Raw genomic sequence first — 57,671 nt, forward strand, 5'->3', positions numbered from 1 at the left:
TTGAGTAGGGCTGTAAAAGCTGATGAAATTAGCGTAATAGAGCCCACTCAACCACTGCGTCTTGCTCGACAATCCAAAGACAATTGAGAGGCTAGGACTTTTGTCCCAGCCTCCTTTATGTTATTTGACAGATGCTCCGTTAGTCGCGATGACTTCCTTGTACCAGTCAAAGGATTTCTTCTTGGAGCGCTTGAGTGTTCCTTTACCTTCATTGTCCCGGTCCACGTAGATAAAGCCATAGCGCTTCTTCATCTCGCCAGTGCCGGCTGATACTAGATCAATACAGCCCCAGGTCGTGTAGCCCCACAGCACCACACCGTCCTCATTGATGGCTTCCCGCATAGCCTTTACATGGGCTGCCAGATAGTCAATCCGGTAATCATCAGCCACATAGCCATTTTCATCCGGAGTATCCACTGCGCCCAGACCATTTTCCACGATAAACATGGGCTTTTGATAACGATCCCAGATAGTGTTAAGCGTTATTCTCAAGCCCAGTGGATCGATCTGCCAGCCCCACTCAGAAGCGTCCAAATAAGGGTTCTTGAGAGAAGCAAAGATATTGCCTGCGGTCAACTCATTGACCTTAGGGTCGCCCGAAGCTACCCGGCTAGAGTAGTATGAGAAGGAAATGAAGTCCACCGTATGCTCCTTGAGCAGCTGCAGGTCTTCTTCTGTCATTTCGACAGTGATGCCCTCGCGCTCCCAAGCTTTCTTGGCGTAGTTAGGATATTCACCACGCGCCTGCACATCAATGAAGAAATAGTTTTTCCTGTCTTCCTCCATGCCAGCCCATACATCGCGTGGATGGCAGGTGTTAGGATAATTTTGCCCCGCCGCCAGCATACAGCCGACCTTGTTTTCCGGATCAATCTCATGAGCCAGCTTGGTGGCAATGGCTGACGCGACCAGCTCATGATGGGCCGCTTGGTACTTGACCTGTTCTTCATTTTCGCCTTCTTCAAAGCAGAGACCTGCTCCCATGAAAGGCGCATGCAGAATCATATTAATCTCATTGAAGGTCAGCCAGTACTTGACCAAGCCCTTGTAGCGGGTAAAGAGAGTGCGGCAGAGACGCTCGTAAAATTCCAGCATAAGACGATTTCGCCAACCACCATATTGCTCAATCAAGTGCATGGGACAGTCAAAATGAGTAATGGTCACCAAGGGCTCTATGCCGTACTTATGGCATTCCTTAAAGAGGTCTTCGTAAAATTTCAGGCCAGCTTCATTGGGCTCCAGCTCATCCCCCTTAGGAAAAATCCGACTCCAAGCAATGGACAGACGATAGGTCTTAAAGCCCATCTCGCCAAAGAGGGCAATGTCCTCCTTGAAGCGATGGTACATGTCAATGGCTTCCTTAGCTGGATAGAAATAGCCTTCCTCGAAGTCAAACATCTTTTTCTTACCCGTGATGATGGCCAGACGGTCCTCACCAATCGGCACCACATCTACATTGGCCAGCCCGCGACCATCCGCATCATAAGCGCCTTCGCACTGGTTGGCAGCTGTCGCTCCGCCCCACAAGAAACCATCAGGAAAAGTCAGTTTTTCAGTCATAATTCTACTCGCTTTCTTATTTGCTTGTTTATTTACTTATATTATAGCTCCTTCTGTAAACCTTTTCTTATAAAAAACTGCGAAATACTGATACTATTCTACTATTTTGTTTTATTCGACAAATTTTCAGAGTCTGGTTCTTTAAAAAAATCATCTTTTAAGAAAAAGGCAATTAGCCTCTCCTGAAACAAAAAAGAAGACTGAAAATCAGTCTTCTCTTATTCCTCTTAAATCAAAGCCGTGATGGCCGTCACCAGCCCAAAAATAATTCCTGGTGCATTAGCTGCTGCAAGCGGAATATCTCTTTCTTTTTTGAACAAGCCATAGTAGACCCAAAGGCTACAGTTGATTGCTGCGACGAGCGGTTGGATAAAATTCCCTTTTTGACCCGCTAGGTTGTTCATGATTTGTGGAAAATAAGACACATACATCATTACGGACATAAAGGTTGCACCCCAACCTAAAATTTTCATTTGTTTTTCAGACATTTTTAATACCTCTTTCATTTTCGGTTATATTTTATAACGATAGTCCAAAACAATCAAGCCCTTTTTCCCCTTTGTTATGAAGATGTAAACTATCACAATCCTATGATAAGTAAAAAGATAAAGAAAAAGACCGGATTGCTCCGATCTTTTCAAGTTCTGCTCTAAGAAAATCAAAGAATAAAATTTACAAAGTTTACATTTGATTTTCGATGAGAGGAATTATTTAATTGCGCGTGATTGCAATCCTTCTTCTTCTAGGAAGAAACGGAATGGTACGAGTTCTTCTGCTTCATATTTTTCCTTGAAGGCTTTGATGGCTTCTTCTGAGTGAAGTTTTGGATCGAGCTCAAGCACTTCTACAGGAAGTGGACGGTGTTGCGTGATGCGAGCATCGATGACAACAGTTTTACCTTCTTTGTTGAGTTTAACAGCTTCTGCAACGACTGCGTCGATGTCTTCGATACGGTCAACGGTAAATCCAACAGCTCCTTGTGCTTCAGCAATTTTCGCGTAGTCAGCATTTGTGAAATCTACACCAAACAAGTGTTTGTTTGTGTCTTCGTATTTGTTCTTGATGAAGCCGTACTCAGCATTTGAGAAGACAAGGTTGATAACTGGAAGGTCGTATTGAACGTTTGTAATCACGTCTGGGTAGCACATGTTGAATGCACCGTCACCCATGATGTTCCATACTTGGCGATCTGGATTGTCTTTCTTAGCAGCGATACCACCAGGAAGGGCAATACCCATTGTCGCAAAGAGTGGAGATGTACGCCACATGTTCTTAGGTGTCATGTGAAGGTGACGAGTTGATGTTTGAGTTGTGTTACCTACGTCGATTGAGTAGATAGCATCTTGATCAGCGTATTTGTTAACTGCATTGTAAACTTGGTACAATTGCAATTCACCCTCAGTTTTACCTTCGAGTTTGTTCATGTAATCACGCCAGTTTTGGTTGTTCTTCACGTTTGCACGCCACCATGGAGTAGATTCTACTGGGTTTACTTTGTCAAGGATTGCTTTCGCTGCTTGACCTGCGTCACCAAGGATTGAAGCGTCAAGGGCATGACGTTTACCAAGTTTGTATGGATCGATATCGACTTGGATGAATTTTTCAGTGTTCTTGAAGGCTTCGTAAACTTCAGCAAATGGGAAGTTTGAACCAAGGAAAAGAACTGTGTCTGCTTCAAAGACAACTTCGTTGGCTGGTTTCCAACCAACACGGTAAGCAGAACCAGTCAAACCTTCGTAGTTCCATTCAAACGCTTCAAAGTTTTTACCAGTTGTGATGATTGGTGCTTTGATTTTACGTGACAATTCAGTAATCACTTCACCAGCTTTGACACCACCGTAACCAGCGTAGATCACTGGACGCTCAGCATTGTTCAAGATTTCAACCGCTTTGTCGATTTCAACTTCGTTCAAGGCAGGAGCGATGAATGAACGCTCGTAAGAACCTGAACCGTAGTATGAATTTTCGTCGATTTCTTGGAAACCGAAGTTTACTGGGATTTCAACAACGGCTGGACCTTTTTTAGAAACTGCAGCACGGCAAGCTTCGTCAATTACTTTTGGCAATTGCTCAGCGTAAGCGACACGTTTGTTGTAAACAGCGATACCGTTGTACATTGGGTTTTGGTTGAGCTCTTGGAAGGCATCCATGTTGAGTTCGTTGACTGGACGTGATCCAAGGATAGCAAGGAATGGAGTGTTATCCATAGCTGCATCGTAAACACCGTTAATCAAGTGAGTCGCACCTGGACCACCTGAACCAACTGCAACCCCGATTGAGCCGCCGAATTTAGCCTGCATAACGGCAGCGAGAGCACCGGTTTCTTCGTGGCGAACTTGCAAGAAGCGGATATCTTTGTCTTCAGCCAAAGCATCCATGAGTGAGCTGAGTGTTCCTGATGGGATACCGTAGATGGTGTCTACGCCCCATGTCTTCAATACGTTGAGCATTGCTGCAGATGCAGTAATTTTCCCTTGAGTCATAATAACTCTCCTTCAAAATTAAATTATTTATCGAAAACTTTCAGATAATATAATGAAAACGTTTCAATAAACTTACTCTACAAATTTATCACTTTTTCCACCGCTTGTATAAGAATATGCTCAGGAACGCTTTAGAACTATTACATAACAATTATGAGATTTTTCTGACTTTTGAAATGTATATTATAATAGATTTCAGAAAAAGGTGAACGTGACTCTCGCTGACCTTTGAAACTGGGGAAGATTTTAATTCAGAGCAAATTAGAAATTTAAGGGCTAAACATGCTATAATATTGATAGGTAAACGAAAACATTCCAAATAGTAGGTGAAAAGATGATCAGAGAAGCCAGTCCAAACGACCTAGATGAATTACTCCATTTATATCTCTCCTTGCACGAGACGGCCATTCCAGAAAAAAGTCCAACCTTACAAAAAATCTGGCAGCGCATGGTAGAAGACCCAGACCACCATATCATTGTCAAAGTGCTTGACGGAAAGATTGTTTCTTCTTGTATTTGTGTCGTCATTCCCAATCTCACGAGAGGACTACGCCCCTACGCCTTGATTGAAAATGTCGTTACTCATCATAACTTTAGAGGCAAGGGCTATGCTAGTGAATGCCTTGATTTTGCTAAAAAATTAGCGACCGAAGCCAATTGCTACAAAATGATGCTGCTGACGGGCTCCAAGAAAGAAAGCACCTGGGAATTTTATAAACGGGCTGGCTACAACCACCAAGACAAAACAGCCTTTATCCAGTGGCTAGACTAAAGCAAGCAAAAATCTCTAGTGAATATAGAAAACGAGGCTGGGACAAAAGTCCTAGCCTCTCAATTGTCTTTGGATCGTCGAGCAAGACGCAGTGGTTGAGTGGGCTCTACTAAGCTGATTTCATCAGCTTTTACAGCCCTACTCAACTGTGCGGAGGTGGGACGACGAAATCGAATTCTAACGAATTACCGATTTCTGTCCCACTCTCGTTTTGAAATTTCAATTTTAACTGCTTGAATAGGCAAGCTAAGATAGAAGTATTTTCTCAAAGATAAGGCTGAAGAGCTTTTGACAACGTCGCATAGCCAGCAATGGTCAAATGTAAGCCATCCGTCGTAAAATCCTCCCGCAGCTGACCGCTCTCATCCAAGAAGTTATCATAAAGGTCGAGAAAATGGACATTGGTATAGATGCTTGCTAGGTCTTGGTAGGCACGATTGAGGGCTTGGATTTTCTCGTTCGTTCGGATATAAACCGTCCCTTTGTACTGCTCCTGCTCATTCACAGGCAGGACGGACAGCAACTGGATCTGAGCCAGAGGATAGTCGCGGGAAATCTCCTGAACAACCGCTTCCAGATTGGCCAAGGTTTCAGTCTGAGCCATCTCCTTGCCAATGTCGTTGGTTCCAATCAGGAGAAAAACCTTGTCCAGAGCCTGCCCAAAAAGATGGGCATCCAAGTTCTCTAAAAGCAAATCAGTCTTGTAGCCACGAATGCCACGATTGACCAAAGTTTTAGGGCTTTGCAATAGCTCATGCAGCGGAAAATATTCCACAATCGAATCACCGATAAAAATAATCGCTGGCTCTTTTACTGCAAGCTGATTCAGATCCCGATAATTTTTCTGGATCTTTGCCTGCTCATTTAAAAGCCACTGTTCTAATAGTTGAACTGCCATTTAGACTCCTTTTTTCTAAGTATTGCTCAATTACCTGCAAAACGCCGGCCTCTGCATTGGCTGGTGCCAAGCGACTGGCAATGCGCTTAATCTTCTCATCCCCATTTTCCATCGCATAGGAAAAATCCGCTAGTTCCAGCATTTCCAAATCATTTTCGCTGTCGCCAAAAGCCATGATTTCCTTGCTTTTGATTTGCCACCGATCCATGAGCTGACGAAGTCCCCAAGCCTTGTGAAGACCTTCTTGGATAATGTCAATCGCACCATAGCCGCTGGTCACAGCACTCAATCTTCCAGCAAATGCTGTATTGATCTGCTGCGTAATCTCTGCTGCTTGCGCTTCATCTACCACAACGCTCATCTTTAGCACTTCTTCAAACGGATGATCTTGCAGATTGGGCACAAAATTCATTCGTTTGTAGAAATGGACCGCCATTTCTTCTGTCATAATCTTGCTAATCATCGGAAAATCAGTGCCATCCTGAACAAAGCCACCTTTAGTGGAAGTGACCACCAGATGCACCTCTCGTTCTTGACCCTGAAAATAAGCCAGCGTATCCGCAATCAAATCAGGCTGCCAGAAGGTGCCCAGCAACATTTCATTCTTTTCAAAGATTCTAGCGCCGTTGGCGACGATCAGGGTCATACGCTCTGTCAAATCGCCCAACAATAAGCGCATTCGTTGAATTTCATTGCCCGTCGCAACGACAAACTTGATATCCCGCTCCTCCAGCTGGTCTAGGACTGCTGTCAGGCGTGGCAAATCCAGCTCTCCTCGCGGATCCAAAAGGGTGCCGTCCATATCCGTAGCGATCATTTTAATTGGCATCTTCCCACCTCATTTCTATAGTCTCAGATACTTATTTTTCACTTTATTCCATAAATATTTGAGATAACCTTTCCCTTTTAACTTTTCGACTAATGATTTTTCAAAGTTTTTTACTTGAGCATCTACTTGACTTTTAGCGCTTTTCCCTGAAATCGCATAGTGACTTCTAGACGTATGGTAACCAGCCGAGCCTCGATTATTCTGAGGGGCTTTGAAAGCTTGCCCGCCATTTCGAATCTCCAGCTTACGAAACTGGGGATCCCACTGGGCTGGACTTTTGACATCGTAATAATAATGGGAACTATGATTGAAAAGCGAGGGTTTCTTCCCGTAATTAAAACTGGCTCCATTAACTAGCCCATTTTGACTGCTACTTTCCGGATCCAAAACATTAAGGAATCGCCCTTCCCTATCTAGAATAAACTCGGTATGGAAACGATGGAGAATCTTGATATTGGCCTGATAGGGCTGCTGGTCTGGGTAGGTCACCTGGCCCTTATTGACAAAGGCTTTATTGTGCAGCCGTGAAGATTCCCATAGCTGGCAGTCTAGATTAGGGTGCGCCTGAAAATAGGCTACAAGAGCCTGGCCGTCTGTCATCCCCAGTTTACGAAAATGCTGTCTGACCCACTGAACTTGCTGACAAGAAATAACGTAGCGAAACTGGTGCAACTGACCTTTTAATCTTTGATTGCCACTGTCTGCAATAAAGTCTGCCGGAGAAAAAGCATGCCGAATCGTTTGAGAAAACTGATGCCAAAAGGGAGAGTGTGGCGATAAGTCCGGATGTATACGTGAGAGCAAGCGGGTGATTTCTGCTGCTTCCCCACTCAATTCGTCAGGCATATCCATATAGAACATAGCTAGCTTCAACAACTTCTCAGCTTGCTGGGGCTGGACTGCTTGGCATTCAAAAGACCACAGTTTCTGAAAGAGCGGACTGCCAAATATAAGGGCCTCCTCAAAAAAAACTTGGCGAGCTGATTCATGCGGCAATGACGCTATTTCTGCTAGAAAAACTTTATCAAGAACAGCTTGAGACCAGCCGCGCGCTTGTAATTCTAGGCAGTATTGCTCGATTTCTACTTCCATCACCATCCACATCCATCATATGAAATTTCTTTAGCACCGTTTAGGGCTCCGCTAGCAGGTTCATGCAGCCTTCGATACCTCTCCTATTTATCTCTAAATATGCCAAAATTTCATGTAAAAGTCAACGTACAATGGAACTTTCGGCCTCAAATTGTATTCTTTCAGCATTTTTTGCTATACTAGTCTTAGGAAAACAACGAGGACAAAAGATGACGCCAAATAAAGAAGACTATTTAAAATGTATTTACGAGATTGGCACGCGCCAGGGAAAAATCACCAATAAAGAAATCGCCCAGCACATGCAGGTTTCTCCGCCGGCCGTGACGGAGATGATGAAGAAAATGCTGGCTGAAGAACTCCTAATCAAGGACAAAAAGGCCGGCTACCTGCTGACCGACCTAGGCCTGCAACTGGTCTCTGACCTCTACCGCAAGCACCGATTGATTGAGGTGTTCTTGGTCCAAAAGCTGGGCTACACCACGGACGAAATCCATCAGGAAGCCGAAATTCTGGAACATACCGTTTCTGAGCGCTTTGTCGCAGGCTTGGAAAAAATGCTAGATTTCCCAGAGACTTGCCCTCATGGTGGCACAATCCCAGCCAAATACCAGCTGCTGAAAGAAAAATACCATCAAACTCTGGCCTCCGCTCAAGAGCCCGGTAACTACCTCATCCGCCGTGTCCACGACGACTTTGAGCTTTTGGCTTATCTGGAAAAGCACAATCTAAACATAGACCAAGAAATCAATTTCCTCCAGTATGACGACTACAGCCAGCTCTATCAACTGGAAGTGGATGGCCAAGTAATCCAAGTTAGCCCTATGATTGCCCAGCAGATTTATGTGGAAAAACTATAAACAAAAACCAGTTCAGACTTTTTAGTCTTAAACTGGTTTTTTTATTGACAAAAATAAGATGTCGAAATATAATAAGTATACTTATAAAATATTTAGAGGAAAAGCTAATGGAAACATCGCAGTTTAACTCCATCTACAAGGATGAATATAAAAAATCAACCGGTCTGCTCTTTATCCGCGCCTACCACAAGTGGCATGGGCTGATTAAAAATGAGCTGAAAACCATTGATTTAACCCATCCCCAATTTGTCATTCTGACCACTCTTGCTGCACTCCTGCGTCAGCAAGAATGGGTAAGTCAGACCGATATTGCTCGATTCTCTGACATGGATGTCATGACCGTATCCCAAATCATCCGCCTCTTGGTCAAAAAAGAATTGATCATGCGGGAAGTCCATCCCAAGGACAGCCGTGCCAACATCATACTTCTAACGGATACGGGACTGCAAAAAGTCAACCAAGCCCTTCCTCTGGTAGAAGGCATTGATCAGACATTCTTTGGAAAATTAGAAAATAAAACAGAAGTATTCAATCAACTCTTAATGAAACTGGAGGCAGAAAATGACTAGATTTTGGATTGGTGTCGTATCAAAAGAACACGTCCTAAGAGGTGTAGAGGGGGGCTTTTGCCAAGTCTGCCATGGAAAGAAAGCACCGCTGAACCGAATGAAAAAAGGAGATTACCTTTTGTACTACAGCCCTAAGTATCAGCTGAATGGTCAGGAAAAGCTGCAGGCCTTTACAGCAGTTGGCAAGATTCTAAATGACACAGCCTATCAAGTAGAAATGTTTGAAGATTTCTTCCCTTTTCGACGTGACGTCAGCTACTACCAACCTGTCAAAGACTGCCCCATTGAACAGGTACGGCCACATCCCGAATGGCGCCAATATGCTTCTCAGATAAGATACGGACATTTCGAAGTTTCAAAAGAATTTTTTCTCTATATCTTTGAACAGATGAAGGAAGAATAGGAGGCTGGGACATCCTGACCTCCTATTTTTTCGTATCCGATATCATATGCTCTATAATTGTTTTAGCAGGAATTATGGAGTTTTTTAGGAAAAATCCTATCTACCTTACTGAAAAGAATAAATCAAATCATATCACAAACCTCCTAGAAAGACCAAGGCTTTTCTGATCAAAATAATACTCTAGACACTTCCACTTCATCAAGTTTTTTAAAAGAAAGAAAAGATCCTATTTACCCCCCTTGCAAACCTTTTCACTTTTTGCTAGAATGATGTCAAAAAATTAAGAAGGACAAAATTATGCCACAAAATCTCTTTAAAGAATTGGCCCAGCTGGAGCAAGTGGAAGCTCTAGCTCTCGGAGGTTCACGGGCCGGCCAGCATTTTGACCAAGACTCAGACTATGATGTCTATGTCTACCTGAGCGCTCCTATTGAGCCAGCTATTCGCCAAGAAATCCTCAGCAAGTACTGCTCCTATATGGAAATCGGCAATCAATTTTGGGAACTGGAAGACGACTGCGTCCTCAATAATGGTATCGAGATTGAGCTGATTTACCGCTCGCTGGACGACTTTGACCAAGACCTGCGAACTGTCGTTTTAGAGCACCAAGCCCAGAATTCTTACACTACCTGTATGTGGTACAATCTGATCCACAGCAAGATTCTCTACGATCGAGACGGCCGCTATGCTGCTCTCCAGAGCAAGTACAGTCTGCCCTATCCGGCTGAGCTGAAAAGGAATATCATCAGTAAGCAGCTCCTACTTCTCGACCAAGCTATGCCAGCTTTTTCAAGACAGATCAAAAAGGCCCTCAAGCGCCAAGATCTGCTCAGCATTAATCACCGCAGCAGTGAGTTTTTCGCCTCTTACTTTGATGCCCTCTTTGCCCTCGATGAGCAGCTCCATCCAGGCGAAAAGCGCATGCTCCAGTATGCCAAAGAAAATTGCTCCCGCCTGCCTCAGGATTTTGAAGCCAATATCCAAGACTACTTCCAACATCTCTACCAGCCAGACCAGCAACAGAAAGCGGCCCTAGCCTTGGATAGCCTCCTAGACAATCTTAAGCAATTGATTGAAGCATCCATCTAGAATTTCAACAGATAAAAAGCTCATGAAACCAGTTTTTCAGCTGGTTCATGAGCTTTTTGCTATTTTCGACAAGCAACCTAAGGCTTATTTGTTAAAGATTGACTGCCTGAAGTCGTCTGTTTCACGAAGATAGGCGTTGTAAATCTTCTTCTTGAGCAGGTTGACCCAGCTAGCTTCCACACGATTTGTCGCATTGGTAATGTTGCGCACATCCTCTGCGACCGCTTCGTCCATCAGCTTCTGCATCTCTGCATACGAGCGAATGGTTACTTGCTTGGTACTGTTAGGATTTCTGAGTTCGTACTCAATGGTGATTGGTTTGAGCTTGGTTAGCTGGTCAATCCGCTCTTGGTACATGGCCTTCTTGAAGGCCGCCCATGAAGCATATTCACCCTTGAATACATTTTCCAAGACCTTCTGATCTGTCACCAGACCAACGTCTCTCCTGAGCCAGCCATCCCAGGTCGTCTTGCCTTCTGCAGCAGCCTCTTCGGAGAATTTCCCTGAAACATAAGGGACAAATCCTTCATGGTAGCCCTTGGCTGCCAGCAATTCATAGGCTGTGCGACGGAACATGACGTCTCCCGGCGCCCCATTTGGATTGCTCAAGGCTGAGTAGATTGGCGAGAAGAGGCTGAGACTGAGGTAGCCATTACGCGGATACTGTCCGCTATCCTTATTCTCCCGACGGGTGATGACATCATTGTCAATCAGGGATTCAAAGCTGGTCAACTTCTTGATTTCTTCTGCGGTGAAGCTGCGCGTCTGGTTACCAGCATGGGTCTGATTACCATATTTATCAGTGATATAGTAATTCTCCATCTTTCTGAACCACTGGAGCTTGGCTGCATCACTCTGCTTGACCATTGAAGTACCTTCTAAGTAATCCAGCGTGTAAATCATGTCAAACATACCATGGACATAGTGCTGCAAATCTGCTGCATTTTGGACACGTTCCTTAAAGTTATAGGTATGCATCCTTGTCTTAGAGTCCTTGTCCGTCTTGAAGAGGGTATTGAGGGTGATGGTAGGCTCATTTGGACTTGGTGTAGACTGCAAGAGACCACGAGCATAGAGCTCAGCCCCCAGTCCTTCGCGGCGACCATAACCTTCAAAGTAGATCGAACCATCAGAGTTATGCGTCATCTCATGGGTGTAGACGGAGTTCCCATAGTCTTCTAACAAGCGAGCAGCATCAAAGTGGGTGACACTTCCCGTAGCATAGGCATTGTATCCCTTGCTTGGATACCACTTACCGGCTGGTCCAAAGAATTCTTGCATAGCTAGTGATTTCTTGTCATTAGCTGGAGCCCAATATCTTTTACCATCCTTGTCAACCAATGAGAATCCATCGTAAACCAGAACAGAACGGAAGAGCTTGTCCTTGCTTTCAGGGCTTAGGATCTTATACCAGAAATCATAGTGGTCACGCTGCCATTCAGCTGACTTTCTAACTCGGTCTTCGACATACTCAACCAATTCTGCATCTGTTCGCACCCTGTTATTGGCATCAAGGCGGTAGCGATCATAAGCTCCCATGGAGACGGTGGACATATTGGAGATGACATAGACACCCTTCTCAGTCATGGTCAGGAGTGGCAGGAGCATGCCCTTATGTTCCCAATTATCCGCAGTAATCTTGTCGTAAACACCGACAGAATACTTACTCTTGCCCTCGGCTGCATCCTGAAGCTGTCTGGCTTCTGCCACATCCGACTTGGACTCAACGATATAGGCTTTTGTATTGGTCTTGAGCCATTCGTTATTGGTCTTGTCTGGAAGGAAGAGCTGGCGATAGCTTTCCAGATAGTTGAAGAGGCCGCGCTTGCCAGTCGCTTCAGAGAGCGAGTTATCGTAGGCCAGATGGTTGTTCTTGGCCTTGAGATTTTCAAAACCAGACTGACCAAGTGAAATAATGGTATCCAGTGTTGAAGCATTATGATTTCCAAAGAAGTCAAATTTATAGGCCGACAAATCCTTGACATTGGTCTTGTCATAGTTGATATTATACCAACGGTTGAGATAGGTCAGACCCAGCAGGAAGGCTTCCTTATTGGCTCTAATCTTCTGAGCTACATAGTCAGCTACAACATCGCCTTCAGTATTGATGGACTTGTCCATAGCCAGAACCTTACGCAACTCTTCTGCCAACTTGGTCTTGACTTGCTCAAAGGCTGTGTCCATATAGAGCTCATCCAGAGAAGCATCTGCATTCACACCTAAAACAGTTCGCATATTTGGTGAGTCAAGGACAACCTTGTTCAACTCTGGCAGCACTTGATTGAGAATTCTGCTATAGTCTGATAGGAAGGTTTCTGGTGTATAAAGGAGGTCTAAACCATTCACAGCATACTCTGCGATAGATTGATGTTTGAAGTCTCCTTTATAGGTCAGATTTAGATAATCAACCGTCTTATCCTCAAAGTGCAACATCAGGCGATTAATCGCAGTCTTGTTGCTATGGATATCGGTGATCATCTGGTCGCCCTTCATCGGAACCACATCCAGCAAATACTCTCTAGTAAGCTTGTGATTATCTGGAAGTTTATTGCCGTAGGCAACGATGGTTTCCTTATTATAGAATGGCAGGAGTTTTTCCATATTGGCATAGGCTATCAGACGGTCTGCACGAGCATTCTTTTCCTTACTGTAGTCAACAGTGTGGAGATTGAGATTGCTGTCCTCTAGCGTGGTCGTAATGTCTAGGCTAGCCAGCTTCTCTTCAGCCTCGTCCAAAGTCAGAGTAGAAGTGACAAACTGATCATTACCTAAAGTTTCGTTTCCTTCAACGGCATAGGCTTCTTTTATGCGATCATTCTTGTAATCTTGGTCGCCAGAAATGCTGTAGACATTTGTACCGCTGACATTGCTGATAACATTGTCAATCAAGCCATTGAAATAATTAGAACCAACCACTCCGCCGATTTGACCATTCTTCGTAGAATTTTGGATCTTTCCAGTCACATAAGAACGGCTGATGCGGGCATTGTCTTCCAAGCGACCGACCAGACCGCCGAAGCGCTGCTCGTTTGTTCTAGCACCTGCCAGAATGGTCACATCCGCCCTGCTCTGACTCAGCAAGGAATTTCCTCCCTTGAGGTTGGCAACCAAACCGCCGACATTATAAGCCTTGTACTGCTTGTCATTGGTCTGGATAGTTCCCGTAAAGGAGCTGTTGGTAATCTGGCTATTGCTTGCAACAACGACCAAACCAGCCACTTGCGAAGCATTGCCCACTACCGACACTCTACCTTGGGCAGAAACATCCGTGATTTGCGCATTATCTGCACTACGGGCCAAGGCAGCAGAGTCATAGGTTCCGACAATATTGACCTCTTTCAGGTCCAAATTAGAAATAGAGGAACCGCTCTTGAGGTTTTCAAATAAAGGCTTGGCTAGATTATAAATCGCATACTGCTTGCCATTGTGATTACCAGTCAGACTGCCTGTGAAGTTTCCTCGGAGATAGACATAATCCGCAGGTGCCAGACTGACCTCGCTCGCATCCAAATCGGCTCCAAGAACAAAGTTGCCAGCCATATTTTTCTTCATGGCGTCTACCAAACCAGCAAAGCTTGTGTAGACATTTTGCTGACTAGGTACTGCCCTGCTGATATAGAAGTCATAGCCAGACTTGTAGCCTGTGTCGCCCTCTTGTACCAGCTCAGGTAGAGAGACCCTTACCTTGTAGACAGCCTTGCCATCCTTCTGGCCTTCTGCCATGCTGTGAACTGGCAGGAGCATGTCCTTGGATTCACTCGATTTGACTTTGACAAAGTAGGTAGACAGGTCCGTCGGTATAGTGCTCATGGAAACGACACGCTTGAACTGATCCTTTTCTTTTCTGTAAAACTCTGCCGAATCAATATCACGGAAGGAAATCTTCTTGTATTGCAACTCAAAGTTGCGGCTATCTTTTTCAAGATCAGTCAGGCTGCCAGCATCCAGCTCATAAGTCAACTTGGTTTTCAGGGTATAGCCTGTATAGTAGTCCAAGTTATCAATCTTCAGACTTCCTGCCACATTGTCAATCGGAAGCGAGCGAACAAGCTGGTCTCCCTTGTACAATTCAGCTGTCGCTGAGCGCAGGGATTTTGTCTTGTCTTTCAAGCTGTATTGAACCGTGACCGACTTGTCCTCTGGATTTTCTGTCAGACTTAAGATTGAAACTGTCGGCTTGACCTTAGGCACACCATTTAGAGCGGCCTTGCTTGCTGTCAGGCTGGCAAAAGCTTGATTGACCTGCACTTGTGTGGCGGTTTGATTATTCAGAACTCCTTCTGCCTTGGTCAATTCGTTCGTATAAGCGGCTTTCTTATCTGCATCAGCATTCTTATATTGGACGGTTGTCTGCACAGTGCTGCCCAAAGCATGTTCATTTTGCAAACGCGTTTTGTCCACTTCAAGCCCCTGTAACTGAACTTTAGCTTGATTAATTTGCTCCACCAGCTGATTGACTTCCGCCTGGCTGGCTTGTGACTGATTGAGAAGTGCATGGCCTGCAGTCAAAGCGGTATCATAGGCTGCTTGGCGACTTTGACTATCGTTGAAATAACGAGCCTGAGCCTTGATTTGCTCCGCTTCTGTCAGTAGATTGTGAAGCGAAATCAAATCGAACTCTTTCAAGGCTTCCACTTGCGGGGCATCGCTTGGTACCATGTGCGGTTTTATTGTGCCGACTTTGACAAGCTGAGCAACTGCTGCCCGCGTTTCCTCGTTGGACAGCTCTTGGCGGGCAAGTTCTTGACCGTTAGAAGTATAAACTCTAGTCTTGATGGTTCGCTCGCCTAGCACTCCTGGAGTGACGATGCGGCGAGCGCCTTGAACTAGCTCATCCGTCTCTTCCTCTCGCGTAGTGAAATCGATTTTCTCTACTCGCGTTTCATCCCTATAAGTAAGCGGATACTCTGGAAGGGCAGATGCTTGCGGGGCGGTGCTCGGTACCATATGTGGCTTGGCGGTACCAATTTTGACAACTTGCGTAACTGAGGCTAGAGTTTCCTCATTGGACAACTCCTGACGGGCAAGTTCTTGGCCGTTGGAAGTATAGATACGAGTCTTGATGGTCCGTTCGCCCTGCACTCCTGGAGTGACGATGTGGCGGGCACCTCGTACAAGCTCATCCGTTTCTTCCTCTCGAGTGGTGAAGTCGATTTTCTCTACTCGCGTTTCATCCCTATAAGTAAGCGGATATTCTGGGAGGGCAGATTCTTGCGGCGCAGTGCTCGGTACCATATGTGGCTTGGCGGTGCCAATTTTAACAACTTGTGCGACTGGAGCTAGCGTTTCCTCGTTGGACAACTCTTGGCGGGCAAGTTCTTGACCATTGGAAGTATAAACTCGAGTCTTGATGGTCCGTTCGCCTTGAACACCTGGAGTAACGATACGGCGAGCGCCTTGAACCAGCTCGTCCGTTTCTTCCTCTCGCGTGGTGAAGGCGATTTTCTCTACTCGAGTTTCATCCCTGTAGGTCAGCGGATACTCTGGGAGGGCAGATGCTTGCGGAGCAGTGCTCGGTACCATATGTGGCTTGGCGGTGCCAACTTTGACAACTTGCGTGACTGGGGCTAGCGTCTCCTCGTTGGACAACTCTTGACGGGCAAGTTCCTGACCGTTGGAAGTATAGATACGAGTCTTGATGGTCCGTTCGCCGGGTACACCTGGAGTCACGATTTGGCGAGCACCTTGCACAAGCTCATCCGTCTCTTCTTCACGTGTGGTGAAGGCGATTTTCTCTACTCGCGTTTCATCCCTATAAGTCAGCGGATATGCTGGTAAAGCGGGCTCTTGCGGAGCAGTGCTCGGTACCATATGTGGCTTGCCTGTGCCAATTTTGACAACTTGTGTGACTGGGGCTAAAGTTTCCTCATTGGACAGCTCTTGACGGGCAAGTTCTTGGCCGTTGGAAGTATAGATACGAGTCTTGATCGTACGTTCACCCTGAACACCTGGAATGACGATTTGACGAGCACCTTGGACAAGTTCATCCGTTTCTTCCTCTCGCGTGGTGAAGTCGATTTTCTCTACTCGCGTTTCATCCGTATAAGTCAGTGGATATGCTGGTAAAGCGGGCTCTTGCGGAGCGGTGCTCGGTACCATATGTGGCTTGGCCGTGCCAATTTTGACAACTTGTGTGACCGGAGCTAAAGTGTCCTCGTTGGACAACTCTTGGCGGGCAAGTTCTTGGCCGTTGGAGCTATAGATACGAGTCTTGATCGTACGTTCACCCTGAACACCTGAAGTGACGATGTGGCGGGCACCACGAACTAGCTCATCTGTTTCTTCTTCACGTGTGGTAAAGTCAATTTTCTCTACTCGTGTTTCATCCTTTGCAACCAACTCTAACTCAGGAAGTGCATGGACTGGAGCAGTTTCAGGAACTGTGCCATAATCAGTGAGCTCGGGTAACTCGTGCACGGGAGCACTAGCAGGAACGGTGCCATAATTAGTGAGCTCGGGGACTTCATGTACGGGAGCATTAGCAGGTGCCGTACCATAACCAGACAACTCGGGGACTTCATGCACGGGGGCGCTATCCGGAACGGTACCATAATCAGTTAACTCAGGCTTCTCGCGCACGGGAGCGGCATCTGGAACCGTACCATAACTAGTGAGCTCAGGAACCTCATGTACAGGAGCGCTGTCTGGAACGGTGCCATAATCAGTGAGCTCTGGTTTCTCGTGCGCGGGAGCAGTATCGGGAACCGTGCCATAGCCAGTTAACTCAGGGACTTCATGCACGGGAGCAGTATCGGGAACGGTGCCATAGCCAGTTAATTCAGGGACTTCATGCACGGGAGCACTAGCGGGAACCGTGCCATAACCAGGCAATTCGGGAAGCTCATGCACGGGAGCGGTATCGGGAACAGTACCATACTCCGTTAACTCGGGGACTTCATGCACGGGAGCGCTAGCAGGGACTGTGCCATAACTAGTAAGCTCGGAAACCTCTTGCACAGGAGCGGTATCGGGAACAGTACCATACTCCGTTAACTCGGAGACTTCATGCACGGGAGCAGTATCGAGAACGGTGCCATAGCCAGTTAACTCAGGGATTTCATGCACGGGAGCAGTATCGGGAACGGTGCCATAATTAGTGAGCTCAGGAACTTCATGAACGGGAGCGGTATCTGGAACTGTACCATAATCAGTTAACTCGGGGACTTCATGCACGGGAGCGCTATCCGGAACTGTACCATAGTCAGACAACTCTGGAACCTCTTGTACCGGGGCATTATCAGGGACCGTGCCATAACTAGTGAGCTCTGGAACTTTATGTATTGGAGCTTCTTTAGGTACAGCCTTATTTGCTGCAGTCCCGACTAAAACAACTTCTGAAACAGGCTCAGTGGTTACTTGATCGGAAACCTGCTTGCTCTCTATGACTTTTCCCTCAACACTATAGTGACGTGTTACGATCTTGCGAATCCCTGGAATGCCCGCGCGGATCACTCGAGATTGTCCTTCGGCTAAGTCATCTGAATACTGATACTCCGTTTTATAGGGAATTTCTTTGGTCTCGGTCCTTGCTTGACTTGTAAATTGCAGCTCTGATCGCTCATGAACAGGTGTTTGACGAGCAAATTCCCCTTCTTTAGCAGCAATTTCCTCCCTTTCCTTCTCGGAGAGATAGTCTCCGCCAGCAGGCTGCGCCTCTTTCGGAGCTTCAGTTTTCTTAGGGCGACTTGCTAGGTCTTTCAACTGCTGATCAGGCTGACTAGCTGAGGCTTCCTTTTGCAGAGCTGGAAGCTGAGAGTTTCCTCTTTGAGCTAGTTGATGCTGCGCTTCTTTTTTTAGATAACCAATATACTGGTAGCCAGCAATTTTCAATGGTTCTGGCAACTGATCGCCAACGGTCAACGTCAGACTTTGATTATAGGCAGCCAAATCCATACTGCTGATTGCCAAAACAGAAGCTGGCAGAGGCACAGAACCCAAGCCTGTCACCAGCAAAATAGAAGACAGGTATCTCTTGCCATTCTTCCCTCGCGCTAGCACTAAAACAACCAAGGCCAGTCCTGTAGTCGCAAAAGCCGCTCCCAAAAGACCTGACTCCCCTGTCTTAGGGAGCTTTCCTAACAAGCTTTCTTGCTTTGTCGGACGGTAAACCAAATAATAAGCGTCCGAATTTTCCTCCGCAAATTTGGGTAGTTCCTTCACAATAGCAGCTTTTTCAGCCTCAGTCAGATCGCTCTCCACCACATAGTGATACTGAACGAGGGTAGACTGATTGGCAGACGCTTCCGCTGCCTCAACAGAGCTGACAGCTCCTCCCATTGTGGTACACAAAAAGAAGCTTCCGATAGTAGCGGAAACTAGACCTACAGACAGCTTTCTAAAAGAATAGCGCTGGTATATGTCACCAGTGACTCTTTTTTTCATAAAATTCCCTTTTCTTCATATAATAAGCTAATAAAAATTTTACTGAATTTTACTCAAAATTGCAATCCCTTAGCCTGATAAAATACTTTTCTTTCAGCTATCGAAAAGGTCTCCATTTTAGCGACAAGTAAAAAGCAGATTCTCTGGGAGAGAACCTACTGTTTACAGATCATCCAAGCCCCAAATCCAACTCAAAGAGGCCGTACTCATGCTTGTCCCCTTGCAATTCTGCTGCATAGTGGCGCGTGACGGTATTTTGGTGAATCAAGGCGCCGATAGCCGAGGCTTGCCGTTTCTGCGCTTCTTTAAAAATCGGATAGGCCAAGGCAGAGCCCAAGCCCAAAAATTCCTCATCCACTCCCAGATACATAATCGTATAACGCTTGGCAAAGCGCTTGGTCCAGAAAAACTTGGCTAGGTTTAGAGGAGTCAGTTTTTGATAAACCAGAGAACCATAGTCCGGCATAGCAATCAGAAAACCTGCTAGCTTGCCCTCCTTATAGGCTAGCTTAACCATAGAAAAATCAAGAATATACTGGTATTTCTGAAAAATCTGACTGAACTGCTGACTAGAAATTGACCGATAAATCGGAAAATCTTGATAGAGGCGATTGAGGAGCTCAAAAACCTGCAGCGAAGCTTCTTCCCACTCCTGCTTCTTTGGAGAGCAAATGGTGAAACCCGCTTCTTCAAAAGACTCAAAGCGATGAGCCAGCTTGTCCTGATGAGTTTGATTGCTGACCTTGGGATAAAAATTGGACAGATAGCGCTCCTTAAGCTCAAAACCTGCAGCCCGCCACAGCTGAGGATAATAGGCTGGATTATGAGGTTCTCCAGTAAAAGGAAGCTCCTCTGTTCCAGTCAGCTGCATTCGATAGCCCAGCCAAAAACTTGCCTGTACGGGACCGATTATCTTAATCGCTCCGAGACTGCGAGCAAAACCTGCTAAATGCTCGATAAAAGCAGATGCAAGCTGTTGGTCATTGATTGATTCGAAAAATCCTAAGTAAGCAGCCTCATCATCTGAATAAAAGGTGAGAAGTCCGCGAATAGAAGGCTGACTGTTCATATAGCCAACAAAGGCATAGGTTTCTAGGTCAGAACTCAGCGGGTGACTGCCTTCAATCAAAGCCAGCTCTTCCTCTTCCGACTGCATGAGGTGGTCTGGCTGGTAAATCCGCTTGGGAAGAGCTAGAAAATCATCCAGCTCTGTCGTATTGGTTTTGACTGGTTTAATTTCCAGCATGGTCTTCCTCCTTGATCAGTCGAATCTTGCCAGTAAGGCCATCTATCTCAATCCAGTCGCCGTTTTGCAAGTGACTGCAGGCGCCTTTGACATTGACAATAGAGGGAATACCTAACTCGCGGGAAATAATGGCCGTGTGCGAGAGCAAAGACCCCTGCTCAGCAATGACACCCTTGGCTTGGGTCAGAAGATAGACCCAGCCCGGATCGGTCATCTTGGTCACGATAATCCGATCCTGAGCAGACTCAATCTCCTGCACATCTTCCACGACCAAAACCTGAGCCTTAACGCAGCCAGGCGAGCAGCCAATCCCTTGTAAGTCTTGATTGCCCGTATTATGACTGCTGGTGCGGTTTTGCGGTTTCAGATATTTCTCAAAGACCTGTCCAGCAAAAACATAGCGACTAAAAGTTGGCAGCTCCTTATCAGCCTCCAACTTCTCTCGACGCTCGGCTATCAAGCTACTAACATCTCTGGGCTTTCTGGTCAACTCAAACAGCTCTTCCTTTGTCAGGTAAAAAACATCGTCAGGCATAGCCAGCAGCCCTTGATCGGCTAATTGCTGGCCAAGCGTTCGGAAAATCTGCCGCATCATGCCATAGATCCGTGTGCGGTTTAAGCGGGAGCTTTCCCGATATTTAACACCAGTCATGGCTCGCTTGCGAAGAAAATTCGTCCACCAGCCTGATTTTTGCTCCTCTTCTTCAAGTTTCTGAGGTGCCAACTTCTTCTCCTCTTGCTGGCACATTTGCAGCAGGAGCTTGAGCAGACGCTCTGGGTGCGTTCGAAAAGTTGGAGTTTCTAACTTCAACTCTTCTGGAGCCCGATCACCAAATTCATGGATAAAATGGACTATTTCTTGGACCAAAGGGTGCTGGCGAGTCAGAAAGACTGCTGGACTTTCACTTGCCATAGCCTGTCTAATCTCTGCATTTTCTTCTGATTTCAGCTGAGCTGTTAAAGCCTGCAGAGCCAAAGCCGGCCGCATACTTTCAATCTGCTCAATTCCCGCAATCTCAGCCTGAACAGCCCCGCCGCGACGCGACTTTTTCAGGAGTCCGGTATAGACAAAAGCATAGAGGTCATTGACCAGCGTAATGTCCCAGTGAGCCAGAATATCCTCTTTTAGCTTGCTGACCAAGGTAATCAAGGTCTCCGCATCTGCGTCGGGAGAAAAGCTCGCTTCGTATTCGCGCTGAATCTGGGCAAACTGCTCTTCCAATTGCCGCATTTGCTTGGGTGCCGTCCAAAACTCTCGAATAATGCGAAGCATGATTTGCAGGCGTTTGAAAGCAGATAGGGGCACCGGCATCTGAGGTACCTCTGTCTCTCGCACTCCCAGCATATCCTGCCAGATAGGAATGATTTTCTTCGAAAAAGGCAAAAGCTGCAAGAGCTGATACCAGCTCTGAATCTGGTAATAAACTCGGCTGTTGACCGGCTGCAGCATATTTTGAAAGGTGGCTTCATAGGCAGCCAACTCAGGAACATCCCTGCCAACCAAGCGCTGGGCAAGACTGCGGAAAATGCTGGCATAAGCCTCTTGAATAAAGCTAATAGTCAGAGGACTGGAAACGCCCGGATAGCTTTCTACAATATTGCTATTATCCAGAATAATCTGCTGTCCTTCTGGCAAGGTGGTAATAGGTCGTGCCTGCAAGAGATAGAGCTGACCATTTGCGAAGGTAAACTCCATATCCATGTAAGGTCCAAAAAGCTGACTTACCTGACTAGCCAAAGCTTGTAGCTCCTCGAGTTGTTCCTGTGACACGTCTGGTGAGTCCTCCGTCTGCTCTGTATAAAAGAGCTGGTCCTTGGGATGGAGCGTCACCATGGTTGTAGGAATCTTATCCTCGACAACCTTGTTTCCCAAGCCTCGACCGATAACAATAATATGCTCGTTCAGAATGCCCTTGGGATTAGCTGTGAAGTAAATCCCAGACAAGTCTCCCTCCTGCATGACCTGAACAATGCAAATCATCTGTGCCGGCTTCAAAGATAGGCCTTGCTCAAACATATAACTAAGAGCCGACTCCTGATAAAGAGAGAGCAAGGTCGCTTGGATAGCTTCTTTAAGTCCATCTGGCTTCACATTGAGCTGGCTCTCAAACTGACCGGCAAAGGAGGAGGCCTTCCCATCCTCAATGGTTGCTGATGAGCGAACCGCAAAGCGACAGTCTGTCTGAGAAAACTCCTGCCGAATCCAGTTTTCTGCTGCTGTCAGATCTTCCTGCGCAAACTGCTCTTTAGCCCAATCCTGCAATTGCTGACTGAGTTGGGACAAGTCCAACTCTCCAGACCGATAAGCTTCTTCCATCCGCTCCAAGTCGGCAGAGCTGGCAGATTCTTGAAAAAAGTCAAAAGCAAACACTGCAAAGTCAGGAATCGGCAAACCAGCAGCCTGCATTTTCAGCAAATGATAGGCCTTGCCTCCGACCTGGTCAAGCCCTGTCTGCTTGATTTTTTTCATCAAAGTACCCCCATCAAGAGATAAACAGCAACGGACAGAACCATGGTCGTCTCCGTGATATATGTATAACGCTCCACCCGCTCCCGGATATTAAAGCGAGTTGGATCCTTGATAAACTGCTCAAACTGGACAGTCATCCAGATGACATTCAGCACTAAGACCACTACTCCGACATGGGAAATATTCCAGAGAAGGGCGAAATTGGTCAAGATATCCAGCAGAGTCACCACCTCGATAAAGCGAGTGGCTTTTTTGTAACCAAAAAGCTTAGAATAAGTCACATACTCGGTCTCGTCTTTTGGCGCCCGAATCTTGCGGCAGACTTCCCAGATCAGACTTGGGAAATACATGGTAAAGGCCAGCAAGACGGTCGGTAGGGACAAGAGAGGCAGATTGTACTTGTAGCAAACAAAAGAGATAGTATAGAGATTCAAAATCATCATGACTGGATTATGGGTCACTAGAGCCAGAGGCAGAGAATTTTGAATCTTGTCACGCTTGAAGAACCAGAAGGACATGAGAGTTCCGTAGATATAGAGAAAGAGGAACCAGCCGATATTGTTCATAAAGAGGATATTGAGAAGTACAGACACCGCTACGATAAAGCTGAGGGCAATAGCCAAGTCCTTCTTTTTAACCCGGCCAGATGGCAGAGCCCGATGAGGAAAGAGCCGCCTGTCGGTCTCATAGTCCTTGAAATCATCTGCAATCCGCAGAATCATCAGAAAGACAAAAATCGTAAAAATCCCAATCAACTCCTGATGGTCAAAGTGAAAGGTGGTCACTCCGTCATTGAGCAGAAGGACAAAATAAATCTCAAAAAACATAATGGCAGCCACAAAAAAGCGCGGCAGCAAAGGAAACATTTCCTTATAATAAACAGCTAATCGTTTAAACATAGCTTTTCTCCAATCTTTTCACCCATTTGAATCTGGGTTTCTATTCCGAGGTCTGAGTAAGTCAAAATATCCTGATCCATGCGAATCGTGCCTTCCGGATAGAGGACAAGAATGGTTGAACCGCCCAGACCAAAGCAGCCCTTCTCCTGTCCCCTGACCAAATGGTCCTGACTGTGATTGTATATTCTTCCGACCAAGAGAGCGCCTACTTCCATCTGCAGGACAGGTCCTAGGTCGGTATCTAAAAGACAGTATTCTCTTTTATTTTCCTTGTAAATCAAGCGCCACTTCTGGGCTACCTGCCTAACCGTATGCAAGCGGCCCTTGATTTTTCGACTTAGGGTAATTCTGCCGGATTCAGCAGCCAGATAGCGGTGCAGGTCTTCCACTCCCAAACGATAGATAAGCGCTGTTCCGCCAGTGAACAGCTGATCTAAGTCATCATCCAACAGTAACTCAGCTAGCCTGTATGTCTGCCCTTTAATCATCAGCTGCAAGTCCTGACTGATGGTAAAAACCTCTAACTTAGCATCCGCCACAGCCAGTACTTGACTGTCAGAACAGACCGGACGCAGATTGGGCTTGATTTTTCTCTGGAAGAAAGCCGAGAAGCTAGAATAGGGGCCATCTTCATAGTCAGCTAGATCCAGCTGATAACTTTCAACAAAAGCTGCTATTTTCTTTCGAGAAAATGCAGTATAGTCTTTCAAAGTCAGAAGATAAGACAGGCTAGGTCGAGTCAAGATAGGCAATAGGAAGCGACCCCAAGCAGTACCATAAAGCTTATCTAACAGCCCCGCCTTGTATTCTGTCGGTTCCACTACTTGGCCAGTCTTTCTCTGATAGACCTTAACCATGCGGGAGAACCCCCAGACCAATCAGACTTGCAACTGCTAGAATCGCAAAAGCCAGATAGGCCAGCTTGTTTGGCTTGGGAATCCGGCAGTTGTAGACAAATAGGAAGGGCAGCAAAAGAGACAAGCCCAGCCACACCCAGGCATAGAGACCAGGTGCCAGCCATTGACAGACCAGATAGGTCAGAGGGAAAAAGAGGGCACTGTAAGTCACGGGCAAGCCGATAAAATATGAGCTCGATCCTTCATCATGCTTAGCCAAGCGGTTAAAATGCGCCAAGCGCGTAACTGCAGCCAAGACATAGAGGACAGCCAAGATGATATTGGCCGCTCCCAAGGGCAGCTGAATCATGAGGAGCACCGCCGGGAGAGCCGCAAAGCTAATCATGTCGCAGAGCGAATCAATCTCAATGCCAAAACGCTTCTGACTTTCAGTACGCTTCATCCGTCGCGCCACCACGCCATCAAAGAGGTCACAGATACCGCTAACGATAAAGGCCATCATAGCTAGCCGCAGCTGGGACTGAATAATGGCATAAACTGCCAACAGTGCAAAGGCAGCGCCTATATAGGTCAGGATAACAGATTTGTCGTATTCGCCGATAAACAAAGCTTCATTCTTCTTCATGAATTCTTATTTCTCCTCTTCTTCCATCTAGAGTAACCAGCATGCCAGTTTCTAGCAGCTGAGTTGCATTCTTGGCGCAGACCAGAGCTGGAACCCCACATTCCCGAGCGACAATAGAGGCATGACAGAGAACTCCGCCGTACTCTGTCACAAGACCGCCCAGAATACCGAAAACATAACTCCAACCCGTATCTGTATAGCGAGTGACAAGAATTTCTCCCGGCTCAATCGTCTCAATATCAGCCAAATCCAAGAGCACTCGAACCCGACCGGTTACCTGACCGCTGCTGGCTGGCATTCCCGTCAGCAGGGCCTGACTATCATGGGCCCCCTCTTCCAGGCTCATCTCTTTGTCAGTCAAATCACCCACTGGTTCAAAATTTCGATAGGCCTGGCAATAATGCTGATTACCTGCTGCTTCTTCTTGAAGCTGGTCGGCAGTCTTTTGCCCTTCCATAAAGGCAGTCAGACTTTCTTTCTTAATGTAAAAAACATCTTGAGAATCTTTCAGAAAGCCTTGCTTTTCATAGGCTCGGCCGAGTTTGAGGCTAATCTGACGAATGAGATGGTAATAGCGCGTGGAAATATCCTTGAACTCCTCTCGCCACCAGAGCAAGTTCCGCAGGTCTTGACTGATTTTTTCTATCTTTTTCTGCTTGACTTGAGATAGATGGGCAAGATTCAGTTTAGACTCTGAGACAGGACTGAGCGAAGCTTTGGCCGCTTGGTAATAAGCTGTATCAGCAACCAACTGTTGGACCGCTGTCAGAACCTGATGAGCATCTTCTTCATAACTAGCTACTCGCAAGTCCAGCTCCCGTGTCGAGTGATAGCCAAAAACCTTTTGAAAATCCTGAATCTTGATAAAATCTGCTCGCTCAGGATATTGTGCAGCCAGTTCCTGCAACTCTTCCACCGATAACTTCAGCCAATCGTCTGTCAGTTTCTCCTCTGCCAAAATAAGATCCGCAGCTTCCAGCATTCGAGCCAAAGGCTTGGTATGAGAAACATTTCCCAACTTAGCTATCAGTTGGAAAAATTCATCAACCGTCAGCCATTTGAGTAGACTGGTCTTTTTCATAGACAGCTGGACCGTATTGATGTAGGCCTGCCAGAAATAAGTTCCCTCACTGTCTAAATAAGCCTGATTTAGCACTAACTGCCAAAGACTCTCGACTTGCTGGAGCGGGCTTTGGTCGTTCAGTTCTCGTATTTCTTGATTTAGGCGGGTAAATTGCTGGCGCAGCTCTTGCAGCTTGTCTGGCGCCTGATGCAGAAAGGTTTTAGTTACTTTTTGTGTTTTCAAAGCTACCCGCAGGAAATTCAAGAGCAAGACTGGACTTAATTTGCTGGTAAAACCTTGACCTTGGTAGTCTTTAGTGACTCCCAGCTCATCATCAAAGTCTCGCTCAATATAGCCCGGAATCTGCTCCATACCTTGCTTGACCACTCCTAAGTTCCAGAAAGGCCGTGCATAGTGCAGGCGCATCAGCGGTGGCATCACACCATCTGGCTCTAGGCCAATTGCCAGCAAAAAGCTGGAGAGTGCCTCTTGCCAAGAATGACGGTAAAGGCTCCACATCAGGTTTGGACAGGGCTGGGCCGCCACGCCACCATCCCGAAAATTCGCCGTCGTCCAGCGGCCACTGTCGATTTTAGTTGGTACTGTCGTGATGGGCCGAGCCTGCAGTAGATAAACTTGCTCTTGTACGGTACACCACTCAATATCCATCGGCCGACCAAAATACGCCACAATCTCCAAAACCTGCGAGTGCAGCTTCTGCAAGACTGCCAGAGGGATTTCAGTCTTTTCAAACTGAAGCCAGTCTGGCTTGTACCAAGCAAGAGCTAGCTGCTCAGGATTGACTTGACCGCTAACCAAACTCTCAGCCGAGCCTTTTACATACTCAAGCAGCATGGACTGGTCCTGATTAGTCGCCACATCTAGGGAAAAGCAGACGCCGCTGAAGTCAGGCTCTATCTGCTCCTGAATCAGCACTGCCATGGCAAAATCCTGCTCTGCCAGACCCTGACGCTGCCAGTAAGCCAAGGCCTCTGGATTAAAAAGAGAAAGCAGACAGGAACGAATGCCCTGCTCAATTTCTGACAGTGTCCGGCAATTGCCAATCGAGTCATACTGCCCAGCAAATGACATGTTCTGCCCGTCTTCTAAAAGGGCACTGCTGCGAACGATATAAGCTTGATTTTCCTGACAAAAGTATGCTAACTGCTGTAGCCAAGCTAGCTCCAAGGGATACTGCTGCAAACGCTCCGCAATTTCCTCCTTACCCAAATGAATTAACTCTTTAAGTCCCTCTTTTGAGTATTCTGGCAGAGCTGCTCTTAGCCAAGCCATTACTTGGTCTGCCGGCAAAATCAGAGCCTTGGGAACCGAAAGCCCCAGCTGACAGAGGTTGATTAACTGATTGATTTTACCGCCATAGACGGCCGAAGGCTCTTTTTCCAGCCATAGTTCTTTCATCAAAAACTCCCATCTCACATACGGTTTTTCCTGAGCTTGGCCCAATAGAGCAGGCGATTGACTCCCAGATGCGTGCCCGCCCCCAGAATCAGTATGCCCAGCATCTGCTGCCAAGACAGAGGGATATAGAAAAGCAAGCAAATAATACAGCCAATCAAGGAATCAATCTGGTCGATCCAGATAAAAGTCCATTTCCAGCCATTCTCCGCCGTCTTGCCCTCTCTGATTTCCAACCGGCGCTTGATGAAGCTATTGGGCAACTCAAACAAAACATAGGCCAGCCCCAAAAGAGCCCCAAACACTAGATTAAAGAGCACGGTATTTTCGTAGAAGGCATAGACCAAGTGCAGCTTCTCTAGGGTAGGAATACTCTTCAAAAGCAAGCCCCAGAGAATCTGCGCCAAAGCTCCCCAGACAATCATGCCAAAGAAACCTTTCCAGGTCTTGTTGTCTCCAAAAAGCCTCTTCCCATCCTTTAACATCAGCCCAGCATCCATGGGTCGATAAGCCGCCTCTAGCAGTGAAGACTTGCAAAAGATCATATTCAGAACTCCAGCCAGAATAACCGGCATCAGGGTGATATATAAGGCAAGAATCGAACGCATACTTATTTCCTATTCTTTTTATGAAAATCAGTCTGAAAAAAATCAAAGGACTCCTCAAACTTATATATATCATTATACCATAAGTCGTAAAGCCCCTTTTCCAATAAGCCCTACACATCTGTCGCATCTGACAAGGAGCAACGCTTGACTCCCCTTCCGCTTTATCAACTCCAAAGCTGCCTGCTAGAATAATATCGCCTTTAAACCACACAAAAAGCCTCATAAGAACTTCTAAGGAAACCAGCATGGGCCATTAAAAGTTACTTATGAAGCCTATAAATATGAGTTTTCTCTAGAAAAGAAACAAACTATTTTTGCTTGGTCTTAAACCACTAACCTTCAAAAGGCGCGCAATTCTTTCACCGATTTTTGGTGTCAAGTAAAATAGTCACCGGTCCATCATTTACCAATTCCACCTGCATATCTGCTCCGAACACACCTGTCTTGACTGGCACTTGCTCAGCTAACAGCTGGTTAAACTTGTCATAAAAGGGACTAGCCATATCCGGCTTGGCTGCACCTGTAAAGGCTGGCCGATTTCCCTTTTTGGTATCTGCATGAAGCGTAAATTGGGAAATGGAAAGAATCTCCCCTCCAATATCTTGAACAGAAAGATTCATCTTATCTTCCACATCGGAAAAAATCCGCATATTGACAATCTTCCTGACCGCGTAGTCCATATCTTCCTGACTATCATCAGGCCCGACACCTACCAAGAGCAGGAGACCTTGTTCAATGCTGCTATGCAGCTGTTGGTCAATACTGACTTGAGCACGTTTGACACGCTGAATGACAATTTTCATATCTTTCCCTTTATTTCTGACTACTATCTACTCTGACAGGCTCGCACTTAGCCATTGGTTCGTTTGACCGAATACACCTCTGGCACGCTCTTGATCTTATCCACCACCGTCGTCAGCATGGACAGATTAGCAATGCCAAAAGAAACATGGATATTAGCAAATTTCATATCCTTAGTTGGCTGGGCATTAACCGTTGAGATGTTTTTGGTGGTATTAGACAGCACCTGCAACACATCGTTAAGGAGGCCAGACCGATTGAGACCATAAATGTCAATGTGAGCCGTGTACTCTTTAGTCGAATTATTTTCTTCCCATTCCACATCAAGCAAGCGCTGTTCGTAATTTTCCTGAGCCTTGAGATTCATGCAGTCTTGCCGGTGAATAGCTACGCCGCGTCCTTTGGTAATGTAACCAACAATATCGTCACCAGGCACAGGATTACAGCACTTAGCAATCCGAATGAGGAGACCAGACGCCCCCTGAATGACCACACCGCCTTCGTGCTTGACCTTAAGGGTGTCTTTTTTATTTTCGACCTTAACTTCACCACCCTTGACCAATTCCTCCGCCTCTGCTTTGGCCTTGGCCCGCTCTTCCTCACGGCGTTCTTTTTCCGTCAAGCGGTTGAAAATACTAATGGCACCGATCTCACCGAAACCAATTGCCGCAAAAAGCGCTTCTTCGGTCTTATAGCTGGTCTTTTGGAGCACATCTTCCATGTGCTTCTTGTCCATGTACTTATTGGCTACATAACCATTCTCCTGAAATTGAGCCTGCAAGAGCTCTCGCCCCTTAGAAATAGACAGCTCCTTGTCTTGATTTTTAAAGAACTGACGGATTTTATTTCTAGCCTTGCTGGTCTTGACAAGATTAAGCCAGTCACGACTCGGTCCAAAGGAATTGGCATTGGTGATGATTTCCACCTGATCCCCAGTCTTCAGCTTGGTATTGAGCGGCACCATGCGGCCATTGACCTTAGCTCCTGTCGCCTTCTCCCCAACCTTAGTATGGATCTCATAGGCAAAATCAATGGGTCCTGAGTCCTTAGGCAAAGAACGCACTGCTCCATCCGGTGTGAAGACATAGATTTCCTCAGCAAGATAGCTTTCCTTAACCGAATCAACAAATTCCTTTGCATCACCAGACTGATTCTGCAATTCCATCAATTCCTTGATCCAATTCATCCCGATGGCAGATTCCTTGCCGTCAACTTGACCCTTAATTCCTTTTTTATAGGCCCAGTGAGCAGCGACCCCGTATTCTGCGACTTCGTGCATTTCCTTGGTTCGAATCTGAAACTCAATCGGACCTTTAGGACCATAAACAGTCGTATGGATAGACTGGTAGCCGTTGGCCTTGCGATTGGCAATATAATCCTTGAAACGCCCCGGCATGGGTTTCCAAAGCTCATGGATGTAGCCCAGCATGGCATAGACATCACTGTGAGTGCTCAAAATGCAGCGAATGGCAATCAGATCATAGATCTCATCAAACCGCTTCTTCTTGTCCTGCATTTTGCGGTAGATGGAGTAAATATGCTTGGGACGACCATAAATCTTCCCATGCAGATTGCGCTCACCCGCGTAGGTTTCAATCTTGTGGACAACTTCCTCTACCAGAGCTTCCCGCTCTCGACGCTTCTCCTTCATCATGTGGGAGATTTTATAAAACTCCGTCGGATTGAGATAACGGAAAGACAAGTCTTCCAATTCCCATTTGACACTGGAAATCCCCAAACGATGGGCCAGAGGAGCATAGATTTCCATCGTTTCCTGCGAGATTCGCTCTTGTTTGTCTGGCCGTAAATGATTCAGAGTACGCATATTATGCAGACGGTCAGCCAGCTTGACCAAGATCACTCGAAGGTCTTCAGACATGGCCATGAGCATCTTGCGATGATTTTCCGCCAACTGTTCTTCGTGAGACTTGTATTTGACTTTCCCAAGCTTGGTTACACCATCCACAATCACGCGCACATCATGACCGAATTCCCGCTCCAGATCGTCCAAGGTCGCCGCCGTATCCTCTACGACATCATGCAAAAAACCACAGGCTACTGAAACAGCATCCAACTTGAGCTTGGCTAAAATTCCCGCCACCTGAATCGGGTGGACGATATAGGGCTCTCCCGACTGACGAGTTTGCCCGCTATGGCATTCCATCGCATAAATCAGTGCTTTTTGAACAAAAGCTACATCCTCTGCAGCTAAATATTTTTTTGTTAGGGCTACAACCTGATTCCCCGTTAAATTTTCTTCTTTTGGCATGCATTCTCTCCGCTTTCTTGCCTACTATTTTAACATTTTTAAATCAATATGAAAACCAAGAGGACTAGAATAAAAGTAAGGTGGCAGAATAGAACTACGTTTTCAAAGTTTTAGCTTGTCAACCTTGTTTCCGAGCTAAGGTTTAAAAACTTTCCTAGAGTTATAAACAGTTCCAGCCCCACGAGGTTGCTCGATAATCCATGGCTATTGAGCAAGCAGCTGCAACCTCAAGGATCTCTTTCTAATAAAAAGCGAGGCCGAGACACTTTTGTCTCAACCTCCGTGATGAAAATGATGTACTTTCTCCATATGAGCTATATCTTTTAGAAACTCATAATAGGCATAGATGAGGTAACCAGCAGAGGCTACACCCAAAATAGCTATTGATACTTCAAATAAGGTAGACAAAGACATGATAAACCTCCTCTCCTTATTTCAAACTACAATGTGCAAAGCGACCATCAGCGGCTGTTTCGTTTCCGATTTTTTCCTTTCTAGCCTGCCTCTGGATTCACCTTTATTATACCAAATTTAAGATAGGAAAACAATAAAAATCCCTTTATAAAAGCACTTTTTCCTGACAATTTTGTAAAGCTTGATGCTACTTCCGTTGCTCATTTCTCCACCTACCCTTTAACCAAAAAAGTTAGGAACACTTTCCTAACTTTCTTCTCTTTTATCATGAACACTCGAGACCAGAAAAATCACTTTTAAAAAGGGAGTTCCTCCTCTTCCAGCACCAAATCTGCTAGGTCTGCTCCAGTATTATTTTCACGGAGTGCTCTCTGAGCTCGGCTTTCTAAAAGCTGAAAACCACTGCAAAGAACTTCTGTCACATAATGAGTGGTTCCATCCTTTTCATAGCGGCGACTCCGCAATTCTCCATCCAGAGAAATCAAACTCCCCTTGCTAGAGTAACTTGCCAAGGTCTCAGCCAAACGCCCCCAGACAACAAGGTTGATAAAATCCGCTTCACGCTCTCCATTTTGGCTCTTATACCGGCGATTCACCGCCACTGTCGCACGCGCGACTGACTTGTCATTCGCTGTCTTGTGTAACTCTGGTGTAGCCGTCAACCGGCCAATGATGATGACTTTATTATACATATTCTTTCCTCCTATCTATTTATTCGCGAGAAAAGACAAAAAAATCGTGAAAATCACGATTTCCTTTTCTATAGTAAGTCTTAAGACTGCCAGTGTTTAGCTGGGTCAAAGGCCGTTCCGACCGTTTCACTATCGGCCAATTCAATGATACCACGTTTTTGTGGTGCATTTGGCAACTGAAGCTCCCGTGGGCTGCACATCATACCAAAACTCTTTTCGCCACGGAGTTCTCCTGGGAAGATGAGATTGCCCTTCGGCATCATAGCACCAGGCAAAGCTACAATCGTCTTGAGACCGACACGAGCATTCGGAGCGCCAGCCACGATTTGAACCGTCCGATCAGCTGCCACCTGCACTTGACAAATATTGAGGTGGTCACTGTCAGGGTGGGCTACCATCTCAAGGATTTCCCCCACAACAAACTTAGGATCACGGTCGTTAACCAGCTCCGCTTGGAAGCCTTCTTTGGTCAATTCTTGATTGAGAGTCGCAACCTGCTCATCCGTCAGCTGAACTTGTCCGCGCTCTGCAATTTCAAAAAGGTCTGACAGTTCAAAAATGTTCCAAGCCACTGTCTGTCCATTATCTTCGCGGTAAACACGCGCAACATTTCCTTTGCGCTCAGCAGCCAACTTAGCTCCCTGATCATCGGCAGCGATGACCATGAGAACATCTCCGACATGCTCTTTGTTGTATGTAAAAATCATTTCTTCCTCCAAAAATACTTTTAAAACTTCTTACAAATTTGCTAAAAAATCATTGATTTGACTCTTGGTCTTGCGGTCGCGATTGACATAGCGACCAATCTCTCGACCATCTTCCACGACAACCAGACTAGGAATTCCGTAAACGTCCCATTTTTGGGCCACAGCCATATACTGATCCCGATCCACCTCGACAAAGGTAAAGTCAGGATTCTCCGCTTCTATCTCTGGCAGAAAAGGCTTGATGAAGCGACAGTCTCCGCACCAATCTGCTGTGAAAAAGAAGACAGTCTTCCCCTTATGCTCTACATAAGAAGCCAGTTCCTCCATGCTTTGTGGCTGAATCATCACTCTTCCTCGTAGGTTAACTGACCATTCTCATAGACGAAGGTGAAATGGCGGTCGTCTTCTAGGACAACCCCTCCAACTGTACGGCTGTCGGTTGATTCATAAAGTTCTACATAGACCGTTGCAATCGGTCCTCGGCTGGCAAAAAATTCCCGCACGACCTGAACAATTTCTTCTCTATTACGCAGTCTTTTCTGCTCCTGCACAAGCTTGGCAGCTCCAAAGGCCACGGCTCCTGCTCCCAAAAGAGCGGTTGTCGTTAAAATGATTTTTTTAGCTTTCATGTAGAATATTTTAACACAAAAGCGCAGAGGCGACAAACAATATTACAGATTTCTCAGCTTCTTTTAGTTCATCCTGTTATTCCCCCTAAAAAAGTGATAAAATAGAATCAGAAAGAAGGTAAACTTATGTCTGATTTATTTTCAAAAATCAAGGAAGTGACTGAGCTCTCAGCAATCTCCGGTCACGAGGCACCTGTCCGCAGCTATCTACGAGAAAAAATCACTCCTCACGTCGATGAAGTCGTTACCGACGGCCTAGGCGGCATCTTCGGGGTTCGGCATTCCCAAGCTGAAAATGCTCCCCGCGTTCTGGTTGCGGCTCACATGGACGAGGTTGGCTTCATGGTCAGCGAGATCAAGCCCGACGGGACTTTCCGTGTAGTAGAAATCGGTGGCTGGAATCCGCTAGTCGTGAGCAGTCAACGCTTCAAACTCTTCACCCGCGAAGGACGAGAAATCCCTGTCATCTCAGGCTCTGTCCCTCCTCATCTGACACGTGGCTCTGGCGGACCAGTTATGCCACAGATTGCGGACATTGTCTTTGACGGCGGCTTTGCGGACAAGGCAGAAGCTGAAAGCTACGGCATCCGTCCAGGAGACACGATCGTTCCAGACAGTTCTGCCATTCTCACAGCTAACGGTAAAAATGTCATCTCTAAAGCCTGGGACAACCGCTACGGCGTCCTTATGGTCAGCGAATTGGCTCAAGCCTTATCTGGTCAAAATCTAGGCAACCAACTCTATGTCGGCGCCAATGTTCAAGAAGAAGTTGGCCTGCGTGGTGCCCATGCTTCAACGACAAAATTTGCTCCTGAGGTCTTTCTGGCTGTGGACTGCTCCCCAGCTGGTGACATCTACGGCGGCCAAGGTGCCATCGGCGACGGAACCTTGATTCGCTTCTTCGACCCTGGTCATCTCATGCTGCCAGCTATGAAAGACTTCCTCTTGACAACTGCTGAAGAAGCTGGCATCAAGTATCAATACTACTGCGGCAAGGGCGGAACGGATGCTGGTGCTGCCCATCTCCAAAGCGGTGGCGTACCATCTACCACCATTGGTGTCTGCGCCCGCTACATTCATTCCCACCAAACTCTCTATGCCATGGACGATTTCCTGCAGGCCCAAGCCTTCCTGCAAGCGCTGGTCAAAAAGCTGGATCGCTCAACCGTGGACACGATTACCAACTACTGATTTCGAGAAGCAGCCCGTCCTTCATTCGGGCTGCTATCTATTTTATATAATATACTCTCTTTTAATTTTCCAATTTGAAGAAAATTTTGTTATAATGCTTAGCAGAGGTGAAACTATACATGAAAAAAATTGCTTTTGATTCAGAAAAATACTTAAACCTGCAGCGCGACCATATCTTGGAGCGCATTAATCAATTTGAGGGCAAATTGTACATGGAATTCGGCGGAAAAATGCTGGAAGACTTCCATGCTGCCCGCGTCCTACCAGGTTATGAACCGGACAATAAAATTAGACTGCTCAAAGAGCTCAAGGACCAAGTAGAGATTGTCATTGCTATCAATGCCAATAACATCGAACACTCTAAAGCACGTGGGGACTTGGGCATTTCCTATGACCAAGAAGTGCTGCGCCTAATCGATACCTTTAATGAGCTGGATATTTATGTAGGCTCAGTGGTCATTACTCAGTATTCCGGCCAGCCAGCAGCTGATCTCTTCCGCGCTCAGCTAGAAAAGAACGGAATTGACTCCTACATCCACTATCCAATCAAGGGCTACCCGACCGACATGGATCATATTATCTCACCTGAGGGAATGGGGAAAAACGACTACATCAAGACCAGTCGTAATCTAGTCGTAGTGACTGCGCCTGGTCCTGGTTCTGGTAAATTAGCTACTTGCTTGTCCAATATGTACCACGACCAAATCAATGGCATCAAGTCAGGCTACGCCAAGTTTGAGACCTTCCCAGTTTGGAATCTGCCCCTGCACCATCCGGTCAATCTAGCTTATGAGGCAGCAACAGCGGACTTGGACGATGTCAACATGATTGACCCTTTCCACCTGCAAACCTACGGCGAAACCACTGTCAACTACAACCGTGATATCGAAATTTTCCCAGTCCTCAAGCGTATGCTGGAGCGCATCCTAGGTAAATCACCTTATGCTTCTCCAACAGACATGGGCGTCAACATGGTCGGATTTGCCATTGTAGATAATGATGCGGCTATCGAGGCTTCTCAACAGGAAATCATCCGTCGCTACTACCAGACGATTCTAGACTTCAAGGCAGAGCGCGTTTCAGAATCTGCTATCAAGAAAATCGAACTCTTGATGAACGACTTGGGCATCACACCGCTGGATCGTAAAGTAACCGTTGCTGCGCGTGCCAAGGCTGAAAGCACTGGTGAGCCAGCTCTAGCTCTGGAATTGCCAAATGGCGAAATCGTAACCGGTAAAACCTCTGAACTCTTTGGCCCTACGGCTGCTGTATTGATTAATGCCATTAAGAAATTAGCCAACATTGCCAAAGAGACCAAGCTGATCGAGCCTGAGTATGTCAAACCAATCCAAGGTCTGAAAATCAATCATTTGGGCAGCCGTAATCCGCGCCTTCATTCAAATGAAATCTTGATGGCTCTGGCAATCACAGCCATGGAAAATCAAGACGCTGCACAAGCCATGCAAGAGCTTGGAAATCTCAAGGGCAGCGAAGCTCATTCAACCGTAATGCTGACAGATGAAGACAAAAATGTCCTGCGCAAACTCGGCATCCATGTAACCATGGATCCTGTTCATCAGTATGATCGACTTTATAGAAAATAAAAACAAGCTCTGTTAAAAGCTTGTTTAGAAAGCTGGTCCTGCCAGCTTTTTTTCTTAATAACGCTTAGACAGGAGAAAACGCAAGAGATAGTAAAGGCCCAAAACCAGGATAATGGTCAAGGTCAGAAACTGATTGAGATTTAAAATGATAGGAAAAATCATAGACAGAAGGCTCAGTCCTGCTGCCAGCAGCAAAAGGATATCAAACAGCAGAGTGCGAGTCTTTTCGTCAATCATCCGATTGCGTTCATCCGTTACCTGAATGTAGAGCCTATTAAAAGCTTCCTCCCGTTTCAAGGCAAGGTTATAACGCAGAACCATCAAAGAAATCCCCAGAAGCAGACCAACCATAATGCCTTCCTGTAAATCATCCAGAGAATGAATGTAGCTCCATCCCAGCCCCAGCCAGAGGACTAGGATTAGGATGCGGCCTATGATAACTTTCCTTTGAAGTTTTTTCCGAAATTCTTGTTTAGTTAATGCTTCCATATCAGCCTCCTATTTTTCATACGCTTGAAAAGTTTTCAAGATCAGCACAATCAATATAATCCCCACAAAAGGCAAGATTTCCTTAGGGATAAAATTGGCTTGCAAATGGAGGTAAGACAAGCCAACCACCACCAAAATAGCCAATATCCATTTACATAAATAAGTCCATTTCATGATTCATCCTCCTCAAAGAGAAACACTTCTTCAATCCTTAAATTGAAAAAGGATGCAATTTTATGAGCCAAAAGCAGTGAGGCATTGTAGCGGCCTTTTTCCAAAGAAATAATCGTTTGTCTCGTGACCTCTAGCTTCTCAGCCAGCTCCTCCTGGCTGAGCTTTTTTCTTTTTCGTAATTCTTGAATTCGATTTTCCAAGGCTGCCTCCTTTTTATGATGTAAAATAAGCTTTACTTTTTAAACATAGTATGGTCTCCTTTACATATTTTGTCAAGAAGAAAGCGAAAAAAGGGCTGGGACAAAAGTCCTAGCCTCTCAATTGTCTTTGGATCGTCGAGCAAGACGCAGTGGTTGAGTGGGCTCTATTACGCTGATTTCATCAGCTTTTACAGCCCTACTCAACTGTGCGGAGGTGGGACGACGAAATCGAATTCTAACGAATTACCGATTTCTGTCCCACTCTCTTTTATCATCTTTATTGACTTCCTTTGTTATTTGCCTTTTAAAGCTACAGTCAACTCGACACAGGCTTCTCCTTGGTCTGGATTGAGCAGGGTCAGACGACCACCGTGCAAGAGAGCTACCTGCTTAGAAAAGGCTAAGCCGATTCCATGATGAGGATTTTCAGAATTGCGGCTTTGGTCACTCTGATAAAAGAGCTGTTCCGCTCCCAGCAGCATCTCCTCTGAAAATGCAGGGCCGTTGTTCCAGATAGAAAAAACCAACTGGTCCTGCTGCACTGATACCGCCAGCTTCACTTCCTTTTGGTTCTGGTCAGCATGTTCAAGCGCATTCAGTAAAATATTGAGCAAAGCTCGCTTGAGATAGTCCAAATGAATCGACAAAATCAGACTAAGATCGCAATCTTCTTGGAGAGAAAAACGATAGCTTTCCTGTTTGCTGAACAGTGCCCAATCGTCCTGTAGATCAGCCAAAAAGTCCCCTAAGGAAAGCTGACTGAACTGATTAGCATCAATCTGAAAAGTCTTAGCGTAATCAATCAAAGAGCCACAATACTCTTCCATCTTGTGACTGGCCTGCAAAATCTCAGCAGCATAATCTGCCTGTGGCTGGTCCAACTGCGCCAATTCCAAGAGCTCAGCATTCCCCTTAATCACAGTTAGGGGCGTCTTCAAATCGTGCGATGTCGCTGATAGCTGTAAAATCAACTCCTGATTATGCTGCTGCTCTCTTTCTAGAAGACGAGCATTTTCTTGGTGGCTGCTCCGTAAATCCCTATAGACTTCGAGCATTTCCTCAATCCGAAAAAGCTGGCTTTGATTTTCTTCTAAAAGCTTCTCGCTCGTTAGCATTTTTATTTCCCTGTCGATTTTTCGGAGCAATTTCAAAATATGATAAAAAGTAATCAGCAGCAAGCTCCCTGCCCAAAAGAACAAGGTGAAAAAGACGTAATCACTTCCTTGCGTAAATTCATAGCCTATAAGCACAAAAATCAAAACATGGAAAAAGACGATTTTTAAACTAGTTGTCCAGACTAGGCTTTTGAAATTTCGGGTTCTAATTGCCATCTATAGCCTACTCCTCTCACTGTTGTGATTGCTTGCAGCCCTTCTTGTTTGCATTTTTGGCGAATCTGATATACGTATTCTGAGATGGAGCGAAGCTGTGTTTCTGAGCTTTCTGGATAAAGCAAGGTATGCAGGCGTTCAGCTGAGAAGGTCTGCTTGGGATTGCTAGCTAGTAAATGCAGCAACTTAAACTCTCGCTCTGAAAATTTCAAGACTTTACCAAAACAGGCAACTTCATAGCGCTCTGGATAAAATTGACAAGAAGCAATTTCAGAATATCGCTCCTCCCGTCTTTCCTCCCGCCGAAGATGAGCTCTGACACGCGCCAGCAATTCTTTGGTCCCAAAAGGCTTGACAATATAGTCATCTGCTCCGCGAAAGAGTCCTTCCACTTTGTCCGCCTCCAACTCCTTGGCCGTCAGAAAGATGATTGGACACGAAAGATGAGGACGAATGTAGGAACACAGCTCAAAACCATTAACAGGCTCCATCATCACATCCAGCAGAATCAAGTCATATCCGACAAAATGCGTCAGTTCTAGCTCTTCCATCCGATCAAGCGTCGTCACATCATAAGCATCAAGCTCTAGGACGTTTTTCACCAGCTTCAAAATGCTCCGGTCGTCATCAACCACCAAAATACGATACTGTCTCATAATTTCCATTATAGCATACCTCTAGCGAACATCTCGTTTCAAGCTTAAGAATATAGCAGAGCTCCAAACCAAAGCTAGCCAGAACAGCTGTATTCCCAGCCCTGATAGATCTATTGAATGCTGAAGCCCTTCATAGTCAAAAAGATTGAGGGTAGCCAGATCGGGCAGGTATTTTGCTTCCTTGATGAACGTTGCCAATAAACGGCTAAGACCAATCAAGAGAGGAAAGAGCACCGACACCGGCACGACCCAAGATTGAAATAACAAAGCGAGTCCAGCAGCTAAAAAAGCCAGAAAAAGATTGCTGAGAAGACCAAATGAGCTGTAATAGAGGAATTTCCCCAGCAAGGGCCAGCTAAAATCTAGGTCAAACCGAGCCAGCATAACAAAGAAACAACTGCCTATCACGACACTGTAGAGAGCCAAGAGCAGCAAGAAAAGAAAAAGAATTTTCCCAGCCAACCAAGCCTTTCTATTTGATACGGTTAGAAAATTCGTTCGCATCCCAGACTTGACAAACTCCTGGGCAAAATAGAGGGAAGTAAAGATGACGATGACAGGCTGTGCCAGATAGAGGGCATGCAAAGCCTCGCTCAGAGCCTTTGTCTGGCCAACTGCTGTTTGACTGTAGTCAAGATTCATCAGAAAAAATGGAACGACTCCCAGAGCCACCAAGGCTGCACCAAGAGCGAGATAGTAAGAACGGAACTTAATCCATTCACTTCTAAGCAGAGCTTTGATCATCAGTAGCGTCCTCCTAAGTCCGTCTTCAAAAAGCGCAGAGAGGTCATACCGCCGATGACTAGTAACCATGCACCAAGTATCAACAGTCCTTGCAAGGGATTGTTGGCATATTGAGAAGTCGGCGTTGCAGTAAACAATTCTCCTGCTGGCTGTGGCAAATAAGCTCCCCAACTCGTGTGAGCTGCCAGGTAGTTTCCCAGATTATAGATCTGTGGTACGAGAAAAAGCAGAGGAACTAGCATGGTCCGAGCCAATAAACCTAACAAAAATGAAAGGATCCCTAATAAGGTTAGAGATAAGGTTTTCCACAAAATCAAACTCCAAGCTGTCTGATTGAGCAGAATCGGATCAAGCCCTTCCTTTCCTAAAGCCAGGTGCATGACCATATAACTAAAGTAAATCGATAAAAAGCTACTGGCAAGAGAAAAGCAAGTGAAGGTCATAAGTTTTCCGACAAGTAGCTTCAGGCGGTTATTACAGGTCAAAAGACTGGTTCTCAAGCTATGAGACTGAAATTCCATAGCTCCCAAAATTCCAGCTAAAATGACCAAAACCATACCCGCCATAGAAGCCCCATTGAGGCCTAGATATTCCAACGGGTCAATGGCTTCTGCCAGGCCGGGAACCGTCTCAGGTGTGGCATCCAAGCCAATAGACAGATACTGTCGGCCCTCCAGCCAAGATACGGCAGGTACCAATAGCAGCATAAAGGCCATACTCACTTTGAAAGCCTTGGTTGAGCAGATTTTCAACCATTCTGAATGCAATAAGGACATCGATTCTTTCATCTTAAACCTCCTCTGTCAAGTCAAAGAAGAGATCTTCTAGACTGTCTGAATCTTGCAGCACCTCTTCCAATCGTCCCTGCTCAATAATTCGTCCATGATGAATCAAGACGACATCATCTGTCACCATTTGCACCTCTGACAGGATGTGGGAGGATAGAAGTACTGTTTTCCCTAAATCAGCCTGCTGACGGATGAACTTTCTAAACCACTTAATCCCGCTTGGATCCAGTCCATTGGTCGGCTCATCTAATATGAGAAACTGAGGATCACCCAGCAAAGCTGCAGCCAAACCCAAGCGTTGACCTTCCCCCAGAGACAGGCTTGACAAGAGGTCCTTTCTCTTATGAGCGATTCCAGTCATCTCCAAAACCTCATCAATCCGAGACTTGGGAATAGCATTACTCGCCGCAATAATCCTCAGGTGGTCATAGACCTTTCGATTTGGCAGACCGCCAATGCCATCAAAGGCTGCACCTACCGTTCTGAGCGGATAGGTCATTGACTGATAGGTTTGCCCATCAAAAGTCGCAGTCCCTGCTGTCGCCCGATCAAGCCCCAAGAGAATCCTCAAGGTCGAACTTTTCCCTGCACCATTTGGTCCTAGAAAAGCTGTAATCCGACCACTTCTAGCTGTAAAAGAAATATCTTTTAAAATCTGCTTACTGCCATGTTTTTTGCAGACTCCTTCTATTTTCACCATATGTTCCATACTGAACTCCTTTTGTTTTTTCTTTAGTATACAGGGGCAAGTTCAGAGAAAGTTCAGATAATAAAAAACTTGCCTCGCGACAAGTTTCTTTTCTCATTTTTCAACCGCATCCCAGAGCTGGCGGATGCTTTTTTTCTGTACGGGGTCGACAAAGTGTGGAGCGATTTCCACTAGAGATTGCAAGACAAAAGCCCGCTCAGCCACATAAGGATGAGGAACAATTAAATCTGGACTGTATAGCTCTTCCTGTCCTATGTAAAGAATATCCAAATCAATCACACGCGGTCCCCATTTGATTTCCCGCACGCGCCCTAAATCTGCTTCGATAGCCAAGAGCGTCTGCATCAACTCCTCAGGATTGAGCCAGGTTTCAACTTCAACAACTTGATTAAGAAACGGATCCTGCTCAACGCCACCCCAAGGCTCTGTCTTGATACGGCTTGATGCCTGCAAAACTCTTATATTTTGCTCTGCCATTTTTTCCAAAGCCGCATCCAGATTGGCAGTTGGGTTGCCTTGATTGCTCCCCAGAGCGATAAAGGCTTTCCGCTTTTGACGAACTAGCTTGACTGAGCAGGTCTCTAAAGGCAGAGGCACCGGTGCCCAAGGCTTCTTGACCTCCAAATTGACCTTCTGTACCAAAGGATGAGTCAGAAAAATCCGATCAATCAGCTTGTAAGCCAGCGTTTCAATCAAGTCTTCCTTGCTCTCCTGACACCAGCGGGTCAAATCCTGAGCCAATTCTCCATAGTGGATAGAAGCTGTCAGGTCGCCTGTTTTAGCAGCCCGAGTCATATCATAGTCCAAAATCAAATCCAGCACAAAACGCTGGCCTAACTCCTTCTCTGCTCCAAACAGACCGTGATAGGCATACACTTCCAAATCCTTAATGCGTAGCTGATCCATTCTCTTATCCTTTCTGATTCAAGTTTCTGCATTCATCCTTGATAAAACTATCTAGCCCTTCCCGACATGCTCCACCACTGATAAGATCAATGTCCCATCAGCTTGTAAGCTTCATTTTTCAGATCCTTGTCCGTCGCTAAAACGCCGCGCGCCGCTGTAGTAACCGTTGCAGTGCCAGGCTTTCTGACTCCGCGCATATTCATACACATATGCTCAGCTTCCACCCAGACCAAGGCCCCTTGAGCGCCCAGATAGTCCATCAAAGCCTCAGCAATCTCTACGGTCAATCGCTCTTGAATCTGCGGTTTCTTAGCATAGACTTCTACCGTTCGAGCCAGCTTGGACAGGCCTGCTACCCGACCATTAGGCACATAGGCGATGTGAACCTTCCCGTAAAATGGCAGGAAGTGGTGCTCACACATGGAATGAAAGAAAATATCCTTCTCCACTACCATATTATTGTCAATGATTTCAAAAGACTTGGCCAGATGCTCCTCAGCAGTCTCACCCAGCCCAGCAAAAATTTCCTGGTACATTTTAGCAATGCGCTGTGGCGTCTCCTGCAAACCTTCGCGGCTTCCGTCTTCTCCAACCGCCTCAATAATCTGGGCAACAGCTGCTTCAATTTTCTTCGTGTCCATATTCACTCCTAGATTCTTTTTCTTTGTCAATGATATAGGCCCTGAGCTGAGCTAGGAAATAAAGGGAGCCCGTAATCAGCAAAAGCTCATCGTCCCTATGCTCAGCTTTCAAATAAGCCTCTAAAAATCCCTGCCAATCAGCATAGTTCAATCCCTGCTCGCAAGCCAGCTCCTCCATTTTTTCTTTGGAAAAGCTCCGTGGATCTGCAAAATTGGTCAAAATTAGCTGACTCTTAGGCACCTGCTTGAGTTGACCCACCATTTCCTCCAGAGACTTGGTCTGGATACAGCTGAAAAGGATTTTCTTATCCAAGTCTGGATAATGTTGGCTCAAGGTCCTCGTCAACCTCTCCATAGCATGTGGATTGTGGGCGCCATCAAGCAAAATACGAGGCTGGTGCGAAATCTGCTCCATCCGACCCGGCCAACTTGTCGTAACTAAAGCGGCGCCAACTTGTTCTTTTGTTAACAGCGGCAACTGCTTGAGCTTACAATAGAGGTCACAGAGCTGAATCGCCAAACCAGCGTTGTCTACCTGATGCTGCCCCAGCAGAGGCGTCAGGTAAGGCTCCGCCTCCCGATGCGCATTAGAGAAATTAAATTGTTCTCCTGATTCAGTCCCGCCCAAGCTCTGAACTTGATAAGACTGCCCATAAACATAGTGGGGAGCTTGCTTTTGATGAGCCTTGTCCTCGATGACCGCCAAAGCTTCTGGCTCAATCCGTCCAGTCACCAAGGGTACATTTGGCTTGACAATCCCAGCCTTCTGCTCGGCAATCGCTGCCAGCGAATGCCCCAGCAGAGCCACATGATCTAAGCCAATAGTCGTAATAGCTGTCAGATCAGGTCGGCAGACATTGGTACTGTCTAAGAGGCCGCCCATGCCGACCTCCATAATGGCCACATCAACCCGCTCCTGAGCCAAATAATCATAGGCCAAAGCCGTCATGATTTCAAACTCAGTCACTCCCTGCAAAACCTCATCGTTCGCTTGCTCTTCAAAGAGAGCTCGATAAGTCTCTAGAAGGCGCGACAAATCTTGATTGGGAATAGGCCGGCCATTGATGGCGATTTGTTCATTGTAGCTGATCAGATAGGGGGAAGTAAAGGTCCCTACACGCAAGCCTCGCATTTCCAAGAGTTGACGCAGGTGGGAAATGGTCGAGCCCTTCCCGTTGGTCCCCCCTATATGAATCACTGACAGCTGCAAATGAGGATTTCCCCGCAGCGCCAGCATCCGCTCCATCCGCTCCAAGTCAAAATTAGGACTATCCGTCCGATAGGCTTCCAGCCAGCTTAAATCTGGCAATTCTTCTTTTGTCATAGTCACTTATACTGCCGTAAATTTAGATCTTCCATTTTCTGAGCCAGTCGAATGGCATCACCAATCTCGGCTGCCATCCGGTGGACTCCCACATCATGCACTCGGACAGCCTCAACACCTTGACTAGCTGCAATGCTGGTCAAATGAGCTGAAGCCAGGTCTCTGTTTTGAAAACCTGTTTCCGTCTCTGGGTCAGTTTCAAAACCATTTTCTTCTAATATATTGACCAAAAAGCGCTTGCGAGAGACACCCAGAAAAATAGGAAAGCCTACCTGATGAATGCTATCCAACTCCTGTAAGAGCAAGAGATTTTCCCGCTTTGTCAAACCAAAGCCAATCCCTGGATCCAGCATGATTTGCTCCCGCTCCAGCCCAGCTTGCTTAGCTTTCTCCAGCGTCTTTTCAAAAAATGCCCACATGAGTGCCTGAATATCCAGCTGTTCAAAATTTGCTAATTCCGACTCCGTAAAAGCAGGCTCAAAGCCGAAAGTCGGAAAGATTTTCGAGCTAGCATGTTGGGGTCGAGCCATGACTGGATTGAACATGGCGATAACTGGCGCTCCAGCCTTGGCAGCCACAGCTGCCATTCTCTCATCACCCAAGAGTCCCATGATGTCATTGATGATATTGGCTCCAGCGGCCAATGCTGCTTCTGCAACTGGTGCCTTCCAAGTATCTACAGAAATGAGGATATCAGTCTCTCGGCGAAGAGCCTCAATGACCGGTACCACACGACCTATCTCCGCTTCAATGTCCACAAAATGGCTGCCTGGACGAGTCGACTCGCCACCGATGTCTAGCAAATGAGCTCCTTGAGCTATCATCTTATGTGCCTGCTCCAAAGCCTTTTCCACCGTATCATATTTGCCCCCATCCGAAAAGGAATCTGGGGTAACATTGAGGATCCCACAAAGGGCCGTCTTGCCCTCTGGAGCAAGTTGTCTTAGATTCATCGTATTTCCTTTCCCCTTGCTGCTACTGCCTTTCAACAAAAAAGGCACACCCATCTAGTGTACCGCAAAGCCAACAGCAGATGCAGCATCCAGTCCTATGAACTGCACTCGACTTCACAAGAAGACCTCATCTGCCCCTTGTTTCATTTACCATTTTACCACAATTCCCCTATTTAAGAAAACACTTTTTACAAACAGAAAGGCAAAAGGAGAATCAGAAGTAAATTCCGAAGAAGATGAGCCAGTAAGGACAATTCCAGAGATCCAACCCAAGCTTTTAAGAGCCGGACAAAAGCTATGCCTAAGCTTAGGTAAATTAGAAAGCAAGATGATTCTCCGGGATTTCTCAGGAAAGCAAAGAGAGCAATTCCCAAGGCAATACACCAACTCTTTCTGTATTTCATCTGCCTGTTTTGCTTAGCCTGTGATGACATACCAAATAAATCCATGCCAAGCAATAGCAAGGAGGAGGCGGAAAAACTGTTTGAGATAAGCTGCTGCAAAGATGTTAGCTCCGAACTCGACTGCCCACAAAGGAGAACAAGACTCGCTGCGTTGCTTGCAATCATCAAAAAATAAAGGTAGCGCAAGTGTGGAAACCGTTTGGAAGCCCGTAGCTCTATCTTAAAATCCCGCCACACACGAGAAAAATAAGAGGCATACCCTAAAAGAATGAACAAAAACAGAGAGATAAAAAGCAAGTTAGGCCTCGATAAAGCGAAACGATTGGTCATCGGATGAACCAAAAGCAGCAAGACCGATTGCATTAACATAGCTACTAATAAGATTTGGATAGATTTTTGAAATTTGAGACGCATATTTTTCACTCCCTAAAGCTAAGATACAACTCTCATTATAAGGCAAAAGATTCGCTTTGCTAGCTCCATGTCCTCAAAAGTCACTTTTTATCCCTGAAATGTCAAAAAAGAGGTCAATCTGACCTCTTCATCCATGAATGATATATCGTTAACTTTGTGAGATGATCATCACCAAAATAGCAATGGCATTCCGTAACATATGGGCTAAAATTCCCATTTCCAAACGCTTAGTCTGGTGAACTACCAAAGCTAGAACGCCCCCCATACCAGCATAAAGGACAAAACTACCGATGTTGGTCGGACCGTGGAAAAAACCAAAAAGGATAGAACCAACTATCAGACCAATCAACTCATGCTTTGGAAACAGCTTTTGGGGAATCAAACCACGGAAAATAATCTCTTCCAAAATTGGCGCTGAAAAAACAGCTCCCACAATAAGCAAAACAACGGGCGTACTCTGAAACAAGTTTTGCAAAGCAGTTTGATTGGCTGTCGTTCCTGAAAGTTGGCCCTCTAGAACCATAATAATCGCAGCAAAAATACTAACTCCGAAAGTTATCAGATAGGATAATACTAGCCAGATCACTGATTTTAAATTAAAAAAACTAAAATCAAGGGTCAGTAAGCCTTCTTTTTTAGCCATTCGCAGGGCATAAAAAATGATCAGCAAATAAATCATCAGGATAAGCAAGGTGTATCCCATTGAAAAACTTTGATCTCGACCTTTGTAAAACTGGATCAGTACAAAAGGAACTTGAGTCTGTACGGCTAAAAACAAAGCCAGTAAACTATATTCCACTTTTTGCAAAAAAATTTTCATTTCTTCCTCCTTTTACTTAGTATATCGAATTTTTCCCTTCCTGTACAGCTAAGAGCCATATAAAATCAAAAAATGTGCCATCATGCTTACTAGGAAGCTCCTTCCCTAAGCTTTTGATTCAATCTGGCAGCAAAATAGAGCGCTAAAATTTCAATTTTTATTATATCTTCACCAATTCAGTGCACCTAGCAAAAAAGGAAGAGAATACAAGATTCTCTTCCTGATAGACTTTTATATTGTAAACTCAAGCAAGTTTTTATGATTCTACGCTTGTTTCAACTTCTTCAGTCTCTGCTGTTTCCACAACTTCGTCAATGATTTCAACTTCATTGATTGCTTGTGGTTCCAAGTTACGGTAACGAGCCATACCAGTACCAGCCGGGATGATCTTACCGATAATAACATTTTCCTTGAGTCCAAGGAGATGGTCTTTCTTACCACGGATAGCAGCATCTGTCAGGACACGAGTTGTTTCCTGGAAGGAAGCTGCAGAAAGGAAGCTGTTAGTTTCAAGGGAAGCTTTGGTGATTCCCATGAGGACTGGACGAGCTGTCGCAGGCACTCCGCCTGAGATAACCACATCACGGTTAGCATCTGTAAAGTCAGTGATATCCATGAGAGTTCCCATGAGGAGATCTGTATCACCTGGATCCATGACGCGCACCTTACGAATCATTTGACGAACCATTACTTCAATGTGTTTGTCGCCGATTTCTACCCCTTGGCTACGGTAAACTTTTTGTACCTCAGCAAGCAGGTAAGTTTCAACAGACAAGACATCACGGACAGCCAGCAAGTGCTTAGGCTGGATAGAACCTTCGGTCAAGGCAGCACCGCGGGAAACTTGGTCGCCCACTTCCACCTTCATACGGGCTGTAAACGGCACTACATATTCACCTTCACCAGTTGCACCTTTAACAAAGACTTTCTTAGTACGAGTAGATGCATCTTCTTCGATGGCAGTAACTTCACCCTTGACTTCTGTGATGACCGCTTCCCCTTTCGGATTACGGGCTTCAAAGATTTCTTGGACACGAGGAAGACCCTGAGTGATATCGGTATTAGAGGCAACACCACCCGTGTGGAAGGTACGCATTGTAAGCTGTGTACCAGGTTCCCCGATAGATTGGGCAGCGATGGTTCCGACTGCTTCACCGACTTCAACCGCATCACCAGTCGCCAAGTTGATACCGTAGCAGTGACGGCAGACACCGTGGCGAGTGTTACATGTAAAGACGGAACGAATCGTCACTTCTTCAACACCAGCATTGACAATCTCTCGCGCCTTATCTTCGGTAATCAATTCATTTGGACCGATAATAACTGCGCCAGTTTCTGGGTGTTTAACCGTCTTCTTAGTATAACGACCATTGAGACGCTCTTCCAGAGACTCGATCATTTCCTTGCCTTCTGTAATAGAAGTGATGAGCAAGCCGCGATCTGTACCACAGTCGTCCTCACGGATAATCACGTCTTGAGCAACGTCAACCAGACGGCGAGTCAAGTAACCTGAATCGGCTGTCTTAAGGGCCGTATCGGTCATGCCCTTACGAGCACCGTGAGTAGAGAAGAACATTTCCAATACAGACAAACCTTCGCGGAAGTTTGAAAGGATTGGCAATTCCATGATACGTCCGTTCGGAGCAGCCATCAGACCACGCATACCGGCAAGCTGTGAGAAGTTAGAGATGTTACCACGGGCTCCAGAGTCCATCATCATAACGATAGGGTTCTTCGGATCCTGGTTGGCAACCAGACGTTTTTCCAATTTCTCACGAGCTGCCCGCCACTCAGCAGTGACAGCATTGTAGCGCTCGTCATCAGTAATCATACCGCGACGGAATTGCTTGGTGATTTGTTCTACACGCTTGTGAGACTCTTCAATAATCTCTGCCTTGTCTTCTACGACTGGAATGTCAGCAATACCCACTGTCAAACCAGCCAGTGTAGAATGGTGGTAACCTAGGTCTTTCAAGCGGTCCAGCAGGGCAGATGTTTCTGTCGTACGGAAGCGTTTGAAGATTTCAGCGATGATATTTCCTAGATTTTTCTTCTTAAACGGAATATTCAACTCTAGGGCTTCAATAGCAGACTTGATGTCTTTACCTGGCTCCAAGAAGTATTTAGTTGGAACACCTTCTGTCAAGTTAGCATTCGTTGGCTCTTGCAGATAAGGCAGCTCTTCTGGCATGATATCATTGAAGAGAATCTTACCTACTGTAGTCATAAGGATCTTGTGTTTTTGATCTTCTGTCCAAGGTTTGTTGAGGCTATCTGTCGCGATACCTACACGAGTGTGCAAGTGGACATAGCCATTACGCAAGGCCATCACAGCTTCATCACGGTCTTTAAAGACCATTCCCTCGCCTTCACGACCTGCTTCTTCCATGGTCAGGTAGTAGTTACCCAAGACCATATCCTGAGATGGTGTTACAACTGGTTTTCCGTCTTTTGGATTCAAGATGTGCTCAGCAGCCAGCATGAGAATACGAGCTTCAGCTTGAGCTTCTTCAGACAATGGGACGTGGATGGCCATTTGGTCACCGTCAAAGTCGGCATTGTAGGCTTCACAGACCAGTGGGTGCAAGCGAAGAGCCTTACCGTCGATTAGAACCGGCTCAAAGGCTTGGATACCCAAACGGTGAAGGGTTGGTGCGCGGTTAAGGAGCACTGGGTGTTCTTTGATAACATCTTCCAAGACATCCCAAATACGCTCATCGCCACGTTCTACCATGCGTTTAGCAGCTTTCACATTCTGTGCATAGTCACGGGCAACAATTTCCCGCATAACAAACGGCTTGAAGAGCTCGATCGCCATTTCACGTGGCACACCACATTGATACATCTTCAATGTCGGACCAACGGCGATAACGGAACGACCTGAGAAGTCAACCCGTTTACCCAGCAAGTTTTGACGGAAACGGCCTTGTTTACCTTTGAGCATATGGCTCAAAGATTTAAGCGGACGGCTACCTGGTCCAGTGATTGGACGACCACGACGACCATTGTCAATCAAAGCGTCCACCGCTTCTTGCAGCATCCGCTTCTCATTTTGAACGATGATACCTGGTGCATTCAACTCGAGCAAACGAGCCAAACGGTTGTTCCGGTTGATAACGCGGCGGTAGAGGTCGTTCAAGTCAGATGAGGCAAAGCGGCCACCATCCAATTGAAGCATTGGACGTAGATCTGGTGGAATGACTGGCAGGATGTTGAGAATCATCCATTCTGGCTTATTGCCAGAACGGTAGAAGGCATCCAAAACGTCCAAACGACGAATGGCCTTGACTCGTTTTTGACCAGAAGCTGTTTTCAATTCTTCCTTGAGAGCTGCAATTTCTGTTTCCAAATCCACTTGTTTCAGCAAGTCTTGGATAGCTTCTGCTCCCATCTTGGCAACGAATGAACCTGCACCATATTCACGGAGGCGCTCACGATACTCGCGCTCCGTCATGATAGACTTGTGCTCCAGTGGTGTTTCCTTAGGATCAATCACCACATAAGCAGCAAAATAAATGACTTCTTCCAGAGCGCGCGGACTCATATCCAGAGTCAAGCCCATACGGCTTGGGATTCCCTTGAAATACCAAATATGAGAAACCGGCGCTTTGAGCTCGATGTGCCCCATACGTTCACGACGAACCTTGGTCCGTGTTACTTCGACACCACAGCGGTCACAAATAATCCCTTTATAACGAATCCGTTTGTACTTACCGCAGGCACACTCCCAATCCTTGGTTGGCCCGAAGATCACCTCGTCAAAGAGGCCTTCACGTTCTGGCTTCAAGGTCCGGTAATTGATTGTCTCAGGCTTCTTCACTTCCCCGTAAGACCATGAACGGACCTTACTTGGAGAAGCTAGGGTGATTTGCATACTTTTAAATCGATTTACATCAACCACTATTTCTTACCTTTCTTATTTATCTAATCAGCGACGAATTATTTTTCTTCATTTCCTTCAGCATCAAAAGCTGCTTTAGCTTCTTGAGCCTGTTTTTGACGTGCTTTTTCCAGATCGTCCACATGGATCACATCTTCATCCATGTCTTCATCCAAGTCACGAAGTTCCACTTCTTGGTCATCTTCGTCAAGGACACGCATGTCAAGACCAAGAGATTGCAATTCTTTCACAAGAACTCGGAAGGATTCTGGCACACCTGGTTTTGGAATTGGTTTCCCTTTGGTAATCGCTTCATAAGCTTTCAGACGTCCGTTGATATCGTCAGACTTGTAAGTCAAGATTTCTTGAAGTACGTTTGACGCGCCGTAAGCCTCTAGGGCCCAAACTTCCATTTCCCCGAAACGTTGTCCACCAAACTGAGCTTTACCTCCGAGTGGCTGTTGGGTAACAGTTGAGTATGGACCAACTGAACGGGCATGGAGCTTATCGTCAACCATGTGGTGGAGCTTGATCATGTACATGACACCGACAGAAACGCGGTTATCAAATGGCTCACCAGTACGTCCATCATAAAGAATCGTCTTAGCATCGCTATCCATACCAGCTTCACGAACTGTAGACCAGAGATCTTCTGAGCTTGCTCCGTCAAAGACTGGTGTCGCAATGTGGATGCCCAAGTTACGAGCTGCCATACCAAGGTGGAGTTCCATAACCTGACCGATATTCATACGGGATGGCACCCCAAGTGGGTTCAACATGATATCAACTGGTGTTCCGTCTGGCAAGTATGGCATGTCTTCCACAGGAACGATACGGGATACAACCCCTTTGTTTCCGTGACGTCCGGCCATCTTATCTCCGACCTTGATCTTACGTTTTTGAGCGATGTAGACACGTACCAGCATATTGACACCAGATTGCAACTCATCACCGTTTGCACGAGTAAAGATCTTCACATCGCGAACGACACCATCGGCACCGTGAGGTACACGAAGGGAAGTATCACGCACTTCACGAGACTTATCACCAAAGATAGCATGCAAGAGACGTTCTTCAGCTGAAAGGTCTTTTTCACCCTTAGGTGTTACTTTACCGACAAGGATATCGCCTTCTTTAACCTCGGCACCGATACGGATAATCCCCATTTCGTCAAGGTCTTTAAGAGCATCTTCACCAACGTTTGGAATTTCACGAGTAATTTCTTCAGGTCCAAGCTTTGTATCGCGGGTTTCTGATTCATATTCTTCCAAGTGAACAGATGTGTAGACATCGTCTTTAACCAAACGTTCGCTCATGATAACGGCATCCTCGAAGTTGTAACCTTCCCATGTCATGTAGGCAACGATTGGGTTTTGTCCCAGCGCCATTTCTCCATTTTCCATAGAAGGTCCGTCAGCGATAAAGTCACCTTTTTCAACAACATCGCCAACTTTAACAAGTGTACGTTGGTTGTAAGCAGTTCCTGAGTTTGAACGGCGGAATTTTTGAATGTGGTACACATCTAGTGAACCATCTTCGCGACGAACTTCTACCTTATCCGCATCCACATAGGTAACCTTACCATCATGCTGAGCAATAACCGCTGCACCAGAATCGTGGGCAGCTTGGTATTCCATACCAGTACCAACGTAAGGCGCTTTTGGATCAATCAAAGGCACAGCCTGACGTTGCATGTTGGCACCCATGAGGGCACGGTTGGAGTCGTCATTTTCCAAGAAAGGAATACATGCTGTCGCCACGGCAACTACCTGCTTAGGTGATACGTCCATGTAGTCTACTTGGTCTGAAGGGAATTCTTGGTTATTACCTTGGTGACGTCCCATAACAATCGCTTCTGCAAAGCCGCCCTCTTCATTCAGCTTAGAGTTGGCCTGCGCTACGATAAATTCATCTTCCTCGTCAGCGGTCAACCAAACGATTTCGTTGGTTACCACACCAGCTTCACGGTCTACCTTACGGTAAGGCGTTTGAATAAATCCGTATTTGTTAAGGTGTCCATAAGAAGACAAGTTATTAATCAAACCGATGTTTGGTCCTTCAGGCGTTTCAATCGGACACATACGACCGTAGTGAGTATAGTGCACGTCCCGCACTTCATAGCCAGCGCGGTCACGTGTCAAACCACCAGGTCCTAAGGCAGACAGACGACGCTTGTGAGAAAGTTCAGACAGCGGATTGTGTTGGTCCATGAACTGAGACAACTGTGAAGAACCAAAGAATTCTTTAATGGCTGCAGTCACTGGACGGATGTTGATGATTTGTTGTGGAGTCAGCACTTCATTGTCCTGAACAGACATCCGTTCACGAACATTACGCTCCATCCGAGAAAGTCCCAGACGAACTTGGTTAGCCAAAAGCTCACCAACCGCACGAATACGACGGTTCCCCAAGTGGTCAATATCATCCACACGGCCGATACCTTCTGCCAAGTTGAGGAAATAGCTCATTTCAGCCAAAATATCAGCTGGTGTTACAGTCCGAACCTTGTCAGATGGGTTCGCATTGCCAATGATGGTCACAACACGATCTGGATCGCTTGGTGCGACGACCTTGAACTTCTGCAATTCTACAGGCTCTGTCAAGACAGCTGAGTCGTTTGGAATATAAGTGATTTTGTTCAAACCATTGTCCAACTGCTCTGCAATGCTGTCGATGACACTGCGGGTCATAACTGTACCAGCTTCAACCAAGATTTCTCCAGTTTCAGCATCTACCAGATGCTCTGCCAATGTTTGATTGAGCAGGCGGTTCTTGATGTTGAGTTTCTTGTTAATCTTGTAACGACCAACAGCAGCCAAGTCATAGCGATGTGGATCAAAGAAACGAGCCACAAGCAAGCTACGTGAGCTTTCAGCCGTCTTAGGCTCACCTGGACGAAGGCGCTCGTAGATTTCTTTCAGAGCTTCATCCGTACGAGAGTCCATTGGGTTCTTGTGAATATCTTTTTCGATGGTGTTGCGCACCAAGTCGCTGTCACCAAAGATGTCCAAGATCTCATCATCACCTGAGAAACCAAGCGCACGCACCAAAGTAGTAAATGGAATTTTACGCGTCCGGTCAATACGAGTATAGGCGATATCTTTTGAGTCTGTTTCTAGCTCCAACCAAGCTCCGCGGTTAGGGATAATCGTTGAACCGTAGCCAACTTTACCGTTTTTATCAACTTTATCGTTGAAGTAAACCCCTGGCGAACGCACCAACTGAGACACGATAATCCGCTCACCACCGTTGATGATGAAGGTTCCCATTTCAGTCATGATTGGGAAATCACCAAAGAAGACTTCCTGCGTCTTGATTTCACCAGTTTCCTTGTTAATCAAACGGAAAGTCACAAAGATTGGCGCTGAGTAGCTAGCATCGTGGATACGAGCTTCTTCCAGCGTATATTTAGGCTCACGGATTTCATAGCCGACAAATTCCAATTCCATGGTGTCGGTAAAGTTTGAAATAGGAAGTACATCCTCAAAGACTTCTTTCAAACCATGGTCCAAGAAATCTTTAAACGAGTCTGTTTGAATTTCAATCAAGTTTGGTAAATCAAGAACTTCTTTAATTCTTGAAAAACTACGACGGGTCCGATGTTTCCCGTATTGAACGTCATGTCCTGCCAAGTTTCTAACTCCTTTTTTATAAAGTACAGAGGGAGGGAATCGGAGAGAATTGAGATTTACCGATTATTGGAATCATAACCATCTGCCTCTCATATCACACTCTTCTTCACTCTTACTAAGGGGAGACCCCTTCTACGCCATTGACTCTCGTCAAAACAGCTACAATCAGTCCCTTTTGCTAAGTTTTTAGAATCTTTAAATTTGCGTTACAAATCCTAGAATTCTGAAAAATAGACACAAAAAGAGCAGCTAAATCTGACTTATAAAAAGTTTGATTTAACTGCTGCAAGCTTTAATCGGACAATATTTCAATCAAAGCACACGACAAATTATTGATACTATTATACCATATTTATGTAAAAATTCAAGTAGTTTTATCTAATTTCCAGGACACTTTCTAATCTTGAAATAGAAGCATGTTTATTTTAAGTCGCTCTCATCCACTTCCTCGTCGTCATGAACATGTTAACCCTGGATTTTGATGTATCCTTCATGTTTCCTATCCAATTCTTCCCAGAGTGGCTCATCAACAGCCTTCCGAATCTTTATTTATAATTCTTTTATTATATTTCCTATTTAGAAGCTAGTTGCTGTTTCATTTTTTCAAAAAACTGATTCAATTCTGTTTGAACCTGACGTAGTAGCTCTTTTTCTTGAGTCTCATCTATCTCAATTTTTTTCCTAACACCATCCTTATCTATATAAGTATATCTTGAATAAGTCAATTTTAATTCTTTATCCACGAAAAAACCTGCATCTATTTCTTTACCATCAATTGTAGTAGAAAAATGAATCAGAAGCTCACTGTCTTCCAAACTAGTCGGTGGGCGTACATCCAAGTTTAATTTCCCAGATATTTTAAGTTTATTTATCCCCCATCGGCGAATCACTGGGTCATCCGGAATTCCATAGCCAGCATCTCGGATAATATCCTCGTTGTCACCTGCGAGGATACTTGCCAGTAATTCAATTTTATTGGCAGAGGAAAAATCTGGTTCAGGTTTATTATCTGGCCAAAAGAGCAACCAAATGGCAAAAGCAGTTATTATCAAAAGTAGGATGCTTATTATTTTTTTACGTACCGACATTTTTATCTTCTCCTCGCTTCAAATAATCATAAAAATCTTCTTTTGATTTTTTATGCTCATCCGTATCTGGTTTCCATAAGAAATCCCATCTTTTGCCATGCTTGATAAATTGTCCACCTGCTGTACAAGCTTCTTACATGAGTTCTCCAGAGGCTAGAGTAGCTATCAGGTAGTCACGCTCTTTAGGCAGTCGGTCTGTAACTTGATTGCTAATTCTAAGTTGTTGCCAACGCTTTACCTTACTTGTCCACCACTTGAGCTTCAAAGTGAGCTGTCTTGTCGTCTACATTGGTGATGGTGATCGTGTAGGACTTGTTATTAGTTACATTAAAAGCTTTTTCCCCCTGGTAGCTGACAACAATTCCATCCTGCACTAATTTAATATCTTTTTGATTATTGGGTAACTCTTCATCAGCATCTTCTGAATGATGGCTTCGAACAAGTTTTTGCCCTTCAACATCATAAAAAATATCGCCATGCATCTCAAACCAAACTCCTGAACCTGATAATTTAAGCTTATTATTATTATTTTTCTTCAAAATTAATACAGAATAGTATTCCACATCTTGTGTCCGAGGTTTGACTTTCAGACTAATAGACTGACCAGGTTGTAAGGTATATTTACCAAGATTTTGTGCCCATAAATAAAAGAGAAAAGCAGATGCCAGAACTCCAACAAGTAATAAACTACAACCTAAATTCCAATCCCATTGTTTTTTCAAGGTCATTTGTGAATCTCCTTATAGACCCCATATCGTATTAGGAGTCTATCCATTCTGCAATATTTCATCTTCTTTCCGTTTTCTCCGCTGACCCGACCACCTGATACATAGCAACAATACTATCAGACAAAGAAGCAAATAGACCAAACGAAGGATTCTCATCTTACCAAGAGCAGATAAGAAGTTTTTCCTTGCATGTCCCACTTCTTGACCTAACTGTTCAATCGTTTTGCCTGTTTCCTCTTTAATAACAGCTGCATTCTTTGAAATCAAATAATAATTTTGCTCTAAACTAGTAGTATAGGCTCTGGATATTGGTTCATCTAAGAAAAAATATACTCTATCAGCATACTTATCTTCAGACAGAGCATAGTATATTTCAACTTCACTATCCCATTTTCTAGGAAAACTAGTTATTCTAATATTTTCATAATCTAGATGCATAATTCCATTTAATACGTCACTAGTCCATTCTTCCGCATAGTGGTATAGATTTGCCTTTCTATCTACCATTGGCCAAACCATAACGTACCGACTATGCATAAATTCCTTGGTCAAGACCGAGTTACTAGCCAGACTGGTCGCACCAATCTCATATACTGACCAAACAAGCACAATGAGCATTAAATACGATTGGGCAGGTTTTGTTTTGAAATATTTCTGAAGTAACCTAACCTTGGTATCAGTTTCCCTATTCTGTTTTCCAAACATCTTTAAATTTTACTTCTCCCCAATTCTGTACACTAAAGCGAAACGAATAATCGTTTTTTCTTCATCCAATCACCTCATTTCTTCCAATTCTTGATTGACTGCTTCAATATTTAGAATGAAATTATAGCTACTTGGCAAATCTTTTGTAGATATTCCACACTCCGATTTTCAGTAGGTTATTCAAAATGAGATTGCATTCCCACCTCCTCAACTTATTTTATCTAGTAGTAATTTTGTAAAAATTTTTGTTTAGTCTCTTCTATCGATTTATAGCCTACAATTTTTCTTGCGCGAGTGCACTCGCCTCGTTCCGTATCTGAATAATACTCATTAACGCATCAATATACGATAGATTTTTATTTTTCATTTGGGTACATGGATTGGTAAATATCTTTGAGCATAGCTTTTGCCTCTGCTCTCACCTCATCTGCTATCTTATTTGTAGTCTCATCATCAACTTCAATTCTTTCTTGTGACGTGCTATCTATTTTCATATAGCCCACGTATTCCAATTCTAGTTCATTATTAAATTGAAAAGTTGATGTTACATTAGGAGTGGTACCTATCTTTTTAACTGTAATCATGGTTACTCCATCGTCTGGAGATATAATGGTTACTGGTTGACCTCCTTTGGTCTCTATGCTGGAAATACGTTCCATC

At 45.5% G+C, this 57,671-nt stretch carries 48 protein-coding genes (1 of these 48 only partly in view); 7 read left to right on the forward strand and 41 right to left on the reverse strand.

Annotation, left to right across the window (positions count from 1 at the left end; translation table 11 throughout):
• Positions 1 to 120: 120 nt before the first annotated feature.
• From SCRDD08_RS08975 to spxB, 3 genes are all read right to left on the reverse strand, one after another.
• Positions 121 to 1,560, reverse strand: coding sequence for a 6-phospho-beta-glucosidase (locus tag SCRDD08_RS08975; protein ID WP_061423382.1), 1,440 nt, complete (start codon positions 1,558 to 1,560; stop codon positions 121 to 123).
• A gap of 227 nt (positions 1,561 to 1,787) precedes the next feature.
• On the reverse strand, positions 1,788 to 2,048 hold the full coding sequence (locus tag SCRDD08_RS08980; protein WP_061423383.1) for a SemiSWEET family transporter: 261 nt from the start codon (positions 2,046 to 2,048) through the stop codon (positions 1,788 to 1,790).
• Positions 2,049 to 2,267: 219 nt separating this feature from the next.
• Entirely contained in the window at positions 2,268 to 4,043 is a 1,776-nt protein-coding gene (gene spxB / locus SCRDD08_RS08985) for a pyruvate oxidase (protein WP_048772305.1), read from the reverse strand.
• Between the two features lie 334 nt (positions 4,044 to 4,377).
• Here spxB and SCRDD08_RS08990 point away from each other — a divergent pair, with 334 nt between their 5' ends.
• Entirely contained in the window at positions 4,378 to 4,815 is a 438-nt protein-coding gene (locus SCRDD08_RS08990) for a GNAT family N-acetyltransferase (RefSeq protein ID WP_061423384.1), read from the forward strand.
• 265 nt (positions 4,816 to 5,080) lie between these two features.
• Here SCRDD08_RS08990 and SCRDD08_RS08995 read toward each other — a convergent pair whose 3' ends face one another.
• The 3 genes from SCRDD08_RS08995 to SCRDD08_RS09005 are packed head-to-tail and all read right to left on the reverse strand — an operon-like array spanning position 5,081 to position 7,640.
• On the reverse strand, positions 5,081 to 5,713 hold the full coding sequence (locus SCRDD08_RS08995; RefSeq protein WP_061423385.1) for an SGNH/GDSL hydrolase family protein: 633 nt from the start codon (positions 5,711 to 5,713) through the stop codon (positions 5,081 to 5,083).
• Positions 5,676 to 6,542, reverse strand: a complete 867-nt coding sequence (locus SCRDD08_RS09000; protein WP_061423386.1) for a Cof-type HAD-IIB family hydrolase — start codon at positions 6,540 to 6,542, stop codon at positions 5,676 to 5,678. The genes SCRDD08_RS08995 and SCRDD08_RS09000 overlap by 38 nt, the downstream gene beginning before the upstream one ends.
• 15 nt (positions 6,543 to 6,557) lie before the next feature.
• The gene (locus tag SCRDD08_RS09005; RefSeq protein ID WP_414162615.1) at positions 6,558 to 7,640 is read right to left on the reverse strand and encodes a DUF3114 domain-containing protein; all 1,083 of its coding nucleotides are present in this window, start codon (positions 7,638 to 7,640) and stop codon (positions 6,558 to 6,560) included.
• A 203-nt stretch (positions 7,641 to 7,843) separates the two neighbouring features.
• Here SCRDD08_RS09005 and SCRDD08_RS09010 point away from each other — a divergent pair, with 203 nt between their 5' ends.
• From SCRDD08_RS09010 to SCRDD08_RS09025, 4 genes are all read left to right on the forward strand, one after another.
• A complete protein-coding gene (locus SCRDD08_RS09010) occupies positions 7,844 to 8,491 on the forward strand; it encodes a metal-dependent transcriptional regulator (protein ID WP_061423388.1) in 648 nt (215 codons plus the stop codon).
• Positions 8,492 to 8,598: 107 nt separating this feature from the next.
• Positions 8,599 to 9,060, forward strand: coding sequence for a MarR family winged helix-turn-helix transcriptional regulator (locus tag SCRDD08_RS09015; protein WP_061423389.1), 462 nt, complete (start codon positions 8,599 to 8,601; stop codon positions 9,058 to 9,060).
• Positions 9,053 to 9,463: an EVE domain-containing protein gene (locus tag SCRDD08_RS09020; protein ID WP_061423390.1), complete on the forward strand. Its 411-nt coding sequence runs from the start codon at positions 9,053 to 9,055 to the stop codon at positions 9,461 to 9,463. Before SCRDD08_RS09015 ends, SCRDD08_RS09020 begins: the two co-directional genes overlap by 8 nt.
• Before the next feature lie 297 nt (positions 9,464 to 9,760).
• On the forward strand, positions 9,761 to 10,552 hold the full coding sequence (locus SCRDD08_RS09025; protein WP_061423391.1) for a nucleotidyltransferase domain-containing protein: 792 nt from the start codon (positions 9,761 to 9,763) through the stop codon (positions 10,550 to 10,552).
• An 84-nt stretch (positions 10,553 to 10,636) separates the two neighbouring features.
• On the opposite strand, the gene SCRDD08_RS09030 is transcribed toward SCRDD08_RS09025, so the two are convergent.
• The 15 genes from SCRDD08_RS09030 to SCRDD08_RS09095 form a co-directional block, all read right to left on the reverse strand.
• A complete protein-coding gene (locus tag SCRDD08_RS09030) occupies positions 10,637 to 18,934 on the reverse strand; it encodes an SIALI-17 repeat-containing surface protein (protein ID WP_061423392.1) in 8,298 nt (2,765 codons plus the stop codon).
• A 169-nt stretch (positions 18,935 to 19,103) separates the two neighbouring features.
• Positions 19,104 to 20,180: a hypothetical protein gene (locus SCRDD08_RS09035; protein WP_061423393.1), complete on the reverse strand. Its 1,077-nt coding sequence runs from the start codon at positions 20,178 to 20,180 to the stop codon at positions 19,104 to 19,106.
• On the reverse strand, positions 20,167 to 22,650 hold the full coding sequence (locus tag SCRDD08_RS09040; RefSeq protein WP_061423394.1) for a phosphoenolpyruvate synthase: 2,484 nt from the start codon (positions 22,648 to 22,650) through the stop codon (positions 20,167 to 20,169). Before SCRDD08_RS09040 ends, SCRDD08_RS09035 begins: the two co-directional genes overlap by 14 nt.
• Positions 22,650 to 23,549, reverse strand: a complete 900-nt coding sequence (locus SCRDD08_RS09045; RefSeq protein ID WP_061423395.1) for a UbiA family prenyltransferase — start codon at positions 23,547 to 23,549, stop codon at positions 22,650 to 22,652. Before SCRDD08_RS09045 ends, SCRDD08_RS09040 begins: the two co-directional genes overlap by 1 nt.
• Positions 23,534 to 24,406, reverse strand: a complete 873-nt coding sequence (locus SCRDD08_RS09050) for a phosphatidylserine decarboxylase (RefSeq protein WP_061423396.1) — start codon at positions 24,404 to 24,406, stop codon at positions 23,534 to 23,536. The genes SCRDD08_RS09045 and SCRDD08_RS09050 overlap by 16 nt, the downstream gene beginning before the upstream one ends.
• Positions 24,399 to 25,031 carry a CDP-alcohol phosphatidyltransferase family protein gene (locus SCRDD08_RS09055; protein ID WP_061423397.1) on the reverse strand — a complete coding sequence of 211 codons (633 nt, stop codon included), beginning with the start codon at positions 25,029 to 25,031 and terminating at the stop codon, positions 24,399 to 24,401. Before SCRDD08_RS09055 ends, SCRDD08_RS09050 begins: the two co-directional genes overlap by 8 nt.
• Complete coding sequence (locus SCRDD08_RS09060) at positions 25,018 to 27,513, reverse strand: PEP/pyruvate-binding domain-containing protein (protein ID WP_061423398.1); 2,496 nt, start codon at positions 27,511 to 27,513, stop codon at positions 25,018 to 25,020. The genes SCRDD08_RS09055 and SCRDD08_RS09060 overlap by 14 nt, the downstream gene beginning before the upstream one ends.
• 14 nt (positions 27,514 to 27,527) lie before the next feature.
• Positions 27,528 to 28,118, reverse strand: coding sequence for a CDP-archaeol synthase (locus SCRDD08_RS09065; protein WP_061423399.1), 591 nt, complete (start codon positions 28,116 to 28,118; stop codon positions 27,528 to 27,530).
• A 359-nt stretch (positions 28,119 to 28,477) separates the two neighbouring features.
• Entirely contained in the window at positions 28,478 to 28,921 is a 444-nt protein-coding gene (dtd, locus tag SCRDD08_RS09070; RefSeq protein ID WP_061423400.1) for a D-aminoacyl-tRNA deacylase, read from the reverse strand.
• Between the two features lie 47 nt (positions 28,922 to 28,968).
• A complete protein-coding gene (locus tag SCRDD08_RS09075) occupies positions 28,969 to 31,188 on the reverse strand; it encodes a RelA/SpoT family protein (protein ID WP_061423401.1) in 2,220 nt (739 codons plus the stop codon).
• A 273-nt stretch (positions 31,189 to 31,461) separates the two neighbouring features.
• A complete protein-coding gene (locus tag SCRDD08_RS11680; RefSeq protein ID WP_167320505.1) occupies positions 31,462 to 31,602 on the reverse strand; it encodes a hypothetical protein in 141 nt (46 codons plus the stop codon).
• A 296-nt stretch (positions 31,603 to 31,898) separates the two neighbouring features.
• Positions 31,899 to 32,294, reverse strand: coding sequence for a single-stranded DNA-binding protein (locus SCRDD08_RS09080; protein WP_061423402.1), 396 nt, complete (start codon positions 32,292 to 32,294; stop codon positions 31,899 to 31,901).
• A gap of 80 nt (positions 32,295 to 32,374) precedes the next feature.
• Positions 32,375 to 33,001, reverse strand: a complete 627-nt coding sequence (gene ytpR, locus SCRDD08_RS09085; protein ID WP_061423403.1) for a YtpR family tRNA-binding protein — start codon at positions 32,999 to 33,001, stop codon at positions 32,375 to 32,377.
• 30 nt (positions 33,002 to 33,031) lie between these two features.
• Positions 33,032 to 33,346 carry a thioredoxin family protein gene (locus tag SCRDD08_RS09090; RefSeq protein WP_061423404.1) on the reverse strand — a complete coding sequence of 105 codons (315 nt, stop codon included), beginning with the start codon at positions 33,344 to 33,346 and terminating at the stop codon, positions 33,032 to 33,034.
• A complete protein-coding gene (locus SCRDD08_RS09095; RefSeq protein WP_061423405.1) occupies positions 33,346 to 33,630 on the reverse strand; it encodes a DUF4651 domain-containing protein in 285 nt (94 codons plus the stop codon). The genes SCRDD08_RS09090 and SCRDD08_RS09095 overlap by 1 nt, the downstream gene beginning before the upstream one ends.
• Positions 33,631 to 33,756: 126 nt before the next feature.
• On the opposite strand from SCRDD08_RS09095, the gene pepA reads away from it, so the two are divergent.
• Positions 33,757 to 34,821 (forward strand): glutamyl aminopeptidase, encoded by a 1,065-nt coding sequence (gene pepA / locus SCRDD08_RS09100; RefSeq protein WP_061423406.1) that lies wholly within the window; start codon positions 33,757 to 33,759, stop codon positions 34,819 to 34,821.
• A 119-nt stretch (positions 34,822 to 34,940) separates the two neighbouring features.
• Positions 34,941 to 36,425: a DUF1846 domain-containing protein gene (locus SCRDD08_RS09105; protein WP_005591255.1), complete on the forward strand. Its 1,485-nt coding sequence runs from the start codon at positions 34,941 to 34,943 to the stop codon at positions 36,423 to 36,425.
• Positions 36,426 to 36,479: 54 nt separating this feature from the next.
• Here the strand turns inward: SCRDD08_RS09105 and SCRDD08_RS09110 are convergent, their stop codons facing one another.
• The 20 genes from SCRDD08_RS09110 to SCRDD08_RS09200 form a co-directional block, all read right to left on the reverse strand.
• A complete protein-coding gene (locus tag SCRDD08_RS09110) occupies positions 36,480 to 36,914 on the reverse strand; it encodes a DUF2178 domain-containing protein (RefSeq protein ID WP_061423407.1) in 435 nt (144 codons plus the stop codon).
• 9 nt (positions 36,915 to 36,923) lie between these two features.
• Positions 36,924 to 37,088 (reverse strand): hypothetical protein, encoded by a 165-nt coding sequence (locus SCRDD08_RS11525; RefSeq protein WP_155719804.1) that lies wholly within the window; start codon positions 37,086 to 37,088, stop codon positions 36,924 to 36,926.
• Positions 37,085 to 37,288 (reverse strand): helix-turn-helix transcriptional regulator, encoded by a 204-nt coding sequence (locus SCRDD08_RS09115; RefSeq protein WP_002896748.1) that lies wholly within the window; start codon positions 37,286 to 37,288, stop codon positions 37,085 to 37,087. Before SCRDD08_RS09115 ends, SCRDD08_RS11525 begins: the two co-directional genes overlap by 4 nt.
• Positions 37,289 to 37,581: 293 nt before the next feature.
• Entirely contained in the window at positions 37,582 to 38,619 is a 1,038-nt protein-coding gene (locus tag SCRDD08_RS09120; protein WP_061423408.1) for a sensor histidine kinase, read from the reverse strand.
• Positions 38,586 to 39,284 carry a response regulator transcription factor gene (locus tag SCRDD08_RS09125; RefSeq protein ID WP_061423409.1) on the reverse strand — a complete coding sequence of 233 codons (699 nt, stop codon included), beginning with the start codon at positions 39,282 to 39,284 and terminating at the stop codon, positions 38,586 to 38,588. Before SCRDD08_RS09125 ends, SCRDD08_RS09120 begins: the two co-directional genes overlap by 34 nt.
• A gap of 12 nt (positions 39,285 to 39,296) precedes the next feature.
• Positions 39,297 to 40,019, reverse strand: a complete 723-nt coding sequence (locus SCRDD08_RS09130) for a lantibiotic ABC transporter permease (protein ID WP_061423410.1) — start codon at positions 40,017 to 40,019, stop codon at positions 39,297 to 39,299.
• A complete protein-coding gene (locus tag SCRDD08_RS09135) occupies positions 40,019 to 40,807 on the reverse strand; it encodes a lantibiotic ABC transporter permease (protein ID WP_061423411.1) in 789 nt (262 codons plus the stop codon). Before SCRDD08_RS09135 ends, SCRDD08_RS09130 begins: the two co-directional genes overlap by 1 nt.
• Position 40,808: 1 nt before the next feature.
• Positions 40,809 to 41,516 (reverse strand): ABC transporter ATP-binding protein, encoded by a 708-nt coding sequence (locus tag SCRDD08_RS09140; protein WP_061423412.1) that lies wholly within the window; start codon positions 41,514 to 41,516, stop codon positions 40,809 to 40,811.
• A gap of 93 nt (positions 41,517 to 41,609) precedes the next feature.
• Positions 41,610 to 42,422, reverse strand: a complete 813-nt coding sequence (folK, locus tag SCRDD08_RS09145) for a 2-amino-4-hydroxy-6-hydroxymethyldihydropteridine diphosphokinase (protein WP_061423413.1) — start codon at positions 42,420 to 42,422, stop codon at positions 41,610 to 41,612.
• An 86-nt stretch (positions 42,423 to 42,508) separates the two neighbouring features.
• On the reverse strand, positions 42,509 to 43,063 hold the full coding sequence (gene folE / locus SCRDD08_RS09150) for a GTP cyclohydrolase I FolE (protein WP_002896758.1): 555 nt from the start codon (positions 43,061 to 43,063) through the stop codon (positions 42,509 to 42,511).
• On the reverse strand, positions 43,044 to 44,387 hold the full coding sequence (locus tag SCRDD08_RS09155) for a bifunctional folylpolyglutamate synthase/dihydrofolate synthase (protein ID WP_061423414.1): 1,344 nt from the start codon (positions 44,385 to 44,387) through the stop codon (positions 43,044 to 43,046). Before SCRDD08_RS09155 ends, folE begins: the two co-directional genes overlap by 20 nt.
• Before the next feature lie 2 nt (positions 44,388 to 44,389).
• Positions 44,390 to 45,340, reverse strand: a complete 951-nt coding sequence (gene folP, locus SCRDD08_RS09160; protein WP_061423415.1) for a dihydropteroate synthase — start codon at positions 45,338 to 45,340, stop codon at positions 44,390 to 44,392.
• Between the two features lie 188 nt (positions 45,341 to 45,528).
• A complete protein-coding gene (locus SCRDD08_RS09165) occupies positions 45,529 to 46,158 on the reverse strand; it encodes a hypothetical protein (RefSeq protein ID WP_061423416.1) in 630 nt (209 codons plus the stop codon).
• 148 nt (positions 46,159 to 46,306) lie between these two features.
• Positions 46,307 to 46,978, reverse strand: a complete 672-nt coding sequence (locus SCRDD08_RS09170) for a CPBP family intramembrane glutamic endopeptidase (protein WP_005591269.1) — start codon at positions 46,976 to 46,978, stop codon at positions 46,307 to 46,309.
• Positions 46,979 to 47,234: 256 nt separating this feature from the next.
• Positions 47,235 to 50,879, reverse strand: coding sequence for a DNA-directed RNA polymerase subunit beta' (rpoC, locus tag SCRDD08_RS09175; protein ID WP_081104298.1), 3,645 nt, complete (start codon positions 50,877 to 50,879; stop codon positions 47,235 to 47,237).
• Positions 50,880 to 50,917: 38 nt separating this feature from the next.
• On the reverse strand, positions 50,918 to 54,490 hold the full coding sequence (gene rpoB, locus SCRDD08_RS09180; RefSeq protein WP_061423418.1) for a DNA-directed RNA polymerase subunit beta: 3,573 nt from the start codon (positions 54,488 to 54,490) through the stop codon (positions 50,918 to 50,920).
• A gap of 572 nt (positions 54,491 to 55,062) precedes the next feature.
• The gene (locus SCRDD08_RS09185) at positions 55,063 to 55,578 is read right to left on the reverse strand and encodes a hypothetical protein (protein ID WP_061423419.1); all 516 of its coding nucleotides are present in this window, start codon (positions 55,576 to 55,578) and stop codon (positions 55,063 to 55,065) included.
• Between the two features lie 239 nt (positions 55,579 to 55,817).
• A complete protein-coding gene (locus SCRDD08_RS09190) occupies positions 55,818 to 56,306 on the reverse strand; it encodes a hypothetical protein (RefSeq protein ID WP_061423420.1) in 489 nt (162 codons plus the stop codon).
• Positions 56,307 to 56,345: 39 nt separating this feature from the next.
• Entirely contained in the window at positions 56,346 to 57,011 is a 666-nt protein-coding gene (locus SCRDD08_RS09195; RefSeq protein WP_061423421.1) for a hypothetical protein, read from the reverse strand.
• 356 nt (positions 57,012 to 57,367) lie between these two features.
• Positions 57,368 to 57,671: the 3' portion of a hypothetical protein gene (locus tag SCRDD08_RS09200; protein ID WP_155719805.1), read on the reverse strand. The gene runs 257 nt beyond the window's last position; the window shows 304 of its 561 coding nt (coding positions 258–561); its start codon lies beyond the right edge, outside the window; its stop codon occupies positions 57,368 to 57,370.

Source organism: Streptococcus cristatus (genome assembly GCF_001578775.1).
Taxonomy (GTDB): domain Bacteria; phylum Bacillota; class Bacilli; order Lactobacillales; family Streptococcaceae; genus Streptococcus; species Streptococcus cristatus_A.

Excerpts from the sequence above, each read along its gene's own strand:
- SCRDD08_RS08975 (WP_061423382.1), bottom strand. The coding sequence starts at position 1,560 with ATGACTGAAAAACTGACTTTTCCTGATGGTTTCTTGTGGGGCGGAGCG.
- SCRDD08_RS08980 (WP_061423383.1), bottom strand. The coding sequence starts at position 2,048 with ATGTCTGAAAAACAAATGAAAATTTTAGGTTGGGGTGCAACCTTTATG.
- spxB (WP_048772305.1), bottom strand. The coding sequence starts at position 4,043 with ATGACTCAAGGGAAAATTACTGCATCTGCAGCAATGCTCAACGTATTG.
- SCRDD08_RS08990 (WP_061423384.1), top strand. The coding sequence starts at position 4,378 with ATGATCAGAGAAGCCAGTCCAAACGACCTAGATGAATTACTCCATTTA.
- SCRDD08_RS08995 (WP_061423385.1), bottom strand. The coding sequence starts at position 5,713 with ATGGCAGTTCAACTATTAGAACAGTGGCTTTTAAATGAGCAGGCAAAG.
- SCRDD08_RS09000 (WP_061423386.1), bottom strand. The coding sequence starts at position 6,542 with ATGCCAATTAAAATGATCGCTACGGATATGGACGGCACCCTTTTGGAT.
- SCRDD08_RS09005 (WP_414162615.1), bottom strand. The coding sequence starts at position 7,640 with ATGGTGATGGAAGTAGAAATCGAGCAATACTGCCTAGAATTACAAGCG.
- SCRDD08_RS09010 (WP_061423388.1), top strand. The coding sequence starts at position 7,844 with ATGACGCCAAATAAAGAAGACTATTTAAAATGTATTTACGAGATTGGC.
- SCRDD08_RS09015 (WP_061423389.1), top strand. The coding sequence starts at position 8,599 with ATGGAAACATCGCAGTTTAACTCCATCTACAAGGATGAATATAAAAAA.
- SCRDD08_RS09020 (WP_061423390.1), top strand. The coding sequence starts at position 9,053 with ATGACTAGATTTTGGATTGGTGTCGTATCAAAAGAACACGTCCTAAGA.
- SCRDD08_RS09025 (WP_061423391.1), top strand. The coding sequence starts at position 9,761 with ATGCCACAAAATCTCTTTAAAGAATTGGCCCAGCTGGAGCAAGTGGAA.
- SCRDD08_RS09030 (WP_061423392.1), bottom strand. The coding sequence starts at position 18,934 with ATGAAAAAAAGAGTCACTGGTGACATATACCAGCGCTATTCTTTTAGA.
- SCRDD08_RS09035 (WP_061423393.1), bottom strand. The coding sequence starts at position 20,180 with ATGCTGGAAATTAAACCAGTCAAAACCAATACGACAGAGCTGGATGAT.
- SCRDD08_RS09040 (WP_061423394.1), bottom strand. The coding sequence starts at position 22,650 with ATGAAAAAAATCAAGCAGACAGGGCTTGACCAGGTCGGAGGCAAGGCC.
- SCRDD08_RS09045 (WP_061423395.1), bottom strand. The coding sequence starts at position 23,549 with ATGTTTAAACGATTAGCTGTTTATTATAAGGAAATGTTTCCTTTGCTG.
- SCRDD08_RS09050 (WP_061423396.1), bottom strand. The coding sequence starts at position 24,406 with ATGGTTAAGGTCTATCAGAGAAAGACTGGCCAAGTAGTGGAACCGACA.
- SCRDD08_RS09055 (WP_061423397.1), bottom strand. The coding sequence starts at position 25,031 with ATGAAGAAGAATGAAGCTTTGTTTATCGGCGAATACGACAAATCTGTT.
- SCRDD08_RS09060 (WP_061423398.1), bottom strand. The coding sequence starts at position 27,513 with ATGAAAGAACTATGGCTGGAAAAAGAGCCTTCGGCCGTCTATGGCGGT.
- SCRDD08_RS09065 (WP_061423399.1), bottom strand. The coding sequence starts at position 28,118 with ATGCGTTCGATTCTTGCCTTATATATCACCCTGATGCCGGTTATTCTG.
- dtd (WP_061423400.1), bottom strand. The coding sequence starts at position 28,921 with ATGAAAATTGTCATTCAGCGTGTCAAACGTGCTCAAGTCAGTATTGAC.
- SCRDD08_RS09075 (WP_061423401.1), bottom strand. The coding sequence starts at position 31,188 with ATGCCAAAAGAAGAAAATTTAACGGGGAATCAGGTTGTAGCCCTAACA.
- SCRDD08_RS11680 (WP_167320505.1), bottom strand. The coding sequence starts at position 31,602 with ATGTCTTTGTCTACCTTATTTGAAGTATCAATAGCTATTTTGGGTGTA.
- SCRDD08_RS09080 (WP_061423402.1), bottom strand. The coding sequence starts at position 32,294 with ATGTATAATAAAGTCATCATCATTGGCCGGTTGACGGCTACACCAGAG.
- ytpR (WP_061423403.1), bottom strand. The coding sequence starts at position 33,001 with ATGATTTTTACATACAACAAAGAGCATGTCGGAGATGTTCTCATGGTC.
- SCRDD08_RS09090 (WP_061423404.1), bottom strand. The coding sequence starts at position 33,346 with ATGATTCAGCCACAAAGCATGGAGGAACTGGCTTCTTATGTAGAGCAT.
- SCRDD08_RS09095 (WP_061423405.1), bottom strand. The coding sequence starts at position 33,630 with ATGAAAGCTAAAAAAATCATTTTAACGACAACCGCTCTTTTGGGAGCA.
- pepA (WP_061423406.1), top strand. The coding sequence starts at position 33,757 with ATGTCTGATTTATTTTCAAAAATCAAGGAAGTGACTGAGCTCTCAGCA.
- SCRDD08_RS09105 (WP_005591255.1), top strand. The coding sequence starts at position 34,941 with ATGAAAAAAATTGCTTTTGATTCAGAAAAATACTTAAACCTGCAGCGC.
- SCRDD08_RS09110 (WP_061423407.1), bottom strand. The coding sequence starts at position 36,914 with ATGGAAGCATTAACTAAACAAGAATTTCGGAAAAAACTTCAAAGGAAA.
- SCRDD08_RS11525 (WP_155719804.1), bottom strand. The coding sequence starts at position 37,088 with ATGAAATGGACTTATTTATGTAAATGGATATTGGCTATTTTGGTGGTG.
- SCRDD08_RS09120 (WP_061423408.1), bottom strand. The coding sequence starts at position 38,619 with ATGGCAATTAGAACCCGAAATTTCAAAAGCCTAGTCTGGACAACTAGT.
- SCRDD08_RS09125 (WP_061423409.1), bottom strand. The coding sequence starts at position 39,284 with ATGGAAATTATGAGACAGTATCGTATTTTGGTGGTTGATGACGACCGG.
- SCRDD08_RS09130 (WP_061423410.1), bottom strand. The coding sequence starts at position 40,019 with ATGATCAAAGCTCTGCTTAGAAGTGAATGGATTAAGTTCCGTTCTTAC.
- SCRDD08_RS09135 (WP_061423411.1), bottom strand. The coding sequence starts at position 40,807 with ATGAAAGAATCGATGTCCTTATTGCATTCAGAATGGTTGAAAATCTGC.
- SCRDD08_RS09140 (WP_061423412.1), bottom strand. The coding sequence starts at position 41,516 with ATGGAACATATGGTGAAAATAGAAGGAGTCTGCAAAAAACATGGCAGT.
- folK (WP_061423413.1), bottom strand. The coding sequence starts at position 42,422 with ATGGATCAGCTACGCATTAAGGATTTGGAAGTGTATGCCTATCACGGT.
- folE (WP_002896758.1), bottom strand. The coding sequence starts at position 43,063 with ATGGACACGAAGAAAATTGAAGCAGCTGTTGCCCAGATTATTGAGGCG.
- SCRDD08_RS09155 (WP_061423414.1), bottom strand. The coding sequence starts at position 44,387 with ATGACAAAAGAAGAATTGCCAGATTTAAGCTGGCTGGAAGCCTATCGG.
- folP (WP_061423415.1), bottom strand. The coding sequence starts at position 45,340 with ATGAATCTAAGACAACTTGCTCCAGAGGGCAAGACGGCCCTTTGTGGG.
- SCRDD08_RS09165 (WP_061423416.1), bottom strand. The coding sequence starts at position 46,158 with ATGCGTCTCAAATTTCAAAAATCTATCCAAATCTTATTAGTAGCTATG.
- SCRDD08_RS09170 (WP_005591269.1), bottom strand. The coding sequence starts at position 46,978 with ATGAAAATTTTTTTGCAAAAAGTGGAATATAGTTTACTGGCTTTGTTT.
- SCRDD08_RS09185 (WP_061423419.1), bottom strand. The coding sequence starts at position 55,578 with ATGTCGGTACGTAAAAAAATAATAAGCATCCTACTTTTGATAATAACT.
- SCRDD08_RS09190 (WP_061423420.1), bottom strand. The coding sequence starts at position 56,306 with ATGACCTTGAAAAAACAATGGGATTGGAATTTAGGTTGTAGTTTATTA.
- SCRDD08_RS09195 (WP_061423421.1), bottom strand. The coding sequence starts at position 57,011 with ATGTTTGGAAAACAGAATAGGGAAACTGATACCAAGGTTAGGTTACTT.